Source organism: Kitasatospora sp. NPDC018619, assembly GCF_044391605.1.
Classification (GTDB): Bacteria; Actinomycetota; Actinomycetes; order Streptomycetales; family Streptomycetaceae; genus Kitasatospora.
This window is the reverse complement of sequence record NZ_JBISAI010000036.1, coordinates 1-42,157: the sequence shown is the minus strand read 5'-3', so window position 1 is coordinate 42,157 and position 42,157 is coordinate 1. Positions and strand designations below refer to the sequence as shown.

Annotated in this window: 39 protein-coding genes and 1 pseudogene; 15 read left to right on the top strand and 25 right to left on the bottom strand. The window is 76.0% G+C overall.

Going from position 1 to position 42,157, the window contains the following annotated elements; all coding sequences use genetic code 11:
- Positions 1–882 (bottom strand): hypothetical protein (locus ACH5AR_RS33200; RefSeq protein WP_396305248.1); only part of this gene is annotated, 882 nt, incomplete at its 3' end.
- Positions 883–1,469: 587 nt separating this feature from the next.
- Between ACH5AR_RS33200 and ACH5AR_RS33195 the strand changes: the two genes are divergently transcribed.
- Positions 1,470–2,270, top strand: a complete 801-nt coding sequence (locus tag ACH5AR_RS33195) for a hypothetical protein (RefSeq protein ID WP_396305247.1) — start codon at positions 1,470–1,472, stop codon at positions 2,268–2,270.
- Positions 2,271–2,587: 317 nt separating this feature from the next.
- Here the strand turns inward: ACH5AR_RS33195 and ACH5AR_RS33190 are convergent, their stop codons facing one another.
- From ACH5AR_RS33190 to ACH5AR_RS33160, 7 genes are all read right to left on the bottom strand, one after another.
- Positions 2,588–3,211 (bottom strand): GNAT family N-acetyltransferase, encoded by a 624-nt coding sequence (locus tag ACH5AR_RS33190; RefSeq protein ID WP_396305246.1) that lies wholly within the window; start codon positions 3,209–3,211, stop codon positions 2,588–2,590.
- A 156-nt stretch (positions 3,212–3,367) separates the two neighbouring features.
- On the bottom strand, positions 3,368–4,168 hold the full coding sequence (locus ACH5AR_RS33185) for an aminoglycoside N(3)-acetyltransferase (protein WP_396305245.1): 801 nt from the start codon (positions 4,166–4,168) through the stop codon (positions 3,368–3,370).
- Positions 4,169–4,744: 576 nt separating this feature from the next.
- On the bottom strand, positions 4,745–7,309 hold the full coding sequence (locus tag ACH5AR_RS33180) for an ABC transporter permease (RefSeq protein WP_396305244.1): 2,565 nt from the start codon (positions 7,307–7,309) through the stop codon (positions 4,745–4,747).
- Between the two features lie 137 nt (positions 7,310–7,446).
- The gene (locus ACH5AR_RS33175; protein ID WP_396305256.1) at positions 7,447–8,235 is read right to left on the bottom strand and encodes an ABC transporter ATP-binding protein; all 789 of its coding nucleotides are present in this window, start codon (positions 8,233–8,235) and stop codon (positions 7,447–7,449) included.
- A gap of 157 nt (positions 8,236–8,392) precedes the next feature.
- The gene (locus ACH5AR_RS33170; protein WP_396305243.1) at positions 8,393–9,664 is read right to left on the bottom strand and encodes a sensor histidine kinase; all 1,272 of its coding nucleotides are present in this window, start codon (positions 9,662–9,664) and stop codon (positions 8,393–8,395) included.
- Between the two features lie 5 nt (positions 9,665–9,669).
- Complete coding sequence (gene cseB, locus ACH5AR_RS33165) at positions 9,670–10,443, bottom strand: two-component system response regulator CseB (protein WP_396305242.1); 774 nt, start codon at positions 10,441–10,443, stop codon at positions 9,670–9,672.
- 687 nt (positions 10,444–11,130) lie between these two features.
- Positions 11,131–11,556 carry an NUDIX domain-containing protein gene (locus ACH5AR_RS33160; RefSeq protein WP_396305241.1) on the bottom strand — a complete coding sequence of 142 codons (426 nt, stop codon included), beginning with the start codon at positions 11,554–11,556 and terminating at the stop codon, positions 11,131–11,133.
- Positions 11,557–11,657: 101 nt separating this feature from the next.
- Between ACH5AR_RS33160 and ACH5AR_RS33155 the strand changes: the two genes are divergently transcribed.
- On the top strand, positions 11,658–12,545 hold the full coding sequence (locus ACH5AR_RS33155; RefSeq protein ID WP_396305240.1) for a Rieske 2Fe-2S domain-containing protein: 888 nt from the start codon (positions 11,658–11,660) through the stop codon (positions 12,543–12,545).
- A gap of 217 nt (positions 12,546–12,762) precedes the next feature.
- Here ACH5AR_RS33155 and ACH5AR_RS33150 read toward each other — a convergent pair whose 3' ends face one another.
- The 3 genes from ACH5AR_RS33150 to ACH5AR_RS33140 form a co-directional block, all read right to left on the bottom strand.
- Positions 12,763–13,773 (bottom strand): iron-containing redox enzyme family protein, encoded by a 1,011-nt coding sequence (locus ACH5AR_RS33150; RefSeq protein ID WP_396305239.1) that lies wholly within the window; start codon positions 13,771–13,773, stop codon positions 12,763–12,765.
- Positions 13,770–14,075 (bottom strand): hypothetical protein, encoded by a 306-nt coding sequence (locus ACH5AR_RS33145; protein WP_396305238.1) that lies wholly within the window; start codon positions 14,073–14,075, stop codon positions 13,770–13,772. The genes ACH5AR_RS33150 and ACH5AR_RS33145 overlap by 4 nt, the downstream gene beginning before the upstream one ends.
- A gap of 137 nt (positions 14,076–14,212) precedes the next feature.
- A complete protein-coding gene (locus ACH5AR_RS33140) occupies positions 14,213–14,770 on the bottom strand; it encodes an ATP-binding protein (protein WP_396305237.1) in 558 nt (185 codons plus the stop codon).
- 128 nt (positions 14,771–14,898) lie between these two features.
- On the opposite strand from ACH5AR_RS33140, the gene ACH5AR_RS33135 reads away from it, so the two are divergent.
- Positions 14,899–16,008 carry a PHP domain-containing protein gene (locus ACH5AR_RS33135; RefSeq protein WP_396305236.1) on the top strand — a complete coding sequence of 370 codons (1,110 nt, stop codon included), beginning with the start codon at positions 14,899–14,901 and terminating at the stop codon, positions 16,006–16,008.
- Between the two features lie 112 nt (positions 16,009–16,120).
- On the opposite strand, the gene ACH5AR_RS33130 is transcribed toward ACH5AR_RS33135, so the two are convergent.
- From ACH5AR_RS33130 to ACH5AR_RS33115, 4 genes are all read right to left on the bottom strand, one after another.
- On the bottom strand, positions 16,121–16,681 hold the full coding sequence (locus ACH5AR_RS33130; RefSeq protein ID WP_396305235.1) for a hemerythrin domain-containing protein: 561 nt from the start codon (positions 16,679–16,681) through the stop codon (positions 16,121–16,123).
- 148 nt (positions 16,682–16,829) lie between these two features.
- Positions 16,830–17,402 (bottom strand): type 1 glutamine amidotransferase domain-containing protein, encoded by a 573-nt coding sequence (locus tag ACH5AR_RS33125; RefSeq protein WP_396305234.1) that lies wholly within the window; start codon positions 17,400–17,402, stop codon positions 16,830–16,832.
- Positions 17,403–17,583: 181 nt separating this feature from the next.
- Positions 17,584–18,042, bottom strand: coding sequence for an SRPBCC family protein (locus tag ACH5AR_RS33120; RefSeq protein WP_396305233.1), 459 nt, complete (start codon positions 18,040–18,042; stop codon positions 17,584–17,586).
- A 108-nt stretch (positions 18,043–18,150) separates the two neighbouring features.
- Positions 18,151–18,630 (bottom strand): STAS domain-containing protein, encoded by a 480-nt coding sequence (locus tag ACH5AR_RS33115; protein ID WP_396305232.1) that lies wholly within the window; start codon positions 18,628–18,630, stop codon positions 18,151–18,153.
- Between the two features lie 164 nt (positions 18,631–18,794).
- On the opposite strand from ACH5AR_RS33115, the gene ACH5AR_RS33110 reads away from it, so the two are divergent.
- The 3 genes from ACH5AR_RS33110 to ACH5AR_RS33100 all read left to right on the top strand — a co-directional run bounded on the left by ACH5AR_RS33110 (position 18,795) and on the right by ACH5AR_RS33100 (position 21,987).
- Positions 18,795–19,088, top strand: coding sequence for a helix-turn-helix transcriptional regulator (locus ACH5AR_RS33110; RefSeq protein WP_396305231.1), 294 nt, complete (start codon positions 18,795–18,797; stop codon positions 19,086–19,088).
- 164 nt (positions 19,089–19,252) lie between these two features.
- Positions 19,253–20,206: a TIGR03557 family F420-dependent LLM class oxidoreductase gene (locus ACH5AR_RS33105; RefSeq protein ID WP_396305230.1), complete on the top strand. Its 954-nt coding sequence runs from the start codon at positions 19,253–19,255 to the stop codon at positions 20,204–20,206.
- A gap of 17 nt (positions 20,207–20,223) precedes the next feature.
- Entirely contained in the window at positions 20,224–21,987 is a 1,764-nt protein-coding gene (locus tag ACH5AR_RS33100; RefSeq protein ID WP_396305229.1) for a glycoside hydrolase family 15 protein, read from the top strand.
- A gap of 10 nt (positions 21,988–21,997) precedes the next feature.
- On the opposite strand, the gene ACH5AR_RS33095 is transcribed toward ACH5AR_RS33100, so the two are convergent.
- The 6 genes from ACH5AR_RS33095 to ACH5AR_RS33070 all read right to left on the bottom strand — a co-directional run bounded on the left by ACH5AR_RS33095 (position 21,998) and on the right by ACH5AR_RS33070 (position 29,277).
- Positions 21,998–22,672 (bottom strand): HAD family hydrolase, encoded by a 675-nt coding sequence (locus ACH5AR_RS33095; RefSeq protein ID WP_396305228.1) that lies wholly within the window; start codon positions 22,670–22,672, stop codon positions 21,998–22,000.
- 19 nt (positions 22,673–22,691) lie between these two features.
- Positions 22,692–23,786, bottom strand: a complete 1,095-nt coding sequence (locus ACH5AR_RS33090) for an enolase C-terminal domain-like protein (RefSeq protein WP_396305227.1) — start codon at positions 23,784–23,786, stop codon at positions 22,692–22,694.
- Complete coding sequence (locus tag ACH5AR_RS33085) at positions 23,783–26,119, bottom strand: GMC family oxidoreductase (protein ID WP_396305226.1); 2,337 nt, start codon at positions 26,117–26,119, stop codon at positions 23,783–23,785. Before ACH5AR_RS33085 ends, ACH5AR_RS33090 begins: the two co-directional genes overlap by 4 nt.
- Entirely contained in the window at positions 26,112–26,549 is a 438-nt protein-coding gene (locus ACH5AR_RS33080; protein ID WP_396305225.1) for a hypothetical protein, read from the bottom strand. The genes ACH5AR_RS33085 and ACH5AR_RS33080 overlap by 8 nt, the downstream gene beginning before the upstream one ends.
- Positions 26,536–28,341 carry a thiamine pyrophosphate-requiring protein gene (locus ACH5AR_RS33075; RefSeq protein ID WP_396305224.1) on the bottom strand — a complete coding sequence of 602 codons (1,806 nt, stop codon included), beginning with the start codon at positions 28,339–28,341 and terminating at the stop codon, positions 26,536–26,538. Before ACH5AR_RS33075 ends, ACH5AR_RS33080 begins: the two co-directional genes overlap by 14 nt.
- A gap of 81 nt (positions 28,342–28,422) precedes the next feature.
- Positions 28,423–29,277, bottom strand: coding sequence for a SigB/SigF/SigG family RNA polymerase sigma factor (locus ACH5AR_RS33070; RefSeq protein ID WP_396305223.1), 855 nt, complete (start codon positions 29,275–29,277; stop codon positions 28,423–28,425).
- A 667-nt stretch (positions 29,278–29,944) separates the two neighbouring features.
- Between ACH5AR_RS33070 and ACH5AR_RS33065 the strand changes: the two genes are divergently transcribed.
- The gene (locus tag ACH5AR_RS33065) at positions 29,945–30,961 is read left to right on the top strand and encodes an SDR family oxidoreductase (protein ID WP_396305222.1); all 1,017 of its coding nucleotides are present in this window, start codon (positions 29,945–29,947) and stop codon (positions 30,959–30,961) included.
- Between the two features lie 82 nt (positions 30,962–31,043).
- On the opposite strand, the gene ACH5AR_RS33060 is transcribed toward ACH5AR_RS33065, so the two are convergent.
- Positions 31,044–31,301 (bottom strand): CDGSH iron-sulfur domain-containing protein, encoded by a 258-nt coding sequence (locus ACH5AR_RS33060; RefSeq protein ID WP_396305221.1) that lies wholly within the window; start codon positions 31,299–31,301, stop codon positions 31,044–31,046.
- Positions 31,285–31,941 carry a HemK2/MTQ2 family protein methyltransferase gene (locus tag ACH5AR_RS33055; RefSeq protein WP_396305220.1) on the bottom strand — a complete coding sequence of 219 codons (657 nt, stop codon included), beginning with the start codon at positions 31,939–31,941 and terminating at the stop codon, positions 31,285–31,287. Before ACH5AR_RS33055 ends, ACH5AR_RS33060 begins: the two co-directional genes overlap by 17 nt.
- 278 nt (positions 31,942–32,219) lie before the next feature.
- On the opposite strand from ACH5AR_RS33055, the gene ACH5AR_RS33050 reads away from it, so the two are divergent.
- Positions 32,220–34,328 (top strand): YbdK family carboxylate-amine ligase, encoded by a 2,109-nt coding sequence (locus tag ACH5AR_RS33050; protein WP_396305219.1) that lies wholly within the window; start codon positions 32,220–32,222, stop codon positions 34,326–34,328.
- Positions 34,329–35,075: 747 nt separating this feature from the next.
- On the opposite strand, the gene ACH5AR_RS33045 is transcribed toward ACH5AR_RS33050, so the two are convergent.
- A complete protein-coding gene (locus tag ACH5AR_RS33045) occupies positions 35,076–36,461 on the bottom strand; it encodes a rhodanese-like domain-containing protein (protein WP_396305218.1) in 1,386 nt (461 codons plus the stop codon).
- A 300-nt stretch (positions 36,462–36,761) separates the two neighbouring features.
- Between ACH5AR_RS33045 and ACH5AR_RS33040 the strand changes: the two genes are divergently transcribed.
- The 5 genes from ACH5AR_RS33040 to ACH5AR_RS33020 all read left to right on the top strand — a co-directional run bounded on the left by ACH5AR_RS33040 (position 36,762) and on the right by ACH5AR_RS33020 (position 39,879).
- A complete protein-coding gene (locus ACH5AR_RS33040; RefSeq protein ID WP_396305217.1) occupies positions 36,762–37,136 on the top strand; it encodes a rhodanese-like domain-containing protein in 375 nt (124 codons plus the stop codon).
- Entirely contained in the window at positions 37,133–37,882 is a 750-nt protein-coding gene (locus tag ACH5AR_RS33035) for a sulfite exporter TauE/SafE family protein (RefSeq protein ID WP_396305216.1), read from the top strand. The genes ACH5AR_RS33040 and ACH5AR_RS33035 overlap by 4 nt, the downstream gene beginning before the upstream one ends.
- A gap of 114 nt (positions 37,883–37,996) precedes the next feature.
- Complete coding sequence (locus ACH5AR_RS33030) at positions 37,997–38,563, top strand: rhodanese-like domain-containing protein (protein WP_396305215.1); 567 nt, start codon at positions 37,997–37,999, stop codon at positions 38,561–38,563.
- A gap of 200 nt (positions 38,564–38,763) precedes the next feature.
- Positions 38,764–39,102 (top strand): hypothetical protein, encoded by a 339-nt coding sequence (locus ACH5AR_RS33025; protein WP_396305214.1) that lies wholly within the window; start codon positions 38,764–38,766, stop codon positions 39,100–39,102.
- 162 nt (positions 39,103–39,264) lie between these two features.
- Positions 39,265–39,879, top strand: coding sequence for a hypothetical protein (locus ACH5AR_RS33020; RefSeq protein WP_396305213.1), 615 nt, complete (start codon positions 39,265–39,267; stop codon positions 39,877–39,879).
- Between the two features lie 148 nt (positions 39,880–40,027).
- Here ACH5AR_RS33020 and ACH5AR_RS33015 read toward each other — a convergent pair whose 3' ends face one another.
- Positions 40,028–40,435 carry a hypothetical protein gene (locus ACH5AR_RS33015; protein WP_396305212.1) on the bottom strand — a complete coding sequence of 136 codons (408 nt, stop codon included), beginning with the start codon at positions 40,433–40,435 and terminating at the stop codon, positions 40,028–40,030.
- A gap of 89 nt (positions 40,436–40,524) precedes the next feature.
- Between ACH5AR_RS33015 and sigJ the strand changes: the two genes are divergently transcribed.
- Both sigJ and ACH5AR_RS33005 read left to right on the top strand, forming a co-directional pair.
- The gene (gene sigJ, locus ACH5AR_RS33010) at positions 40,525–41,472 is read left to right on the top strand and encodes an RNA polymerase sigma factor SigJ (protein WP_396305211.1); all 948 of its coding nucleotides are present in this window, start codon (positions 40,525–40,527) and stop codon (positions 41,470–41,472) included.
- Positions 41,473–41,508: 36 nt separating this feature from the next.
- Positions 41,509–42,157 (top strand): annotated as a pseudogene (locus ACH5AR_RS33005) (IS5 family transposase); the annotation flags it as partial.

Genomic DNA, 42,157 nt, shown 5'->3' with positions numbered 1-42,157 from the left:
GCCCGAGCCGGTGGAGGTGAGGGCGTTGCATTCGGCCGGGTCGATGATGGCGTGGGCGCTCACCGCGTACGTCTGCGGACAGTCACCCGCCCCGGGAGGCGTGACGACGATCCCGATCGTGCCGTCGGCCGGGTGGCCGTCCGCGCGGCCCGGTTCTCCGGTGACCCGGGTCTCCGGGACGCGCAGGCCCGAGCCGGTGGAGGTGAGGGCGTTGCATTCGGCCGGGTCGATGATGGCGTGGGCGCTCACCGCGTACGTCTGCGGACAGTCACCCGCCCCGGGTCGGGTGACGCTGACGCCGATGGTCCCGTTGGCGGGGTGGCCGCCGACCGGGCCCGGGACGCCGGTGACGTGGGTCTCGGGGACGCGCAGGCCCGCCCTGGTGGAGGTGAGGGCGTTGCAGTCGGTCGGATCGATGATGGCGTGGGCGCCGACCGTGTAGACCTGGGGGCAGTCGCCGGCCGCGGGCGGCACGATGACGACGCCGATCGTCCCGTCGGCCGGGTCGCCGCCCGCGCAGCCCGCTTCTCCGGCGACGCGGGTCTCCGGGACGCGCAGGCCCGCCCTGGTCGAGGTGAGGGCGTTGCATTCGGCCGGGTCGATGATGGCGTGGGCGCCGACCGTGTAGACCTGGGGGCAGTCGCCGGCCGCGGGCGGCACGACGACGACGCCGATCGTCCCGTCGGCCGGGTCGCCGCCCGCGCAGCCCGCTTCTCCGGCGACCCGGGTCTCCGGGACTCGCAGGCCCGCCTCGGTGCAGGTGAGGGCGTTGCAGTCGGCCGGATCGACGATCACCTCGGCTTTGAGCGGGTCGGCGGCGTTGGCGTTGCCGGTCAACGCGATGCAGTCGCTGTCGGCGAATCGCCTCTGGGCAGGGGACATGGCGCACACTCCCGGTGCTGGTGTCGTTGTGGGCGAACGTCAGCTCCGCCACGACTGCCCGGGCCCCACTCCTCCCGGCACTGCTTCGGCAACCGTGACGAACTAGTGCCCAAGCCGCTCGACGCCTTCGCCCGACCGCGCTGCGGCTCAACCGCCGGGGTGCGAATCACCCCGCCGGTGAATTACCCGTACGGCCCATCAGGAAAGACAGATTGAATCCGAACGAGTGAATAATATTTTAAAGTGTTATTTCGTGTACAAGGTGATATTTCGACGCGGCCCACGCATCGGTCCTGACCATGGCTGATGGCGAGGCGGACGGCTGCCGACCGGCAACCCAGGGCGGCAATTTTCGCCCCATTTCCCGTCCGGCGGGAAATAGGTCAGGAGAGGTCCGTGATCGCTTTTCGTGGGGCGGGAAAAGGATTCTATCCGTCCAGGAGATTCGGCCGACACCACGGGCGCAGGAGGATGGGTTGGATAGCCCTGATCCCACATAGGGACTCGTACAGAAAGGGGGCGAGACGTCCAGACACCGTCGCCCTGGACCGGCGGGGTGGTGGGCCGCTGTCTGGGATACTGGGGGCATGACTGACACGGGGGGTCGGGAAGGTGTGCGCGAGGGGCGGCGGAGGGGGCTGGTCGCTGCCGCCATCTCCCTCGGGGCGCTGGGGACCGGTGTCGCCCACACCGTCCGGCCGGACCTGAAGATCGACGGTGCGACGCTGGTCCTGGCCGCGATAGCCGTGGTCCCTTGGCTGGGCGACCTCTTCGAGAGCATCGAACTGCCCGGGGGCGCCAAGTTCCAGTACCGGCAGCTGCAGGAACGTGTGGAAGCGGTCGAACAGCAGGCCGCGGAGGCCCGGCAGGCGGGGGACGACGCGAGCCGCCAGGCCCGTGTCGCCCTGGCGGTCGGCGGCGAGGGCATTCCCAGTGCCGCCGCGGAGGAGGAAGTCGGCCGTCTCGTCGACGAGTTCACGGCCCTGCGGCGCACTGAGCCGTCGGGGCCGGCGCGGACCTACCGTCAGGAACTGCTCTTCGCCGAGCTGGCCAGACTCACACCACTGGTGGACGGCTACGACACCGCCTCCGCGCTCGCCTCGTCCGACGGCGGGACCCGGCTGGCGGCCTACGCCCGCCTGTATGCCCGGCCGGAGGAGGAGTTCCTGCCGGCACTCGTCGAGGCGGCGGTCTCCGAGGAACTCGCGTTCAACCAGTACTGGGCCTTCCATGCGGTCGGTTCGATCGTCGACGCCGTCGGGTCGGGGAACGTGCGGCTCGACACGGTGAGACGCCTGCGCGCGTGCCTTCCCCTGCTCCCCCAGGGCAGCGACCGCGTCCGGGCGCTGACGGCAGTCCTCAGACGGCTCGATGGCCCGGCGCGCTGACCACGGCCCCGGCGGCGCTGTGCCAGAACTCGGGCATCCGTCACCTCCCTCGCGTCGTACCACGAGGCCCACCGGACCGGGCCGTCGCCGTCGCGCGAACGAGGTTATCGGCCCCACCGGCACCAGACGGCCGGGTGGAGCCGCAGGCTCCCGGGCGCGAGCACCCGCCCCTTCCCCGGCCCGGCGGCCAAGCCTCGGTCTCGGACCCGGCCAGGCCGCTGCCGGTGCGTCGCCGTCGCCGCAGGCGTCACCCCGCCCGCCCGGGACCGTGGTCCCGGGCGGGCGGCGGGCCCTCCGGGCCCAACGGCGGCCGGTGATCAGCGCGTTCGCGTCGGCCCCTGGCCGGGGTTCCTGCGCAGGCACCAGATACGGGGGCCGCCCTCGGGCAGGGGTACCTCGGCGGTGACCTCGAAGCCGAGGCGCTCGTAGAACGCGACGTTGCGTTCCGTGGAGGTCTCCAGGAACGCCGGGTACCCCTCGCGCGCGGCTGCCTCGATGCCGGAGGCCAGCACCCGGCTGCCGAGGCCACGCCCCTGGGCTTCGGGGGCGACGGCGACCGTGTTGAGGAACCACGCCGGCTCCTCTGGCCGGTGGGGCTCGACGGCCTGCTCCGCGACCTCGTAGGCGGCTGCCCGGTGGCCGGCGAGGTCGCCGAGCAGCGCGCCGATCCCTTCGAAGGCGGGCGACGGGTCCTGGTCCGGGGTGCTCCAGGCGGCGACGGCGCGGCCCTCGTCTGCGACCCATACGCGCCCGTACGGTATCCCGATGCGGGTCAGGCAGAGCTCCTGGAAGCGCCGGATCCGCTCCTCGTGGCCGTCGGCCGCGATCACGTGCCGGATGTAGGGGTCGCCGGTGAAGGCCCGGGTGAGAGTGTCGACCGCGGTGGGGACGTCGGTGTCGGCGATGGGGCGGACGGCGGGGAGGTTCTGGTGCTGCGGCATGGGGGTCCTTGGAGATGTCGGGGCGGTCCGGGAGGACCGGGTGCGGCTGACGGGTTGTCTGCCGTTGACGGTCTCCCCGCCCTGCGGCGGGCGTCGAGGCCGGAGGTTCGGTGACGTCTGCCGTACCGCCACCCGCCTCGCGGGCTCCGCTGCCCCTCACTGGCAGGACCGGTGCTCCGTCAACCAGACCTCGGCGAACGCGACGGCGTCGGGCAGGGCGAAGAGGCGGCATTGCGCCGCCCCCACCGTGCCGCGTCCCACCGGATGCGTCTGCTCGAAGGCTTCGCCCAGAGCGCCGAAATCGTCGGCGCTGACCGAGACGTCACGTACGGTGCTCCACTTCCGGCCCTGCGGCGACATGACCGCGAAGGAGTTGTCGGCCCGGGGAGAGGAGATCCGGTACTCGGCCAGGTGGAAAGCCGTGCATGTCTCGAAGCCCACGCCGAGGAGGAGGACCCGGGCTCCCGCCTCCTCCAGACGGGCCAACGGGCTGTGCTCGCCGAACATGCAGTCCAGGGCGTGGCCGTCCACGATTTCGGCGGCACGGGGGCCGATCGCGGCGAAGGAGGTCTGCGGGTGGGCACTGCGCAGGGCGCCCGGCCAGGTACGGACGGTTTCGGGGATGACGCCGACGCCGCTGGTGCGTGTGGTGTGCGGGTCGTACGGCGGCGTCGATGCCCGGATGTCCGCCCACCACGACTCGGGGACGGGCGGGTTCCCCCAGCCCGCGGGATCCGAGTTGTCCGAGGTCTGCGTCGGCACCACGAGCGTCCCGTCCTCGCCGAGCACGTCGAGCAGCGCCTGGACGACGGCGACGGGACCCCCGCAGACCCAGCCGAACGACCTCAGGGAGGAGTGCACGAGCACGGTCTCGCCGGAGCGAAGGCCGAGGTCACGCAGCCCGGTGGCGAGGGACGGACGTGTACACAGCGGGCCGGCAGGAGGCTTCTGGGACATGGTCAGCAAGTGTGTGTGGTCTCCCGCATACGCACCACTGGTTTTCGACGAAGTTCCTCGCCGGACTCGCAGCCTTCGGAAAACACCTTCATGCCCACCGCTCGCGCTGTCGACGAACACGCCGAACGGGGCAGGGCCCGGGCGGGGTCGCGGAAGACGACCCGTTGCCGCAACCACGACGCCCAGCAGGCGGACGAGGCGAAAACGGTCCGCTTCGAAGCCCTCGACTCGGAGTCCTCGCCGAGGAGTACGTGGTGCGCGACGCCCGCCCGTTCCGTCGGCGTCCGGAGACCGGGTCTGTCAGAAAGCCGCGAATGGTTGGCGCACCCTGAACCCAACGCCACAGCCCAGGACGTATCCGCCCGGCGCGCGGGGGACTACTCTCCCTTCGGCAGCCGACCGCCCGGGCCCGGGGCCGCGCGATCGGCGCGGGTCTCCGGGCAGCGAGCGGACGGCATCGGTGCCCCGGACAGGCTCCGGGGCACCGACGGAGGACGGCGAGGAGGCTCTCGACGCGGCCGCCTGCGCTGTCGGCTCGGTTGCGGGCGAGCGGCGCGGCGGGTCGCGGGCCCTGCGTCACTTCTCCGCGACGGCCTCCAGCGGGCTCAGGGCGGCCGCCCGGCGGGCCGGGACGGCTGCCGCGACCGCGCCGATCGCCAGGGACACCAGGCACACGAGGAGCAGCGTCCCCCAGGGCAGCGCCAGGGAGTACCGCGCCACCGCGCCGTTGGCCAGCGAGCCGACCGCCCAGGCGCCGAACAGTCCGCTCGCCAGGCCGAGGAGCGTGCCGAACGCGGCGACGGTCACCGACTCCAGGCGGACCATCCGGCGGATGCCGGTGCGGTCCATGCCGACGGCTCGCAGCACGCCGATCTCGCGGGTGCGTTCCGCCACCGACATGGCCAGGGTGTTCACGATGCCGAGTGCGGAGATCACGGCGCCGATGGCGAGCAGCCCGTACATCAGGGTCAGCAGGTCGCCCATGGCACCGGCGGCCTCGTCGACGAGCTCCTGCCGGTCCTTCACCTGGAGCAGCGGGCTGTTGCCCGTGGCGGCGCGCAGTCGGTCCGCGGTGGCCTTCGGGGCCGCGCCGCTGTCGGTGCGGACGAGGATCCGCTGGACGGAGCCGGGCTTGAAGCCATTCTGCTGCACCTCGGCGCGGGCCCCCAGGGCGTCGTGGGCGGTGGGGTTGTCCTGGTAGACGCCGACGACGGTGTAGGGCCTGGTGTCCTGGCCGTAGCCCATCCGGGCGTCGAGCCGGCCGCCCGCGCTCACGCCCTGCTCCCGGGCGACGGTGCTGGAGACGGCGATCCGGCCCGGTCCGAGGCCCTTCAGGGAGCCGCTGACGAAGTCGAGCTTCATGACGGAGTCCACCGTGTCGGGGTCGACGCCGGAGATCTGCCGGGCGGAGCCGCCGACGGTCAGGACGGAGTCGGCGACGGCGCTCGCCGTCCGCACCCCCGAGGTGTCGGCCACCCGCTGGACGGCGGCCGGGTCGATGGCGGTCGTGGTGGTGCGGGTGGTGATCACGTAGTCGGCGGTGAGGCCGGCCGCGGCCTGACGGTCGAGGGCCCGCCCGGTGGAGTCGCCGATGACGGCGAGCCCGGCGACCAGTGCGGTGCTGACGATCAGGGCGGAGGCAGTGGCCGCGGTGCGCCGAGGGTCCCGCAGCGCGTTCTCGCGGGCGAGCCGGCCGGGGATCCCGAAGCGGCCGGTCAGCCGTCCGCTCAGCCGGATCACGGGGGCGGCGAGCAGCGGCGCCAGTACCACCACGGCGATGACGAGGAGGGCGCAGCCGCACATCGCGCTTCGCAGGTTCTCCTCGGAGGCGTCCCCGGCCCCCGTGAGCGACACCAGCAGCCCGGCGCCGAGGCCGAGCAGGGCCAGCCCGACCGCGCCGCGGACCCGGGACCGGCTGGCGGACGGCGGCTGCCCGGCCGAGCGCATCGCCTCGACGGGGGCGATCTTCGCCGCCCTGCGGGACGGCAGCCAGGCGGCGAGGACCGTGACTCCCACGCCCACGCCGAGCGCTGCCGCGACGGGCCGCGGGCCGATCACCAGGGGGCCGTGGGGCAGGGCGTCCTGGGGGGTGCTCAGGATGTCGGGCAGGACGGCGGCGATGCCGAGGCCGAGCAGGTAGCCGGCCGCCGACGCGGCGAGGCCGACCAGGACGGCCTCCCAGAGGACGGAGCGGACCACCTGGCGGCGCGAGGCGCCGATCGCCCGCAGCAGCGCGATCTCGCGGGTGCGCCGGGTGACGAGCATGGTGAAGGTGTTGACGATGAGGAACGATCCGATGAACAGCGCGACCCCGGCGAAGACCTTCGGCATCTTCTGGTAGCCCCGGGTCCGCAGGTCCACGCTGGCGGCCTGCCGGGCGGCCTGGGCGGCGCCGGTGGTGGCCTCGGCCCGGTGGGCCGGGAGGACGGCGGTGACCCGCTCGGAGAGCTCGGACTGGCCGGTGCCGGGCGTGGCGGACAGGTCGATCGAGGTGTAGTGGCCCGGGGACGCGAAGAGCCGCTGGGCGGTCTCCTTGTCGAACAGGGTGAGGGTGCCGCCGGTGGTCACCCGCGTGTCCCTGGTGGTGACGATGCCCACGAGGCGCTTCGTCATGACCTGGTCGCCGGTGGCCAGCGTGACCCGGTCGCCGATGCCGAACCGGCCGGCGGCGGCGGTGGCGCTGTCCACGGCGAGTTCGTCGCCGTCGCGGGGGGCTCGGCCCCGGGCCAGCGGGTAGCGGCTGTCCTTGCCGTCGCTGCCCGGCGTGTAGGCGGCGGCCAGGTTCGCCCACGCCCGGCCGGCGCGCAGCGGGGTGCCGTCCGCGGCGTTCAGGGTCGCCGAGCCGTCGGCGCCGGGCCGTACGGCGGCGACACCGGGCACATTCGCCAGCTTCCGTGCGAGCGCGTCGTCGAGCGCTGCGGCTCCTTCGTCCGCGGCGGCCCCGGGCCGGGGCGCTTTCGGGGTCACGGTGACGGCGGTGTCCGCGAAGTTCTTCGACGCGGCGGCGCGGTAGGCCGCGGCGGAGGAGTCCGCGAAGACGAGGGTGCCGCAGACGAACGCGACCCCTAGGCAGACCGCGAGGACGGTCATGGCCAGACGGGCCTTGTGCGCCAGGACGTTGCGCAGGGCTGTTCTCAGCATGGGCGGCTTTCGGGAGCGTGGGATGCGGGTAGGTGCGCCGCGGGCCCGTGGGGACGGGTGGCGGGGCCGGCGGGCGCGAGCGGCATGCGGGCCGACGGGTGCGAGCGGGACGCGGGCCGGTGCCGGCTGAGGCCGGGTCAGGTGGTGCGGGAGCGGGCGTCGAAGCCCTTCATCCGGTCCAGGACCCGGTCCGGGGCGGGGTGTGCCATCTCGTCGACCAGGCGGCCGTCGGAGAGGAAGACCACGCGGTCGGCGAAGCCCGCGGCGACCGGGTCGTGGGTGACCATGACGACGCTCTGGCCCAGTTCCCGCACCGAGTCGCGCAGGAAGCCGAGGACCTCGGTCCCCGCCCGGGAGTCGAGGTTGCCGGTGGGCTCGTCGCCGAAGACGATCGCGGGGCGGGAGACCAGCGCGCGGGCCACCGCGACGCGCTGCTGCTGCCCGCCGGACAACTGTCCGGGCCGGTGGTCCAGCCGCTGGGAGAGACCGACCATGGAGACCACGCGGTCCAGCCACCGCCGGTCGGGGCGGCGTCCGGCGATGGTCAGCGGCAGCGTGATGTTCTCCAGCGCGGTCAGCGTCGGCAGCAGGTTGAACGCCTGGAAGACGAAGCCGATCCGGTCGCGGCGCAGCGCGGTGAGCTGCCGGTCGTCGAGCGTGCTCAGTTCGGTGGTGCCGACGCGGACGGAGCCGGAGCTGACCGAGTCGAGCCCGGCGAGGCAGTGCATCAGGGTGGACTTGCCGCAGCCGGAGGGGCCCATGATCGCGGTGAACTCGCCCTCGCGGAAGGCGATGTCGACCCGGTCCAGGGCCACCACGCGGGTGTCGCCGCTGCCGTAGACCTTCGACAGGCCGGTGGCGGCGGCCGCGATCCCGGTCGTCGGGTGCGGGGGGTGCGGCGGGTGCGGGGCGAAGGGTTCGGCGATCACGGGGGTTCCTCTTCGGGTGCGGGGTGCGGGGTGCAGGTGCACTCCGAAGGGTGTCCGGGGAACGTATCGGGCCCTGGGCCGCCGTGTATCGGTGCCCGCGCCGCTCTGTATCACTTCCGTAGGGGCGGGCCCGGCTCCGAACGGGCGGGGAGGGTCAGCCCGGCAGGCGCAGGGTGGCGACGGCGCCGCCGTCCGGGGCGTTGTCCAGGCTCAGCTCGGCGCCGAGGACCTGGGCTTGGCCCAGCGCGATGGTCAGGCCCAGGCCGTGGCCCGCCCCCCGGCCCGCCGCATCCGTGTGGAAGCGGCGCGGGCCGTCGCGCAGCAGGTCCGCGGGGAAGCCGGGGCCGTGGTCGCGCACGCTGACCGTCCGGTCCCCGACGGTGACCTCGACCGGGGCACGCCCGTGCCGGTGGGCGTTGACGACCAGGTTGCCGACGATCCGCTCAAGGCGGCGCGGGTCGGTCTCCACGGCCGCCGCGGGCCCGGCGGTCGGCGCGTTCCCCGCGCCGCTGCCCGTGACCGACGCGGCGAGTCCGGTGCGCGCCACGGCCTCGGCGACGACGGCATCGAGCGGCACCCGGGTGCGGACCGGCTGTTCGACTCCCGCGTCGAGCCGGGAGATCTCCAGCAGGTCCTCGACCAGGCCGCGCAGGTCGCGCACCCGGGCCCGCAGCAGGTCCTCCGTCTCACCGGCCGGCAGCAGGTCGGCGGCGGCCAGCAGACCGCCGACGGGGGTGCGCAGTTCGTGGGCCACGTCCGCGGTGAACCGGCGCTCGGCGCGCAGCCGCCGGCCGAGGCTGTCGGCCATGAGGTCCACGGTGGCGGCGATGTCGGCCACCTCGTCGCGCCCCGTGGTGGGCCCGGTCCGGGCATCCAGGTCGCCGGCGGAGATCCGGCCCGCGGTCTCGGAGACCCGCCGCAGCCGGCGGCCGACCAGCCCGGCCCCGTACACCGCCACCGGGACGGCCGCCGCGAGCGCGACCAGCGAGGCCACCGCCATGCTCGCGTCCAGTCGGCGCAGCCCGTGGAGCTCCCCGCTCATGTTGGCCCGGACGGCCAGCACCGGGCTGCCCGGGCCGCCGACCCGCTGGGCGGCCCAGACGCTCGGCCCCAGGTTCCCGTCGACGCGCCCGTCGTAGGCCGTGTGCCGGTCGCCGTCGGCCGGGTGGCGCAGCGCGGCGGGCAGCTCGGCGGGATCGAGCTCGGCGCCGCCGGTCAGCGTTCCGGTGCGCCGGTAGGCATCCACGGCCGAGTACACGGTGTTGAAGGCGCGCGCTTCGGCCCGGTCGCGGATGTCCTGCGCCGTCCACAGGTGCACCAGCACGCTCACCGCCACCGCCACCAGGCACGCGGTGGCGGCGGCCAGCGCGGCGATCTTCCAGCGCAGGGGCACGCGGGCGGGCCGCAGCCGGTGGAACGGGCGCACCGGCCTCAGCGCCTGAACTTGTAGCCGAAGCCGCGGACCGTCTCGATCCGCTCCCGGCCCACCTTCCTGCGCAGCCGCTGCACGCACAGGTCCACGACGCGGCTGTCGCCGTCCCAGCCGTACTCCCAGACGTTGCGCAGCAGGGTGTGCCGCTCCAGCACGAGGCCCGGGTGGGCGGCGAACTCCAGCAGCAGCTTCAGCTCGGTCGGGGTCAGCGCCACCGGGCTTCCGGAGACGGTCACCTCCATGCCGCCGGTGTCGATGGCCAGGTCCCCGAAGACCAGCAGGTCTCCCCCGGGCGGCGGCCCCTCGCCCGCGGCGGGCCCGGGGCCTGCGGCGGGCCCGAGGCCCGGGGCGGGCGAGGGGCCCGGGGCAGGCGGGTAGGTCGCCCGCCGCAGCAGCGAGCGGATGCGCGCCACGAGTACGTAGGTGTCCACGGGTTTGACCACGTAGTCGTCCGCCCCGGCCTCCAGGCCGGCGACGACGTCGAGCCCCTCCCCGCGGGCGGACATCATCAGGATCGGCACCAGGCTGGTCTCCCGGACCCTGCGGCACAGGCCGATCCCGTCCAGACCGGGCAGCATCACGTCCAGGATCAGCAGGTCGAAGCTGTCGTCGCGGAAGAGCTCCAGCCCCCCGAGGCCGTCCTGCGCGGTCTCGACCCGGTAGCCGTAGCGCTCCAGGGCGACGGCGAAGGAACGGCGCATCAGGTCGTCGTCCTCCACCAGGAGCACGCGGACCGGGCGCGCAGAGGCCGGAGCCGGGGCGGACGGGGACACGGGGAAAGACTCCTGTTCGGACGGGCCGGGTGAGGCACCGGTCCCCCGTGCGCTCACGCACGGCCGGCGACCCGGAAGGAACGATACGGCAGGCGCACCGGACGCGACGACCGCGTCGCACGACGGACCGGCGGCACCCCTTCAGCGGCCCTCCGTCCGAGAACGCGCAGGTGGGACCGGGTCGCGCGGCCCGGGCGGCCCCGGGCCCGGGGCCGCCCGGCTCGCTCCGGGCCCCTCACCGCCGGGGGCAGGCGCACCGGTTCGACGGACGACGGAGCGCTCCCTGATACCCACCGGATACAAACCCGCCGCCCGGCGGCGCCGCGCCGTCGGTCGGGCGAAGGCCCGGCGCCCAGCCTCCGGCAGGGGCCTGCTCGACGGGGGCGCCGGTGGCGACCGTGACGGGCGCGGCGGCGGGGGCCGCGCAGCAGCCCCCGTCGGTGTCCTGCCGGGTGCCGGGCCGGCCGAAGCGGCCCGCGCCGCCGCAGACGCCGGTTCCGCGGAGGGTGGGCTCTCGGGGTGGGGGAGCTCGCCGCGCGGTGGGCGCGGTGTCCACCCGGGCCGTGTCCGCGGGGGTGGTCGAGCACCCCCGCCACGTCCACCCCGCCGCCCGTGCTGCTGCCGGCGGCGAGGTCAGGCGGCCGGACGGCACGGGGCAGCGGGCGGACACGGGTGGGGCCGGGGCCGTCACGCGGGCGGCCAGCCGTGGTGGACCAGGCCGCCCGGGTCGGTGAGGGCACCGCGGATGCCGGCGGCCGGGTACGGGATCAGGTCGTCGGGCAGGCCGTCCTCGGTGAACCAGCGCAGGTCCAGGCACTTGTCGGGCTCGCGGTTGGCCGGCTCCCCCTGCCACTCGGCGGCGAGGTAGAACAGCCCGAGGCGCAGGGTCGCCGGGTCCTGGCGGTGCAGGACGGTGTAGGCGAGGCGCAGGTGGGCCGGGGCGACGGCGATGCCGGTCTCCTCCGCCAGTTCGCGGGCGGCGCCGTCGGCGGGCTTCTCGCCGGGGTCGAGCTTGCCGCTGGGGGCGTGCCCCTGGCCGTAGCCGTACGGGCCGCCGCGCTGGGACGGCAGGACCTTGCCGTCCGGGGTGCGCAGGACGACGTGGACGTCCACGACGGGGAGCGGGGCGGGAGCTGTCCCAGGTCCGGGCCTGCCCCCATGGCCCGTCCGCCGTCGCGGGTTTGCCGGTGCCGCGCGCGGCTAGCCGCTCCGGTATGGAAAACACACCCCTGCACACCCGCCGGTGGTCCCGCCGACTGCGCCGGGCCCTGGACGCACCGGAGCGCTGGGAGGCCCTGGACGCCCCGGCCCAACGGATCGCCGCAGCGGTCGAGGCCCTCCCCCTCGGGCCGTACCGGGACGCCCTGCACGGCGTCTGGCTCGGCCACCCGCTCCACCCCGCGATGGTGCAGCTGCCGGTCGGGTTCTGGACGTCCGCCGCCGTGCTGGACTTCTTCCCGGGCGCGCGCCGGCCCGCCGACGCCCTGGTGGCGGCCGGGCTGCTGACCGCCGCGCCCACCGCGCTCAGCGGCTGGGTGGACTGGGCCCGGCTCGACCCGCCGCGCCGCCGCACCGGCCTGGTGCACGCGCTCGGCAACACCACCGGCCTGCTGCTGTACGCGGGCTCGCTCGTGGCCCGCTGCAAGGGGCACCGGGGCCGCGGCCGACTGCTCGGCCTGGCCGGGGCGGCCACCGTCTCGGCCGCGGCCTCGCTCGGCGGGCACCTGGCCTACCGGCAGGCCGCCGGGCCCGACCGGGCCGCCGCCGTGCCCCGGCTGGCGCCCGCGGACTGGGTCGCCATCGGCGAGGTCGAGGACTTCCCGGAGGGGACGCCCGTGCGGGCGACGGCCGGTGAACTGGCCGTGGTCGTGGTCCGCGAGGGCCAGGACTGCCATGTCCTGGCGGAACGCTGCACCCACCTGTCCGGGCCGCTGTCCGAGGGCGAACTGGTCGATGGCTGCCTGCGCTGCCCGTGGCACGGCAGCACGTTCCGGCTGCGGGACGGCGAGGTGGTGTGCGGCCCGGCCACCGCGCCCCAGCCGGTCCTGGAGACCCGGATCCTCTCCGGACACCTGGAGATCCGGCTGCCGGGCGCCGGCTGACCGCCCGCCCGGACACGCACGCACCGGGCCCCGAGCCGGTCCCTCCGGCTCGGGGCCCGCCGTCCGGCAGGGCCGCCGCCGCGCCCCGGACGCCACCCGCCGACTCGGTCGGCCTCGGGCCGGTGGAGGACGTCCCCACCGGACGCCCGGGCGCGCGACGACCGCTCGGGCCCGCCGTGGTGACCGGGCACGCAGCACCACCGCGGGCGCGCCCGCCTCAGGCCCAGGCGCCCCGGCCGTCGTCCTCCGCCAGCGGTGAGCGCAGCGAGCTGCGACCTGCCCGCCAGTGGTCCATCAGGTGGTCCGCGAAGCGCCCGTCGACCACCCCGGCCGCGGCGATGCCGAACGCCACGTCCCGGGCCGTCCGCGGCTCGGCGGCGACCAGTTCCTCGACGACCCCGCGGCGCACCAGCTGCTCGTGGACGGCGTCCGCCTCGACGTGCTCGCGGTAGAAGAGGGTGCCGTCCGGGCCGCCGCCGAGCCGTTCCAGGGCGGCCGCGAGCCGGGCCGAGCCGGGAGAGGAGGTGATCTCGACGGTGGCGAAGTGGCCGACGGCCGCACCGACGAGCGCCCGGTGCAGGCCGAAGAGCGTCATCAGGTTGACCACCGCCAGGGTCGGCGCCGGGACGAGGTCGAGGTAGTGCCCGTACTCGGGGTCGAGGCCGAAGGCGGCCATCATCCGGGCGAACAGCAGGGCGTGCGCCCGGTCCGGTCGCCCGGCGCCGTACTCGTCGTAGAGGATCGCCGTCAGCACCGCCTGCGCGGACCCGTGGATCCTCGGCAGCATCCACAGCTGCGGGTCCGCCTCCTTGAGGTGGTAGACGGAGCGGTGCACCAGGTACTCGCGGGCGTGCCGGCGCTCGCCCTCGGCCCGCAGGAAGTACGAGGGCCCGGTGCCGTCGGTCGGCTCCGTGAGCAGGGCCTCCAGCGCCTCCGGCAGGGGCGGCACGGGCTCCGCCTCCGCGCGCACCGCGGCCAGGAACGCCCGCTCCAACTCACGCCGGAGCCCGAGGAGTTCGGGCTCCCACTCCCAGCCGTCCGAGACTCCCGGCAGCCCTCGGCCGTGGAGTTCGTAGCACAGGTGCAGGGCCAGCTGGTGGTCCTCGCCCCACGGGTCGTCGAACGGTCCGGGCGGCGTGAGCAGCCGGCCCGCTCCGGGCGGTCCGGAGGTCAACAGCGCCAGGACGGCCGCCGACAGCGGACCGCGCGGGGCGGGCAGCGCGCTCACCCTTCCTCCCGGCGGCCGTCGGCGCAGGCGCAGAGCACCGCGAAGGCGATGGTCAGGGTCAGGGCCCAGCAGCCCGTGAAGATCCACAGGAACGGTGCCTCGCTCGTTCCCAGGCCCGCCGCGAGCAGGCCCAGCGACAGCAGCACGAGCGCCAGGACGGTCCGCGGCCGCACGCCGCGCAGCACCTCCCAGGCCCGGCCGCGCAGCCGGAGCCCGAGGATGCGCAGCCGCAGCTCCAGGACACGGTCCCGGTGCAGCCCCCGTTCGATCCCGCGCAGCTCGGCCTGCTCACGCCCGTCCATCCGTCCGCTCCTCACAACGTCGGTCCCCCGTGGTCCGCGGCTGCGGCTACCCCGGATCCGCGAGCGCTAACGCCGGTGGCGGACCGGGGCCCGGCGGCCGGGGTGCGCGCCCGCGGCGGCTCGGCGGGCCCGGCCGGTCACGGGGTGCGCCCGCGGCGGCTCGGCGGGCGCGGCGGGAGCGCGACCTCCAGCCAGACCACCTTGCCCCCGTCCTCGGGCACGCAGCCCCACGCCCCCGCCAGCCGCTCCACCACCCGCAGGCCCTGGCGCCCCGGACGGCCCGGGTCGGGGTGCCGGCGCAGCTGCGGCAGCACCGGGCTGGCGTCCGAGACCTCCGCCCGCAACCGGCGGCCGTTCCAGCGCAGCCGCAGCTCGGCCGGCCCGGCCCGGGTGTGCAGGCAGGCGTTGGTGACCAGTTCGGCGACCATCAGCAGGACGTCCTCGGCCACCGCCAGCCGTTCCTCGTCCGGGGCCGGCAGCCAGTGCCAGGACCACAGGGCGTCCCGGCTGAAGTCACGGCCCGCCCGCACGGCGCCGGCCCGGCCGGAGAACACGAACCGCTTGGTCTCGTCCGGCCTCGGCCCCGCGAAGGGCACGTCGGCGCAGGGCGCCGACCCGCCGGGGGGCACCGCCCCGCCGCCCGGGCCCGCCCCACCGATCGGCCCCGGCAGCCGCACGCGCCGGAAGCGGTCCATCCCGGCCTCCTCACCCGGTCCGGGCTCCCGAACCGGTCCTGCCGGGCGCCTGCCCGGAGGGGGCCCGGCTACACGCTCCGTGGCGGGGGCGGCGATTGGAACGGCCGGTGCCCGGCAAGACGCCCGGCATGCCGACCGACGCACCGGGCCCGCGCCCCGCACCCTCCGTGACCGCCCCGCCGCACGGCGGGGAGGGCGCCCCGGACCCGGCCCGGGCCCTGCGGCGGATCGCCTTCCTCCTGGAGTGGCAGGGCGCCTCGCCCTACCGGGTCCGGGCGTTCCACACGGCCGCCGAGGCCGTCCGCGGCCTGCCGCCCGGCCCGGTGGACGCCGAGCGGGCGCGCCGCCTGCCGGGTGTCGGGCCGGTCACCTCCGAGGTGATCGCCCAGGCCTCGACCGGCCGGACACCGCCCTACCTGGCCCGGCTGGAGGAGCAGGCCGGGCCGGCCGCGGCGGCCGGATGGGCCCTGGCGGCGGCGGCCCGGGGCGACTGCCACCTGCACTCCGACTGGTCCGACGGCGGCCACCCGTTCGAGGAGATGGCCGCCGCCGCCCGCGACCTCGGGCACGACTGGGCGGTGCTCACCGACCACTCCCCGCGGCTGACCGTCGCGCACGGGCTCAGTCCCGAACGCCTGGAGGAGCAGCTCGACGCCGTCGCGGCGTGGAACGCCCGCAACGGCCCGTTCCGGCTGCTGACCGGGATCGAGTGCGACATCCTGGAGGACGGCTCCCTCGACCAGCGGCCCGAGCTCCTCGACCGGCTCGACCTGGTGGTGGCCTCCGTGCACTCGAAGCTGCGCTCCGAGCCGGGGCCGATGACCGCCCGGATGCTGGCCGCCGTCCGCCACCCCCGCACGAACGTCCTGGGGCACTGCACCGGGCGGATCATCACCGGCCGCGGCCGCCCGCCGTCCGGCTTCGACGCCGAGGAGGTCTTCACCGCCTGCGCCGCGAGCGGGACGGCGGTGGAGGTCAACTGCCGCCCCGAGCGCCGCGACCCGCCCGACGACCTGCTGCGCCTGGCCGCCGAGGCGGGCTGCCTGTTCGCCGTCGACACGGACGCCCACGCGCCCGACCAACTCCACTGGCTCACCTCCGGCTACGCCCGTACGGCGCGCCTCGGCCTCGGGCCCGAGCGGCTGGTCACCACCTGGACGCGCGAGCGGCTGCTGGAGTGGACGGGAGGGCCCCGTGGGGCGGAAAGGCCCCGCAGGACGGGAAGGCCCCGCGCCTGATCGGCCGCCGTCCGCACGAGCAGCCGTCACGAGCGACGGTCACGAGCGACGGTCACGAGCGGCGGTCACGAGCGGCTGTGCCGCGCCGGGGCCACGGGGGTTCAGTGCGGGTTCAGTGCGGGCCTCCCGGCGCCAGGAAGTCCCGCATCCGCTCCACGGCCGAGCGCTCGGGGGGCGGCAGGCGGTCCGGCGGGCGTTCGGCGGGCGGCTGGTGGCGGGGCCGGCCGGTCGAGGCCTCCTTCGTCTCCCGCGCCCGGACGGCGAGGTCGCGCAGTTCGTCCTCGCTCGTCACGGCCCGTACGGCCGGGAAGAGCCGCGCCTCCTCCTCGCCGGCGTGCCGGGTGACCTCCTCGACCAGGCGGGCGACCAGCCGGTCGAAACGGGGCGACGTGACGTGGGACGGGCGGAGCTCGTCCAGCAGGGCCTCCACCGCTCGGTGGTCGGCGAGTTCGCGCTCCACCACGGCCGGCCCGTCGGCCAGCCGGTCGCGGGCGAGCGGATAGAGGTGCTGCTCCTCGGCCCGGGTGTGGCGCACCAGTTGATCGGTCACGAGGTCGGTCAGGTCCTTGCGCTGCGGGTCCCCGGCGGGGATGCCGCTGAGTTCGCTGAAGTGGACCAGCACGGCCCGGTGGTCGGCGGTCAGCTGCTCCAGCAGGTCTTCGTCGTGCTGCACGGCGGATGCTCCGTTCTGTGTCCTGGCCGGGACGGCGGCCGGGACGGCGGCCGGCTCGCCGGCACGTGCCGTGGGCCCGCCTCCGCGCCGGGCGCCCGCCGCCCCTGCGTGTCCCCGGGAGCCCCGGGGACAAACGGCCGTCCGGGGCTCAGCGGACCTCGGCGGCCCGGGCGCGGGCGGCCAGCGCGGTGTCGATGCCCCGCAGGAAGTCCTCCAGGTCGCCGGGGTTGCGGGACGTCATCAGCCGCCAGTCGTCCGCGTCGTCCGTGACCAGCGGTTCGTCGGCCCAGGTGGCGCCGGCGTTGGCCAGGTCGGTGCGCAGCGACGGGTAGGAGGTGAGCCGCTTGCCGTGGGCGACGCCCGCCTCGACCAGCAGCCACGGGCCGTGGCAGATGGCGGCGACGGGCCGCCCGGAGGTGGTGAAGGCGAGCACCGTGTCGACGGCCCGCCGCTGGAGCCTGAGGGTGTCCGCGTTGATGGTGCCGCCCGGGATCAGCAGCAGGTCGTAGCCCGCCGCGTCGACCTCGTCGAGGGTCAGTGTCGGGTGGACGGTCTCGCCGGGCTCCTTGTCCCCGACCAGGGTGCGGATCTCGCTCCGGTCGGGGGCGGCGATGTCGACGTGGATGCCGTTCTCGCGCAGGTGCCGTACGGGAACGAGCAGTTCGTCCTGTTCGACGCCGTAGTTCGTCACGATCGCCAGGACCTTGCCGTGCTCGGTCATGTCTCCTCCTCGTCCGCGGGATGGCCGACGGGGTGCGCGGTCGCGCGCCCCGGGGTCGGCGGGTACCCGTCGGGCGCCGGGCCATGCGCGTCGGCGGAGCCTGGTCCGGCGCGGCCCGGACGTCGACCGGCCGCCGGGAGGGTCTCCCGGCGGCCGGTGGCGCTGAGCGTCGGCAACGGGCTCAGGCGGGGCTGATCCGCCCCCGCCAGCCGCCCTCGGCCCGGCCGCGCTCCTCGATGAACTCCTTGAACCGCTTCAGGTCCCCCTTCACCCGGCGGTCGACCGCCCCGGTGACGTCGGCGGCCTTCTCCATCATGCCCTCGGGCTGGAAGTCGATCGCCATCGCGACCCGGGTGTGCCCCTGGTCGATCTCCTGGAAGCTCACCACGCCCTTCTGGTCGACCTCACCGCCGACGGTCCGCCAGGCGATCCGCTCGTCGGGCTTCTGGTCGACGATCTCGGTGTCGAACTCGCGGGTGACACCGCCGATGCTGGTGCGCCAGTGGTTGTGGCGGTCGTCCAGCTGGGTCACCGAGTCGACGCCCTCCATGAAGCGCGGGAACTCCTCGAACAGCGTCCACTGGTTGTAGGCCGCGTGCACGGGGACGTCCACGTCCACGGACTCCTTCACCATGCTCATCCGGGTCTCCTCTCGGGTGCGGCCGGGCCCGCCCCGGCCGCACCGTGCGCCTGCCCCCGCGGCAGCGGTCCATTCCTCCGGGCCCAGCCGCCCGTCACCGGTGGCCCGTCACCGCGGGGCGACGGTGACGGGCGGCGGCCGGTGCCGCAGGGCGTCCCCGACGGTGGGGTGGACGGCGAAGAGCCCCGCCGTCTCGGTCAGTTCCAGGACCCGCAGCGTCCGCTCGGACGGCGCGACCAGCACCAGCCGGACGCCGTCCGCCAGCGCGCGCCGACGGGCACCGAGGAGCAGGTTGAGACCGGTGGAGGTGAACAGCTCCACCCGCGCCAGGTCGACCGCGAGCAGGGCGGGGCGCCACCGGAGCGCGGCGTCCAGCGCCCCGGCCGCGACGGGCTCGCTGTCCAGGGTCAGGTCGCCGTCGAAGCAGCACACCAGCGCGTCGCCGACCCGGACGGTCCGCGACCGCAGACAGGGCTGCGCCGCCCGCTGCGCCAACCGGCGGCTCGACGACGGGGGCACACCGACGAAGGCCCGCTCCGGTGCTCCGGGGGGGCTGTGCGCCAGGTCGTGCCTGCTCCTCGGGTCCATGGAACCATCTCCAGACACGGCCCCGCCGCGGGGATCCGTGCGGCGGAAGCATTGCGGGCGAACTGTGGCCTCCACTCTTCTCCACCGCGCCATGGATGTCAACCTATGCACGAATTCCCTGTCGTGTTTCAACAGCCGTGAATCATGTGTCCTATCGTGGGGGGATGGACGACGGCACGACGACCGAACGGCAGTGGACCTTCCTGACCAACCACGCACGCGTGCTGGTCCAGATCGCGCGTGACCCCGGCATCCGGGTGCGCGACATCGCCGCCAGCTGCCTGCTCACCGAGCGCGCCGTCCAGCGCATCATCGTCGACCTCGAACAGGCCGGCTACCTCACCCACGAGCGCCGCGGCCGCACCAACCACTACAGCGTCATCACCAGCAAGCAGCTGCGGCACCCGGCCGACGCCGGCCCCACCATCGCGGAGCTGCTCGCCACCCTCCTGCGCTGAGTCCGCCGCCCGGAGAGCCGGCGGGGCCGCGGTCCACGGTTCCCGGCCCCGCGGCGCCCGGGCCGGGAGGCCCGGGCGCCGCGGCCCCGGGTTTCGCCGCCCGCGCTGCGGAAAGCCGCTTCCCCGAAGGCCAACCGGCGCCGACCGACGAACCGAGGACCGCCATGACCGCGTTCGGCTACTTCCTGTCCTGCGAGGAGTTCACCCCCGCCCAGCTGGTCGAGCAGGCCCGGCTGGCGGAGCGGGCCGGCTTCACCAGGCTGGCGATCTCCGACCACTACCACCCGTGGAACGAGGCCCAGGGCAACGCCCCGTTCGTCTGGGGCGTGATCGGGGCGCTCTCCCAGGCCGTCCGGCTGCCGGTGACCACCCTCGTCACCTGCCCGACCGTCCGGCTGCACCCGGCCGTCACCGCGCAGGCGGCGGCCACCGCGGACGTGCAGCTGGAGGGCGGGCTGCGGCTCGGGGTCGGCACCGGCGAGGCGCTCAACGAGCACGTCCTGGGCGACCGCTGGCCGCCGTTCGCGGTGCGGGCGGAGATGCTGGAGGAGGCCGTCGAGGTGATGCGCGAGCTGTTCACCGGCCGCGCGGTGTCCCACCGCGGCACGCACTACACGGTGGAGAACGCCCGGCTCTACACGCCCCCGGCGGCGGGACGGCTGCCGGTGTACGTCTCGGCCTTCGGCCCCCGGGCGGCCGAGCGGGCGGCGGGGTTCGCGGACGGCCTGGTCACCATGGGCCCGGACACCGGGCTGGTCGGCCGCTACCGGGCGGCCGGCGGCACCGGGCCGGTGGTCGGCGGCGTGAAGGTGTGCTGGTCGCAGGACCGTGAGCGGGCCGTCAAGACCGTCCACCGGCTCTGGCCGTCCGAGCTGCTGCCCGGCGAGCTCGCCCAGGTGCTGCCCACCCCCCGCCACTTCGAGCAGGCCACCGAGCTGGTGACCGAGGAGATGGTGGCCGACGCCGTGGTCTGCGGCGACGACCCCCAGCAGCACGCCGACCAGCTGCGCGGCTACGTCGGCGCCGGCTTCGACGAGGTGTACGTCGGCCAGATCGGCCCGGAGCAGGAGGGGTTCTTCGACTTCTACCGCGAGCAGATCCTGCCGCAGGTGGTCTGAGCAACGGGAGCCGCACCGTGGAGGCCTTCCCGCCCTCGGCCCTGCACGAGTACGCCCTGCTCGCCGACGGCGAACGCGGCGCCCTGGTAGGCCCGTTCGGCGAAGTCGCCTGGCTGTGCGCGCCCCGCTGGGACTCCGAGCCGCTGTTCGCCGGCCTGGTCGGCGGCGCCGGCGTCTACGCGGTGACACCGGTGGGCCGCTTCGTCGCCGGCGGCTACTACGAGGACGGCGGGCTGATCCGCCGCAGCCGGTGGATCACCCGGGACGGCGTCCTGGAGTGCCGGGAGGCGCTGGCCCTGCCCCCGCAGCCGCACCGGCTGGTGCTGCTGCGCCGGCTGCGGGCCGAGCACGCGCCGGTCCGACTCCGGCTGCTGCTGGAGCCGGGCACGGGGTTCGGGGCCCGCCACGACCGCGGACCGCGCCGGGCCGCGGACGGCTGGCGGCTGCGCGCCGGGCCGCTGCGGCTGCGCTGGACCGGCGCCGGCACCGCCCGCCCCGGCCCCGGCGGCCGCCTCACCGACGAGGTGGTCCTGCGCCCCGGCGAACGCCTGGACCTCGTCCTGGAGGTCGCGGACCGGCGGCTCGACGGCCCGCCGCCGGATCCGGAGCACTGCTGGCGGGCCACCGAACGCGCCTGGCGGGCCGCCGTTCCCGGCCTCGACCACACCCTCGACGGCCGCGACGCCCGGTTCTCCTACGCCGTGCTGCGCGGACTCACCTCCCCCACCGGCGGCGGGATGGTCGCCGCGGCCACCACCAGCCTGCCCGAGCGGGCGGAGGCCGGACGCAACTACGACTACCGCTACGTCTGGATCCGCGACCAGTGCCTGGCCGGCCACGCGGCGGCCGCCTGCGGATCGTACGAACTCCTGGACGAGGCGGTGCGGTTCACCACCGCCCGGTTGGACGAGCACGGCCCCCGGCTGGCCCCGGCGTACACCGTGACCGGCGGGCGGGTGCCCGACCAGCGGACGGTCGACCTGCCCGGCTACCCCGGCGGTCACGACCGGGTCGGCAACCACATCACCCGGCAGTTCCAGCTGGACGTCTTCGGCGAGGTGCTGCTGCTGTACGCGGCCGCCGCCGAGCACGACCGGCTGGACCCGGCCGCCCGGGCGGCGGTGCGCACCGCGGCCGCCACGGTCGCCCGGAGGTGGCGCGAACCGGACGCCGGGATCTGGGAGTTGGAGCCGCGCGCCTGGACCCACAGCCGGCTGGCCTGCGCCGCCGGGCTGCGCGCGATCGCCGGCCCCCGGGCGGCCGGGCCCGCCGGGGTGCCGGACGGGCTCGCCGCCGACTGGAGCGCCCTGGCCGACCGGATCCTGGCCCACACCTCCCGACGCGCCCTGCACCCCTCGGGCCGCTGGCAGCGCTCCCCCGGCGACCCGGCGCCCGACCTCGCGCTGCTGCTCCCGCCCGTCCGCGGCACCCCGGCCGCCGACGACCCGCGCACCGTCGCCACGCTGCGGGCGTGCCGGCGCGAACTCACCGACGGGCACTACGCCTACCGGTTCCGGCACGACGACCGCCCGCTCGCCGAGGCCGAGGGCGCGTTCGTGCTGTGCGGCTTCCTGATGGCCCTCGCCGAGCACCGGCAGGGCGAGGCCGTGGAGGCGGCCCGCTGGTTCGAGGCCACCCGCGGGCTGTGCGGGTCGGCGGGCCTGTTCTCCGAGGAGTACGACATCGCCCAGCGCCGGCAACGCGGCAACCTGCCGCAGGCCTTCGTCCACGCCATGCTGCTGGAGTGCGCCGCGGGCCTGGCCCGGCCCCCCGGCGGTTGACGCGCCGGGGTCAGCCCGCCGGGCGCGCCAGCAGGCTGCGGTCGAGCTCCGCCAGCAGCTCGCCGGTGTCCCGGTGGACCTCCGCGGCGCCCGCACCGAGCAGTTCCTGCGCCGCGAAGCCGCCGCTCTCCAGCGCGACGCACGCCACCCGCGCCCGGTTGGCGGCGATGACGTCCCAGACGGTGTCGCCGACGAACACGGCGTGCTCGGGCCCGGTGCCCGCCCGCTCCAGCGCGGCCCGCACCAGGTCGGGGGCCGGCTTCGTCGCCGAGACGTCCTGCGCGGAGGTGGCCGCGGCGATCACGTCGTCGGCGTCCAGCGCGCGGCGCAGCACCGTCAGCTCCCGGGCGGAGGCGGAGCTGGCGAGGACCACCCGCCAGCCCCGGGCGGCGCAGGCGCGCAGCAGCTCCGCGGCGTGCGGCAGTGGCTGGAGGGCCGGCCAGTGGCGGGCGTAGAGGGCGTCGTGGGCGGCGGTGATCGCCTCGTCGTCGCCGCGGTCGCGGTCGGTGCCGAGCAGGTGGTCGAGGAGCTGGTCGGCGCCCATGCCGACGGCCCGGTGCGCCCGCGCGGCGGGGATCGTGTGGTCGTACTGCCGCAGGGCCTCCCACCAGGCGAGGGCGTGGAAGTACGTGGTGTCGAGCAGGGTGCCGTCGACGTCGAAGAGCACGGCTGCGGTCGCGGTCATCGGCTTCTCCTCCTTGTGGTCAGGCGGTCCGGTAGGCGTCGGCGCGGGCGGGCGCCAGGCGCAGCCCGTGGCCGGGGGCGCCGTCGGCACCGGGGGTGACGGTGCCGCCGGCGGGGTCGAGGGTGCCGTCGAAGAGCAGTCGCTCGACCCGGACGTGGTCGTGGAACCACTCCAGGTGGCGGCAGTTGGGGACGGCCGCGGCGGCGTGGGCGTGCAGGTGGGGGGCGCAGTGGGCGGAGACGTCCAGGCCGTGGGCCTCGGCGAGGGCGGCGGCGCGCAGCCAGCCGGTGAGGCCGCCGCAGCGGGTGGCGTCGGCCTGGAGGCAGTCCACGGCGGGGACCATCCGGGCGAAGTAGGGCAGGTCGTAGCCGTACTCCCCGGCCGTGACGTCGGGGCTGACGGCCTCGCGGACGGCGCGCAGGCCGGTGAGGTCGTCGGAGGAGACCGGCTCCTCGAACCAGGTGACGCCCTGGTCGGCGAGCGCCGCCCCGATCCGGGCGGCCTGCTTGCGCCGGTAGCCGCCGTTGGCGTCGGTGTACAGCTCGGCCCCGTCGCCGACGGTGGCACGGGCGGCGCGGACGCGGTCGAGGTCGCGCCGTTCGCGGGTACCCCACGACTCACCGATCTTGATCTTGACCCGGGGGATGCCCTGCTCCTCGGCCCAGTGCCGCAGCTGGCGCTCCTGGCGCTCGGCGGTGTAGCTGGTGAAGCCTCCGCTGCCGTAGACGGCCACCGGACGGGCGGCGCCGCCGAGCAGCCGGGCGAGCGGGAGGCCGAGCAGGTGGCCGCGCAGGTCCCACAGGGCGAGGTCGACGGCCGAGATCGCGCCGGCGACCAGGCCGGGGCGGCCGGTGTTGCGCACGGCGCGGTTCATCGCCTCCTGGGCGCCTACGGTGTCGTGGGCGTCGCGTCCGGTGACCAGCGGGGCGAGGTCGTCGCGGATCACGGCGGCGCTCGCGGGGGCGCCGTACGTCCAGCCGAGGCCGGTGTGCGGGCCGCTGGCGGCCTCGGCGAGGACGAGGGTGGTGCTGTCCCAGGCGAGGGTGCCGTCCGCCTCGGGGGCGTCGGTGGGGACGGTGTAGAGGCGGACGGAGATCCGCTCGACCTCGCTCATGCCGGGGCTCGCAGTCCGCAGCGCTGCCCGGCCGCGAGCAGCCCGGCGGCGCGGTCGACCAGGGCCATGATGGTCAGCGCGGGGTTGGCGCTGCCCTGGGTGGGCAGCACGCTGCCGTCGGTGATCAGCAGGTTGGGCACGGCGAAGGTGCGCAGCCGGTGGTCGACCACCCCGCTCAGGTGGTCGGCCGCCATCCGGCAGCCGCCGACCAGGTGGGCGTAGCGGTCGATGGTGATGACCTCGCTCGCCCCGGCGGCGCGCAGGATGGACTCCATCACGCCGCGGGCGGCCCGCATCAGCATCCGGTCGTTCTCGCACTGGGAGTAGGAGAAGTGCGCGACGGGCAGTCCGCGGCGGTCGGTCTCCTCGGCCAGGGTGACCCGGTTGTCCGCCTGGGGCAGCAGCTCGGCGATCGCGCCGAGGGTGGCCCAGTGGACGTAGTCGCCGAGGTAGGCGCGCAGGTCGGCGCCCCAGTGGCCCTGGGCGACGACGTGTTCGGCCCAGGTGACGGGCAGCGGGGAGATGTTCTGGATGGTGAAGCCGCGCCGGTACGGCTGGTGCGGGTCGGTCTCGTAGTACTGCTCGGTGGAGACCTCGGGCGGCGGGGCCTTGTAGGCGCGGATCTCCTCCTCGAAGCGGCCGGAGGTCTGCGGGGCGCCCTGCACCATGACGTAGCGGCCGACCAGGTCGTGGTCGTTGCACAGCCCGTCGGGGAAGCGCGGGCAGGCGGAGTTGAGCAGCAGCCGCGGGGTCTCGATGGCGTACCCGGCGACGGCGACGGTGCGGGCCCGTTGCAGGTGCTCGCGCCCCTGGTGGAAGTAGCGCACGCCCCGGGCGAGTCCGTCGTGGTCGAGTTCGACGGCGGCGGCCGTGCAGTCGGCGCGGATCTCGGCGCCGTGCGCGAGCGCGTCGGGAACGTGGGTGATCAACGGCGAGGCCTTGGCGTTGACCTTGCAGCCCTGGAGGCAGAAGCCCCGGTAGATGCAGTGCGGGCGGCGGCCGAAGCGGCCGTTGGTGATGGCGACGGGGCCGACCCTGGCCTGGATGCCGAGCGCGGCGGCGCCGCGCAGGAAGACCTCGCCGTTGCCGCCGACGGGGTGCGGCGGGTACGGGTAGGGGTGGGGTTCGCCCCAGGGCCAGTACTGGCCGGCGACGGGCAGCTCGTACTCCAGCCGGCGGTAGGACTCCCGCAGGTCGCCGTAGTCGATCGGCCAGTCGGCGCCGACGCCGTCGAGCGTGTGGGTGCGGAAGTCGGAGGGGTGGAAGCGCGGCGCGTACCCCGCGAAGTGGACCATCGAACCGCCCACGCCCCGGCCGGAGTTGTTGGAGCCCAGCGGTACCGGGTCGGTGCCGCCGATGACCCGCGGCTCGGTCCAGTACAGGTGGTGGGAGCCGGCCTCGTCGCTGACCCAGTCGGCGAGCGGGTCCCAGAACGGGCCGGCCTCCAGCACCACGACGCGCCAGCCCCGGCGGGCCATCCGCTGGGCGAGGGTGGCGCCGCCCGCGCCGCAGCCGACGATCAGCAGGTCCACCTCGTCGGTGTCCTGGTAGCGGCGCATGTCGCGCACCAGGGCGTGGTCGAAGCCGTGGCCGTCGGGTGGCAGCAGCCAGGCGGAGGCGTTGCTGCGGCGGACCTCGCGTTCGGCGGCGGCGTTGGCCCGTACGGTCTCGGCGGCGGCGCGCAGCCGGGAGTGCCGGCCGGGGTCGGTGGCGGGCGGTACCGGGCGCGGCGGCTCGTGGTCGGGCGGGCGGGGCGGGCGGGGGTGGGCGTCGGCGACCTCCCAGGGCTCGCGCGTTCCGGCGCCGAGGCGCAGGTAGCCGCGGGGGTGGGCGGGGCCGCCGAAGCCGATCTCGTTCCAGGCGGTGGGGGTGGCGTAGTAGGCGGTGCAGGCGTAGCGGGTCCACAGGCTCCACACGTGCTTCGCGGGCAGGCCGTGCCAGTGTTCGCCGTCCATCTCCTGCACCCGGCCGAGCAGCGCCCGCTGCTGCGCCCCGGTGAGGTCGGCGAAGGAGCCGTCGGCGTCCTCGTCCAGCGCGTGCAGGCTCTGCCGCCAGGCCTCGTCGTCCTCGGGCAGGTCGGCGTAGTGCCAGCCGTCGGTCTGCCGCTCGGCGAGCCGGGCGTCGATCATCGCCAGCAGGGAGACGCCGGGGCGGTCGAGCAGTTGGTCGAGCAGGGCGCGGGCGGTGGCCTCCTCGGCGGGGGTGAAGAAGCGCAGCGGGGGCTGCGGGCCGGTGCGCGACAGCACCACGGCGGCCGTCTGCGGGTCCCAGTGGCGCAGCTGGCCGAGCACGTCGTAGCCGGGGAAGCGCGGTTCGGGTCGGGGTTCAGGCATCGCGCGACTCCCGGCGCAGGAGGGCGGCGAGCAGGCCCATCCCTCCGACCAGGCTCATCAGCAGCGGTGCGAACAGCGGCGGGCCCATCTCGACGTTGTAGCGGGCCATCGACCAGCCGCCGGGCTTCTGCGCGATGCCCCGGACGTGCAGGTAGGTGCCCTGCAGTCCGTTGGCGGTGATCGCGGCGGAGGCGACCGGCAGCAGCGTGCGGGCCGCGCGCGGGCTGCACGCGCCGGCGATCCCGGCGGCGGCGCCGACGGGGCCCAGCCACACCGGCCACCACATGACCCGGTTGCCGAAGCCCGCCCGGTCGTGCTCCAGGTAGATCTCGGCGGCGGTGATCACCGAGCCGGCCGCGGTGGCCAGGGCGAGCGACCGCTGGAAGCGCCCGCTGCGGATGTTGCGCAGCGCGAGGTCAACGGCGGCCATGGCGGCCTCCGAAGGACGGCAGGAGCTCCTGGAGCTTGGCCCGGAAGCCCTGGCGGACCACCGCGGCGCGGTCGGCGTCACCGCGCAGCACGGACTCGGCCGCGGACTGGATCTGGTCCCAGGTGGCGTGCGGCGGGATCGGCGGCACGGCCGGGTCGGTGACCAGGTCCAGCACGTACGGCCGGTCGGCGGCCAGGGCGCGCCGCCAGCCGTCGGCCACCGCCCCCGGCTCGTCGATGCGTTCGGCCCCGAAGCCGAGGCTGCGGGCGAAGCCGGCGTAGTCGACGTCCGGGAGCTGCTGCGAGGGCAGGAAGCTCGGCGCGCCCTGCATCGCCCGCATCTCCCAGGTGACCTGGTTGAGGTCGCGGTTGTCGAGCACCGCCACGACCAGGCGCGGGTCCTGCCACTGCTCCCAGTACTTGGCGACGGTGATCAGCTCGGCGAGGCCGTTCATCTGCATCGCGCCGTCGCCGACGACGGCGATCGCGGGGCGGTCCGGGCAGGCGAACTTGGCGCCGATCGCGTAGGGGACGCCCGGGCCCATGGTGGCCAGGGTGCCGGACAGCGAGCCGCGCATCCGGCCGCGGAAGCGCAGGTGGCGGGCGTACCAGTTGGCGGCGGAGCCGGAGTCCGCGGTGACCATGGCGTCGTCGGGCAGCAGGTCGTCCAGGGCGTGGACGGCGTACTCGGGGTTGACCGGGTTGGCCGCCACGCCGGCCCGCCGCTCCATGACCTCCCACCAGCGCTCGGTGTTGTCGCACACGGTGCGCTGCCAGTCGCGGTCCTCCTTGCGGGCCAGCAGCGGCAGCAGCGCGTCCAGGGTGCGGGCGGCGTCGCCGACGAGGTTGACCTCGTACGGGTAGCGCAGCCCGACCATGAACGGGTCGAGGTCGATCTGCACCGCCCTGGCCTGGCCGAACTCGGGCAGGAACTGGGTGTACGGGAAGCTGGAGCCGACGGTGAGCAGGGTGTCGCAGTCCCGCATCAGCTCGTAGGAGGGGCGGGTGCCGAGCAGGCCGATCGACCCGGTGACGTACGGCAGGTCGTCGGGCAGCGCGTCCTTGCCGAGCAGCGCCTTGGCCACGCCCGCGCCGAGCAGTTCGGCGATCTCCTGGACCTGCGGGCGGGCGTGCCGGGCGCCCTGGCCGACCAGCATGGCGACCTTGCGTCCGGCGTTGAGCACCTCGGCGGCGCGGCGCAGCTCGCCGTGCTCGGGGACGATCGTCCACTGCGGGCTGCCCAGGCTGGAGGGCACCATCTTGAAGGCGTGCTGCGGCGGGCTGTAGTCGAGCTCCTGGACGTCGGCGGGCACGATCACGGCGGTCACGGTGCGCCGGGCGGCGGCGGTGCGCATCGCCCGGTCCAGCACGTTGGGCAGCTGCTCGGGGACGGTCACCATCTGGCAGTACTCGGCGGCGACGTCCTTGTAGAGGCTCAGCAGGTCCACCTCCTGCTGGTAGGAGCCGCCCATGGCGCTGCGGTCGGTCTGCCCGACGATCGCGACCACCGGGACGTGGTCCAGCTTCGCGTCGTAGAGCCCGTTGAGCAGGTGGATCGCGCCCGGCCCGGAGGTCGCCGCGCAGACGCCGGTGCGCCCGGAGAACTTGGCGTAGCCGACGGCCTCGAAGGCGGCCATCTCCTCGTGCCGGGCCTGGACGAAGACGGGGCGGTTGTCGGCCCGGCCCCAGGCCGCGAGCAGCCCGTTGATGCCGTCACCGGGGTAGCCGAAGACGAACTCGACGTCCCAGTCGCGCAGTCGTTCCAGGATCTGGTCGGAAACCTTCGCGGACACGGTGCTCCTCCTTCACGGCGGCGGCCCCCCGCAGCGCGGCTAACCGCTGCGGGGGGCCGGAAACCCGGTCCGGGGGGAAACTCACCCGGGCTCCGCCGGCTCCTCGGGCTCTCCCGGCCGGTCGGCCTCCGCCGGCCCCTGCGGCCCGTCGCTCCAGCCGGGGGCGTCCCGGTCGTCCAGCTGCTCGCGCAGCCAGGTGAGGGTGGCGCTGAGCAGCCGGGAGACGTGCATCTGGGAGACGCCGATGCGCTCGGCGATCCTGGACTGCGTCCAGCCGTCCCAGAAGCGGAGCTTGAGGACGGTCTGTTCGCGTTCGGGCAGGCGGGCCAGCAGGGGGCGCACCGCGATGCGGAAGTCGGCGAGTTCGATGCCGGGGTCGCAGCCGCCGAGGCGGTCGAGCAGGGCGCTGCCGCTCTCGTCGCTGTCCTCCTCGCGCAGGGCGTCGAGGGAGTTGGGGCGGTAGACGCGGCCGGCCATCAGGCCCTCGGTGGCCTCCTCGACGCTGACGTGCAGGTCCTCGGCGAGCTCCTCCGGGCGCGGCAGGCGGCCGAGTTCCTGCTCCAGGCGGTCGGAGCCGCGGGCGACGGTGAGGTAGAGCTCCTGCATGCTGCGCGGCACCCGCACCGGCCAGGAGGTGTCCCGGAAGAACCGTTTTATCTCGCCGGCGATGGTGGGGATGGCGTAGGTGACGAACTCGACGCCGCGCCGCGGGTCGTAGCCGTCGACGGCCTTGATCAGGCCGATCGTGCCGACCTGGAGGATGTCCTCCATGTCCTCCGCGCGGTAGCGGAAGCGGGCGGCGATGAACCGCACCAGCGGCATGTTGAGCTCGATGATGGTGCCGCGCACGTAGCTGTAGGCGTGGCTCTCCCGGGCCACCCCGGCCAGCCGCGCGAACAGCGCGTCGCTCAGCTCCCGGGCCTCCGCCTTCCCCATCCGGCGCAGTTCGGCGGGTGTCGGTCTCGCCCACAGGTCGGGCGACCGGCCCGGGTCAGGTGAGGGACCGGGGCTCGTTTCCGGGGCGGCACGGCGGCGTGTTTCCACATGCATGGTCACTGGACTTCTCCTGGCGTCGGGGTGCACCCCCTGGGCCCGTCCGCGCGGGAACCCACACGGCGCGGGCTTGTTCCTCGGCCTCGTGCCCGACGTCCGCGGGCGCGGTCCCAGCGGCACCCGTCGGATGCCGGAGCGGCCGGATCGGTCGACAACCGCTGCACCGCCCCTCCTACCCCGAACACGACGCCGAATTCGTGTTTTGTCCGTCTTTCTCCTGTTTTCTCCATATTCCCCCCGGGTAGCCGCCCCGGCACCAGGGGCATGCGACCGCCGAGCGTGCCCCGACCGCGCCCGGGCGGAGGTGCCCCCATGACGATCCCGACGCCCCCCGATCCCGACACCGAGCCGATCCCGCACCCCTACCCCGGCCCCCGACCGGGCGAGGAACCCGATCCGGTTCCGCCGCCCTTCCCGTCACCCGGGCCCTACCCCGACCCCGATCCCGCCCCGCCGCCGGAGCCCCACCCCGGGCAGCAGTGACGGCCCGCCGTCCGCCGGGACGTTTCGGCGGCGCCGGTGCGGCGAGACGCGCGCCATGAGGATCCGCATGCCTTCGAAGCCCCGCACCGTGGTCATCACCGGCGCCAGCGCCGGAATCGGCCGGGCCTGCGTCCGCGCCTTCGCCACCGGCGGCGACCGGCTCGTCCTGGTCGCCCGTGGCGCCGCCGGGCTGGACGCCGCCGCCGCGGAGGCCCGACGCGCCGGCTCGCCGGTGCTCACCGTCCAGGCCGACGTGGCCGACCCCCAGGCCTGCGAGGCCGTCGCCGAGCGCGCCGAGGCCGAGTTCGGGCCGATCGACGTCTGGGTCAACGACGCCTTCGCCTCGGTCTTCGCGCCCTTCACCGAGATCGGCCCGGCCGAGTTCCGCCACGTCACCGAGGTCACCTACCTGGGGTACGTCAACGCCACCCGTGCCGCGCTGCGCCGGATGCTGCCGCGCGACCACGGCACGATCGTGCAGGTCGGCTCCGCGATCGCCTACCGGGGCATCCCGCTGCAGAGCGCCTACAGCGGCGCCAAGCACGCCATCCAGGGCTGGCACGAGGCCCTGCGCTGCGAACTGCTCGCCGAGGGTACGGCCGTCCGAGTGACGATGGTCCAGATGCCGGCCGTCAACACCCCGCAGTTCGACTGGGTGCTCAACCGGCTGCACGGCCGCGCCCGCCCCGTCGCACCCGTGTACCAGCCCGAACTCGCCGCCCGCGCCGTCCGGTTCGCCGCCGACCACCCCGGGCGGCGCGAGTACTGGGTCGGCGGCAGCACCGCCGCCACCCTGATCGCCAACGCGCTCGCACCCGGCCTGCTCGACCGCTACCTCGCCCGCACCGGCATCGACGCCCAGCAGCAGGGGGACGGCGCCCGCCGGGGCGACGAACGGGACAACCTGTGGTCCCCGGCCGACTCCGCGAGGGACCACGGCGCGCACGGCCGCTTCGACGACGAGGCCCGCGGCCGCAGCACCCAGCTCTGGGCCTCCCAGCACCACGGGCTGCTCGCCGCCGGCGCCGCGGCGCTGATCGGCGCCGCGGTCGGCGCGGCGGCCCGCGGGCGGCGGCCGCGGTGAGCGCCGACGAAGAACGCGGGTGAGCCGAGGAAGAACGGGCCGACGAAGAACGCCCGGGAAGCGCTGCGGACCGTCCGTCCGCTCACTCTCCACCAGCCGCACCGGCCGCCGGGCCGGGGCCCCGCTCCCGGGCCCCCGGCGGCCTCCCGTGCCGGCGGTGGCTGGTGTCGCAGAACGGGTACGTGCGGCTGCGCCGGCAGGCGCACAGGGCCACCACCGGGCGGTCGGACCGGCGCCGGGTGCCGTCCGGCAGGTCCACCTCCACCGGGCCCTCGACCAGCAGCGGGCCGCCCGGCACGACGACCACCCGGGTGGCGGAGGGTTCAGCGCCCGCGGACACCGCGCACCACCACCAGTTCCTCCTCGCGCTCGCCCGCCCGGATCAGCCCCAGCCGCTCGAACAGCCGGGCCCGGCCGGTCATGACCGGCCCGAAGGGCTGCCGCCGGCGGGCGGCCACCTCCGTGCGCAGGCCGGCCGCGCGCAGGAGCGCCACCGTGGCCGGCACGTCCGCGAGCGCCGACTGCACGAGCAGCAGCACCCCGCCCTCCGTCAGCACCTGGGGAACCGCCCGGCAGATCCGGTCCAGGACCAGCCGGCCGTCCGGCCCGGCGTCCCAGGCCAGCGCGGCGCCCCGGCCGGGTGCCGACCGGCGGCCGCCGGTCGGCACGTACGGGGGGTTGGCCGTCACCAGGTCGAAGCGTTCACCGGGCAACGGGGCCAGCAGGTCCCCCCGGCGCAGCCGGACCCGGTCGTGGTGCAGCCGGGTGTTGCACCAGGCGGCGGCCACGGCCCTGGCCGAGAGGTCCACCGCGGTGACGCGGGCCCCGCTGCGGGCCGCCGCGATCGCGACGGCCCCCGTTCCGGTGCAGAGGTCGAGCACCCGGCTGGAGCCGTCCAGCGGCTCCCGGCGCACACAGGCGGCGAGCAGTTCGGTGTCGCCCTGGGGCGGGTAGACCCCGGGCGGTCGGATCAGCAGCATGCCGGGCGGGTGCCCGGCATGGCCCGTTTCACACCTTCCCCACCGGCACCGCGCGCCGGGCCCCAGGGTCTGTCCTCGAACTCCCGCCGTCCGCCCAGAGGGCGGGCGGGGCGGCGTCGGGGTGCGGGCAGCGCCACGCGGAGGCGGGGCACATCCCGGCCGGAGGCTGGGGGAACGCCGCCCCGCGGACGGGAGTGCGGAGACCGGCCCTCACGCGTACGGGTGCGCCGGGCCGGCGCCGCGATGCCGACTCCGCCGCGGGGAGGGAGTCTGGTGGGGTGGACGGCAGCGGCGCCCCGGGCGCGCACGGCGCTGGGCGGCCCGCACCGGCTGGTGCGGCGCCCGGCCGGGCGGTGCCGACGGTCGGCGTGGAGGAGGAGTACTTCGTGGTGGACCCGGCGAGCCGGGCGGTGGTGGCCGCCGGCCCGCGGCTGGCCGCCCGCGCCGCGGGCGTGCTGGGGGACCTGGTGTCCGGCGAGTTCACCGACCTCCAGGTCGAGGCGCGCACCCCGCCGTGCGCCACCATGGACGAGCTGTCCGCCGTGCTCTCCCGGTTGCGCCGCGAGCTCGCCGCCTGCGCCGCGCGCGAGGGTCTGGCCGTGTGCCCCAGCGCGACGCCCGTGCTCGGAGGCGGCGACGCGGTGCCGGTGGGCGACCACCCCCGGTACCGCGCCGGGGCGGAGCTGTTCCGGGCCATGGTGGACGACCTCGCCGTGTGCGCCCTGCACGTCCACGTCTGCCTGCCCGACCGCGAGGTGGCCGCCCTGGTCGGCAACCACCTGCGCCCGTGGCTGCCGCTGCTGGTGGAGATGAGCGCCAACTCGCCGTTCCGCTGCGGGCGGGACACCGGGTACGCGAGCTGGCGCTCGGTGCTGCGGCTGCGCTTCCCCTCGCTCGGGCCGCCTCCGTGGGCGGGGTCCTTCGAGGAGTACCGGCGCACCGCCGCCGCGATGGCCCAGGTCGGCGGGAGCTCCTTCGCCGAGCTGCCGTTCTGGGACACCCGCCCGCACCCGCGTCTGCCGACCCTGGAGGTGCGGTGCATGGACGTGCCGGCCGAGGCCCGCGACACGGTGGCCCTGGCGGCCGTCGTGCGCGCGCTGGTGGTGACCTCCGCCCGGCTGGCGGAGCGGGGCGACAAGGGCCCGCGCCTCGGCGGTGAGCTCCTGCGCGGCGCGTACTGGTTCGCGACCCGCGACGGCTGGCCTGGGCGGGGCGCGGACGCCCTGGACGGGGTGGTCCGGCCGGCCCCCGAGCGCGCCCGGAGGCTGGTCGGGCACATCGGCGCCGCGCTGGAGGACGCGGGGGACCTGGGCCTGGTCACCGCCTTCGTCGACCGGCTGGCCGCCCGGGGCAGCGGCGCCCACCGCCAGCGTGCCGTCCACCGGGCCGGCGGCCTGGCCGCGGTCGTGGACGACCTCGCGAGCGCCATGACCGCACCGTCGGCCGCCGCGCCCGCGTCATCCGCACGGCGGACCGCCCGGGGGCGCGACCCGGGCCCGCGTGCCAGCGTGGAGGAAGCCGGACGGGCCTGCGGCCCCCTGCCCGCGGACGCCCGCCAACGCCTGGAGGAGCCGATGGACGACACCCTCGAACAGCACGGACGCCCGCCCGGGCACGGCGGGCAGGTACGCCGCGACGGGTACGCCCGCCTGAACGCCGCCGACCTCGGCATCGACACCGTGGCGCTGGCCGAGGACTTCACCCGGCTCGCCGACGCCTACCGGGACCTGCCGCCGGACCCGTACGCCCGCGGGACGCACCGCTACCGCCGCTACTCGCACGCCGTCCACCTGCCCTGGACCGGCGAGCTGTCCTACATCCCCGGCGCCCCCGACGAGGAGTTCGGCACGGTCACGGAGTACTGGCAGGACGAGCACAACCCCGAGTACCCCCGGGTGCGGCGCCGGCTGCCCGACATCCCGGCCGCCCTGCACGGCAACCGGCTGCTGGACGCCCTCATTCGGGCCGACCTCGACCGCGCCCTGTGGCTGGAGGACCTGCACCGCGTCCCGGTCTACGTCGGCGTCCACCTGATCTCGCTCGGCATCCACGGCCGGCAGCAGCAGGCCGTGTCCTCCCCCAACTGCCTCCACCAGGACGGCGGTTCACCGGCCACCTTCACCTTCGCCCACCTGGTCGGCCGGTGGAACGTCGAGGGCGGCGAGAACGTCATCGCGACCCCGGAGAGCGCCGGCCGCCAGCCCGACACACTGCCCCCGGAGGCGGTCCACGACCGCTTCGTGCTGACCGAGCCGCTGGACGGCTACGGGGTGCACGACCGGCGCGTCAGCCACTACGTCGGGCCGGTCCGCCTCGGCGACGACGGGGACGAGGGGCGCCGCGACATCCTCATCATCGGCATCGCCCCCTACACCCCCGGGCTCTGACGGCCCGGCAGGGCCCCGGCCCGGCGGCACGCGCCCGCCCCGCCCCGCGCCGGCGGGCCGACCGCCTCGCCCCCGGGGCCGTCGCGCGGCCGCCAGGCCCGGGGGCGGGGCCGGGACCACCCACAGGCCTGCGGCCGCGAGCTCGCCGCCGCGCTGCCGCGCGTCGGCCGGCCACACCGTGAAGGCCTCCCGCTCCTCCCGGGCCGCGCCCGCCCCGCTCGACGCGGCGGGTGAAGACCGTCCGTACCGCGCCGTCCTCGGGCTGGCGGGTGACGACCGCACTGTCGACGTCGGGGCCGACCCGTGCCGGGACGGCCGGCCGGCCGTCCCGTGCCCGGCGGGCGCCGCGGTCGGCGGCGGTTCGAACAGCAGCGGCCCGCCCGGCAGCAGGGCCCGGGCGACGGCCCGCCAGGTCGCCCGGCGGGTCGCCGGGTCGAGGCAGGCGTGCACCGGGACGGCGCAGGCGCCGAGCAGGACCCGGGTGACGATGCCGGTGCCCGCGCCGATGTCCATGACGCCCTGGCGGGCACGCCGCCCGGGCTCGGCGTGGCGCCGTTCCGCCCTGCGCCGGTCGCGCTCGCCCTGGAGGAGGTCGTGGAACTCGGCGGAGACCGCGCACCGGCCCTCGGGTGTGTCGCTCAACGCACCTCGAAGTGCCCGGCTGGGTGACGGCACCGTGCACGCCGGGCCGCCCCCGCCCGGCCCGCCCGGCCCCCGAGGGGCGGGCGGGGGCCCCGGCGGCCGGGGTCAGGCCGGGGCGGGGCGGGTGCGGGCGTGCCAGGCGTCGTAGCCGCCGAGGAGGTCGGAGACGTCGGTGCGGCCGTGGTGGCGCAGCAGGCTCGCGGCGACGGAGGAGCGGTGGCCGCCGGCGCAGTGGACGACCAGGGGGCCGTCGGCGGGGATCTCGTGCAGGCGGCCGGGGAGTTCGGCCAGCGCGATGTGCAGCGATCCGTCGATGGCCCCCGCCTCGCGTTCGCCGCTGGTGCGCACGTCCAGGACGGTGGGGGGCTGCTCGCCGGCGAGGGCGGCGCGCAGCCGGTCGGCGGTGAGGCGGCTCGCGGGGGTGAGGTCCTCGGCGAGGGCGGGCAGGGCGGTGCCGGGGTCGCGCAGGTAGCCCACGACGCGGTCGAAGCCGATGCGGGCGAGGCGGGTGACGACCTCGCCCTCGCGGTCCTGCGGAGCGATGACCGCGAGGGGGCGGTCGGGGGTGAGGACGGTGCCGGCCAGTTCGGCGAAGCGGCCGTCGACGGGGACGTTGACGGCGCCGCGGAGGTGTCCGGTGCCGAAGTCCTGGGGGCTGCGGGCGTCGAGGACGACGGCGCCGGCGCTGCGGGCCTCCCGGAACCCGTCGGGGCACAGCGGGCGGGGCGCGTTCGTGGGGTCGAGCAGCGGGCGGTCCTGCCGGTTGAGGGCCGCGTCGTGGCCGAAGTAGGCGGGGGCGGCGGACTGGCCCGCGGTGACGAGGCGGACGAAGGTGTCCTGGTCCATGGGCCGGCAGGCGTAGTTGGTCAGGCGCTGCGTGCCGATGGTGGACCGCTTCTCGCTGGAGAGGTTCTTGCCGCAGGCCGAGCCGGCGCCGTGCGCGGGGAAGACCAGGGTCTCGTCGGGCAGGCCCATCAGCCTGCGGTGCACGCTGTCGTACAGCATCGCGCCGAGCTCCTTGGCGGTGACCCCGGCCGAGGCGAGCAGGTCGGGGCGGCCGACGTCGCCGACGAACAGCGCGTCACCGGTGAGCACTCCGTAGGGAACGGTGTCGTCGGGCTGCTCGAAGACCAGGACGCTGATCGACTCCGGGGTGTGGCCGGGGGTCTCCATGATCTGGAGGACGACGTCGCCCAGTTCGATCCGCTCGCCGTCGCCGAGCTTGCGGATCGGGTACTCGGTCTCGGCCCGCTGCCCGTAGCCGATCCAGGCACCGGTGCGGGCGGCGAGTTCGAGGTGGCCGGCCAGGAAGTCGGCGTGGAAGTGGGTGTTGACGACGCCGACGACGGTCAGGCCGCGTGCCGTGGCGTCGGCGAGGTACTCGTCGACGTCGCGGCGGGGGTCGACGACCACGGCCCGGCCGGTGGTCTCGTCGGCGATCAGGTAGGACGCCTGGGAGAGGCAGTCGAGGTAGTACTGGCTGAAGATCACGGGGAGCCCTCCTGGGCCGCGTCGGGTGCCACAGCGCCGTCGTGGTGCCCCCTCGGCCCGTCGGAGTGTCTGCGGCCGCCTCGGGCCGATACGGGCGGGGGTATGTCCGAACGATTTCGATGATACCCCCGGGGGTACTATGGTGAGACACCGACCGGCCGCCACCGCCGCGCCGGGGACGGGCGAAGCCGAGGACGCACCGGCTGCACCATCGTCCCGGCCTCCGGGCCCGTACGGACGCCCGCGCCGCCCCCGATCCGCCGGACCGCCGCGTCCGGACCGCACCACTGGAGACACCGCATGCCCTTGCTGCCGCACACCCATGCGCAGAACCCGCCGGGGCGGACCACCCCCGCCGAGGCCCACGAGCTCGCCCGCGCCGACGCGACCGTCCTGCTCGGCGCCCGGGAGGCCGGCGAGTCCACCGCCGGCCCCGCCCCCGGGGCGCTGCGCCAGCCGCTGGTCGCACTGGCCGCCGGCGCCCCGCTGCCGCCGGGGGCGGACGGGCGGACGGTGCCGGCCGTCTGCCGCTCCGGCCACCGCTCCCGGCGCGCGGCGGAGCTGCCGGCGCAGCGCGGCGTCGCGGCGCTGGACGTGGCCGGCGGCATGGACGCCTGGGCCCTGGCCGGACTGCCGGTCACCACGCCAGACGGCGGCACCGGGCCGACGGGATGACCGCCCTGCTCCTGGCGCTCGCCGCCGGGGCGGTGGTCGGGCTGGCCCTCGGCGGGCTGGGCGGCGGCGGCAGCATGCTCGCCGTCCCCGCGCTGGTCTACCTGCTGGGCTTCAGCCCGGCGCTGGCCACCACCGCCGCCCTGGTGATCGTCGCCGCGACCTCGCTGACCGGGCTGGTCGCCCATGCCCGGGCGGGGCGGGTCCGCTGGCGCACCGGCGCGCTGTTCGCCGCCGCCGGCCTGCCCGCCGCGACGGCCGCCGGAGCGCTGTCCGCCCGCCTGCCGGGCGCGCTGCTGACCGGCGCCTTCGCGGTGCTGGCGGCGTTCGCGGCCTGGCGGATGCTGAGGCCGTCCGAGCCGCAGGCGCAGAAACGTTCCGCCGCAGGACTCGGCCGCTCCACCGCGACGGGCGCCGGGCTGGGCGCCGTCACCGGACTGCTCGGCGTGGGCGGCGGCTTCCTCGCCGTCCCGGCCCTGGTCTCGGTGCTCGCCTTCACCATGGCCGAGGCCGTCGGCACCAGCCTGCTGGTGATCACCGCCAACTCGCTCGCCGCCCTGCTGCCCCGGCTCGGCGCGACCGGCGCGATCGACTGGGCCGTGGCCGCGCCCTTCACCGGGGCCGCGGTCCTCGGCGCCTGGGACGGCAAGCGGCTCGCCGACAGGCTCGGCGGGCGCGCCCTCCAGCGGGTCTTCGCCGTCGCCCTGCTCGCCGTCGCCGCGCTGATGCTGGCCACCACCCTGAGCTGACCACCGCCCGGCCCCGGTCGCCGCGCGCCCCTTCCGCCCGTCGGCCGGCACACCCCCGCCGTCCGACACCACCCCCTCCCGACACCACCCCCTCCCGAGAGGACCCCGCTCCCCATGACCACGCCACTGACCGTCGAGCAGCTCCAGCCCCGCCTCGGGCAGCTCACCCTCATCGACGTCCGCTCCCCCGGCGAGTACGCCGCGGGCCACATCCCCGGCGCCCTGAACGTCCCGCTCGACCAGCTCGGCCTCGCCCTGCCCGCACTGCGCGAGGCCGCCGGACAGGGCGAGATCGCCGTGGTCTGCGCCGCGGGGCCGCGCGCCGACCAGGCCTGCCGACAGCTGGCCGACGCCGGCATCCCGACCCTGACCCTCACCGGCGGCACCAACGCCTGGGCGGGCGCCGGCCGGCCGCTGGACCGGCCGGCCGGCGCCCGGCGGGTGTGGGCGCTGGACCGCCAGGTCCGCCTGACGGCCGGCGCGCTGGTGCTGGCCGGCATCCTGCTCGACCTCGCCCTGCCGGGCGCCCGCTGGCTCGCCGCTGCCGTCGGCGGCGGGCTGGCCTTCTCCGCGCTGACCAACACCTGCGCGATGGGCTCGGCGCTCGCCAGGCTCCCGTACAACCGGGCCCGCCCGGGCGCGCCGAGCCTGGACGAGACGCTGGCGGCCCTGCGGCGCTGAGCCCGGCACCCGGGCATCCGTCGAGCCCCCCGCCCCCGTCGGGCGGGGAGCCCTCACCGCTCCTCCCGCACCGTTCCTCGCGCACCGGTCCTCCCGGCCGCCTCCCGCAAGCCGTCACCGCCCGGCCCGCCGACGTGCCCGGGCCAAGGATGTGAAATGTCGCCCCTCACATGGGATGCATCGCCACCTGTGGCTCCGCCATGCCGTCCCGCTCCCGCGCCCTACCGACCGGTCTCGCCCTACCGACCGGTCGCGCCCTGCTGGCCGTGCTCGCCGCCCAGGCCCTCGGCGCCGCCCCGGCCCCGGCCCCCACCGGCGCACCGCTCGTCGACGGCGGCGGGTACCTGCTCGGCTCCGCCCTGGGCGGCAGCTGCCTCGGCCCCCGGTACGCCCAGCCCGCTCCCGGCACCCCGGTGGTCGGCGCGCCCTGCGGGATGCTGCTCAGCCAGCGCCGGCGGCTGCGCCGCACCGGCGCCGAGGACCTGTTACGGCCTGTGGGGCACCACCGACACCTGCGTGTGCCACAAGCCGTTCGGTGACGACGAGTCGCGGACGGAGACCTCCGTCCTCGCGATGCCCGCCGCGCCGCTGGTCTCCGGGCCGACCCGCGCACTGCCGCGCAGTCCCAGCACAGCGGCGGCGGCTCCACCCGGTCCACCGGGATCAACGCGGCGAGCCTGGCGATCCTGAAGAACCGCGACGTGATCGCGATCGACCAGGACGCCCTGGCCGGGCCCGCCACGCCGCTCGGCGGCGCGCCGTCCGACACGCACGCGCCGGTCGTCCTCAAGCGGCAGCTCGCCGACGGCGACACCGTCGTGCTGCTGGTCAGCCAGGACCCGTCGGCCGGGCGCACCGTCGACACCAACCTCACCGCGCTCGGCCTCGGCGGCTCCGGCTACCAGGCCAGGGAGCTGTGGACGGGGGCGGCCTCGACGGTCACCGGGCCGCTCAGCGCCGCCCTCCCGCCGCACGGCTCGGCCCTCTTCCGGCTCACCGCGAGGACCGGCAGCGGGCCGTCGGGCATGGTCGACGACGGGAAGTACCACGCGCTGACCAGCGACGGCCTCGCGCTGTCGCTGCCCGGCCCGTGCGGCGCGGGGATCGCCTCGATCACCGGCCTGGAGGCGCCGCGCACCGGTGACCCGGCGCAGCGGTGGACCTTCACCACCCAACCCGGACCACCGTGCGGATCACCGACGACTGCGACCCCGCGGCCCCCCGGCACACCGTGCTGTCCGCCGGGGCCTCCGCCGGGGACAGCGCCTACCTGCTGGACCCGGCGCCCGGCAACCCCTGGCAGGAGTGGAAGCTGACCCAGGTGCGGCCACCGGGGCCGTCACGGTCACCGACGTCGCCACCGGCCTCGTCCTGGACGCCGGCGCCGGCACCGCCGGCACCCCCGTCACCACCCGTCCCGCGGCCGGCGAGAGCTGGACCCAGGGGCCTGGGGCACTCCCCGAGTCACTCCCCTGGGCCGGCCGGCCGCCGGACCAGCACGGCCGTGCTCAGGCCGAAGACCACCACGCCCAGCGGGACGTGGACCGCCGGGACGTGTGCGACGCCCAGGACGACCTGCGCCGAGGCCAGCACCAGGAAGCCGGTGGCGTACCGGACGGGGCGGGCCGAGCCGCCGCCGGGCCGCCAGGCCAGGACGGCGGCGAGCAGGTAGAGCATCGAGGAGCCGTACATCACCCGCGCGCCGACGCTGTGCAGCGCCTCGCCGTAGGAGGTGGAGAGCAGCAGGCCGGCGGTGACCGCCTGGAAGAGGACGGCCACGGTCTGGAGCAGGACGCAGACCCTCAGCAGCGTGCGGGTGCGTGCCGCGGCCCCGGTGCGCCCGGTCGTGCCTGCCGTCGTCCCGATCGCCATGGTGGACTCCTCTTCTGCCGCGCGGCGGTTGGTCGGTAGTGTCCCGGTGATCCGACGACACAGGTCGGCCGAGTGTGAGGCGGGGGCCCATGACGGACGAGCGGACCCGGGGAGCGGCCCCGGCCGCGGCGGACCCCGGCGGGGTGGTCGGCGAGCGGCGGCAGCTGGTCAACCTCGCCTACCGGCTGCTCGGTTCGCTGGCCGAGGCCGAGGACGCGGTGCAGGAGGCGTACGCCCGCTGGTACGCGCTGTCCGGGCAGCAGCGGGCGGCCGTCGTCTCGCCGGGCGCCTGGCTGTCCACGGTGGCCGGCCGGATCTGCCTGGACCTGCTCGGGTCGGCGCGGGTGCGCCGGGAGCGCTACGTGGGCGCGTGGCTGCCCGAGCCGGTGCCGGACCGGGCGGAGTGGGCCGGCCGGGGCGGGCCGGAGGATCCGGCGGACCTCGTCACCCTGGACGAGTCGGTGGACATGGCCCTGCTCGTCGTCCTGGAGGCGATGACCCCGGCCGAGCGGGTGGCGTTCGTGCTGCACGACGTCTTCCGCTACCCGTTCCCCGAGATCGCCGGGATCGTCGGCCGGACCCCGGCGGCCTGCCGCCAGCTGGCCGCCTCCGCCCGCCGCCGGGTCAGGGCCGCCGGCGCCCCGGCGGTGCCGGCGGGCGCGCGGGCCGGGCTGGTGCGGGACTTCCGGAAGGCCTGGCAGGCCCGGGACGTCGCGGCGCTGGTGGGCCTGCTCGCCCCCGGCGCCACGATGACCGCCGACGGCGGCGGGCAGGCCGGGGCCGCCCTGCTCCCGGTGGTGGGCGGCGAGCGGATCGCCCGGTACCTGGTCCACTTCGCCGAGCGGGCGCCCGGGCTCGCCCTGCTGGAGCGGAGCGTCAACGGCAGGCCCGGCCTGGTCGCCCGGCTCGGCGAGCGCACCGCGACGGTGGCGGCCTTCGAGCCGGCGGCCGGCCCGGTCGTCCGGATCGGCCGAATCTGGGCGGTCCGCAACCCGGACAAGCTGCAGCCGTGGAGCGCCCTGTGCCCGGCCGACTAGGAGTCGTCTTCAAAGCTGATCAAGTGATGGGCGATCATGTTGGTCATGGTGCGTCGTCATGAGTTGTCGGATGCCGAGTGGGCTGTGCTGTCGCGGTTCCTGCCCGCTTCGGGGGTGGCCGGTCGTCCGCGTTCGGACGACCGGCTGGTGCTGAACGGGATCGTGTGGAAGCTGCGGACCGGTACGTCCTGGCGGGACGTTCCGGAACGCTACGGCCCCTGGCAGACCCTCTACACGCGTTTTCGCAGGTGGGCGCTGGACGGCACGTTCTCCCGGATGCTCCGCTCGATCCAGGCCGAGAAGGACGCGGCCGGGGACATCGACTGGCTGGTCTCCGTCGACTCCACGGTCGTGCGGGCCCACCAGCACGCCACCGGCGGCAAAAGGGGGCCCTCGACCGGGACGAAGCGGGTGATCACGCCCTCGGCCGGTCCCGTGGCGGACTGAGCACCAAGCTCCACCTGGCCTGCGACGGCCGCGGCCGCCCTCTCGGCTTCTTCCTGACCGGCGGCAACACCAACGACTGCACCCGCCTCGAAGCCGTCCTGGAGGCGATCAGCGTTCCCAGGGTCGGGCCGGGGCGCCCGCGCACCCGGCCCGACCACGTCATCGCCGACAAGGGCTACAGCTCCCGCAAGATCCGCACCTACCTGCGACGACGCGGCATCCCGCACACCATCCCCGA

Bases quoted from the DNA above. Each gene is read 5' to 3' on its own strand.
- ACH5AR_RS33195 (WP_396305247.1), top strand. From the start codon at position 1,470: ATGACTGACACGGGGGGTCGGGAAGGTGTGCGCGAGGGGCGGCGGAGG.
- ACH5AR_RS33140 (WP_396305237.1), bottom strand. From the start codon at position 14,770: ATGGACCGCTTCCGGCGCGTGCGGCTGCCGGGGCCGATCGGTGGGGCG.
- ACH5AR_RS33110 (WP_396305231.1), top strand. From the start codon at position 18,795: ATGGACGACGGCACGACGACCGAACGGCAGTGGACCTTCCTGACCAAC.
- ACH5AR_RS33105 (WP_396305230.1), top strand. From the start codon at position 19,253: ATGACCGCGTTCGGCTACTTCCTGTCCTGCGAGGAGTTCACCCCCGCC.
- ACH5AR_RS33035 (WP_396305216.1), top strand. From the start codon at position 37,133: ATGACCGCCCTGCTCCTGGCGCTCGCCGCCGGGGCGGTGGTCGGGCTG.
- ACH5AR_RS33055 (WP_396305220.1), bottom strand. From the start codon at position 31,941: ATGCTGCTGATCCGACCGCCCGGGGTCTACCCGCCCCAGGGCGACACC.
- ACH5AR_RS33030 (WP_396305215.1), top strand. From the start codon at position 37,997: ATGACCACGCCACTGACCGTCGAGCAGCTCCAGCCCCGCCTCGGGCAG.
- ACH5AR_RS33190 (WP_396305246.1), bottom strand. From the start codon at position 3,211: ATGCCGCAGCACCAGAACCTCCCCGCCGTCCGCCCCATCGCCGACACC.
- ACH5AR_RS33025 (WP_396305214.1), top strand. From the start codon at position 38,764: ATGCCGTCCCGCTCCCGCGCCCTACCGACCGGTCTCGCCCTACCGACC.
- ACH5AR_RS33080 (WP_396305225.1), bottom strand. From the start codon at position 26,549: ATGGCCGCCGTTGACCTCGCGCTGCGCAACATCCGCAGCGGGCGCTTC.
- ACH5AR_RS33135 (WP_396305236.1), top strand. From the start codon at position 14,899: ATGCCGACCGACGCACCGGGCCCGCGCCCCGCACCCTCCGTGACCGCC.
- ACH5AR_RS33015 (WP_396305212.1), bottom strand. From the start codon at position 40,435: ATGGCGATCGGGACGACGGCAGGCACGACCGGGCGCACCGGGGCCGCG.
- ACH5AR_RS33185 (WP_396305245.1), bottom strand. From the start codon at position 4,168: ATGTCCCAGAAGCCTCCTGCCGGCCCGCTGTGTACACGTCCGTCCCTC.
- ACH5AR_RS33145 (WP_396305238.1), bottom strand. From the start codon at position 14,075: ATGGACGGGCGTGAGCAGGCCGAGCTGCGCGGGATCGAACGGGGGCTG.
- ACH5AR_RS33115 (WP_396305232.1), bottom strand. From the start codon at position 18,630: ATGGACCCGAGGAGCAGGCACGACCTGGCGCACAGCCCCCCCGGAGCA.
- ACH5AR_RS33085 (WP_396305226.1), bottom strand. From the start codon at position 26,119: ATGCCTGAACCCCGACCCGAACCGCGCTTCCCCGGCTACGACGTGCTC.
- ACH5AR_RS33090 (WP_396305227.1), bottom strand. From the start codon at position 23,786: ATGAGCGAGGTCGAGCGGATCTCCGTCCGCCTCTACACCGTCCCCACC.
- ACH5AR_RS33180 (WP_396305244.1), bottom strand. From the start codon at position 7,309: ATGCTGAGAACAGCCCTGCGCAACGTCCTGGCGCACAAGGCCCGTCTG.
- ACH5AR_RS33120 (WP_396305233.1), bottom strand. From the start codon at position 18,042: ATGAGCATGGTGAAGGAGTCCGTGGACGTGGACGTCCCCGTGCACGCG.
- ACH5AR_RS33125 (WP_396305234.1), bottom strand. From the start codon at position 17,402: ATGACCGAGCACGGCAAGGTCCTGGCGATCGTGACGAACTACGGCGTC.
- ACH5AR_RS33095 (WP_396305228.1), bottom strand. From the start codon at position 22,672: ATGACCGCGACCGCAGCCGTGCTCTTCGACGTCGACGGCACCCTGCTC.
- ACH5AR_RS33155 (WP_396305240.1), top strand. From the start codon at position 11,658: ATGGAAAACACACCCCTGCACACCCGCCGGTGGTCCCGCCGACTGCGC.
- sigJ (WP_396305211.1), top strand. From the start codon at position 40,525: ATGACGGACGAGCGGACCCGGGGAGCGGCCCCGGCCGCGGCGGACCCC.
- ACH5AR_RS33070 (WP_396305223.1), bottom strand. From the start codon at position 29,277: ATGGGGAAGGCGGAGGCCCGGGAGCTGAGCGACGCGCTGTTCGCGCGG.
- ACH5AR_RS33065 (WP_396305222.1), top strand. From the start codon at position 29,945: ATGCCTTCGAAGCCCCGCACCGTGGTCATCACCGGCGCCAGCGCCGGA.
- ACH5AR_RS33040 (WP_396305217.1), top strand. From the start codon at position 36,762: ATGCCCTTGCTGCCGCACACCCATGCGCAGAACCCGCCGGGGCGGACC.